Genomic DNA, 55,350 nt, shown 5'->3' on the forward strand with positions numbered 1-55,350 from the left:
CCAGATGTCGGCAGCGCTTTCCGAGGCCGATATCGATACCGCCATCGCCGCATTCATCGATGCAGGCAAGACCATCGGGATGATCTGATCATGAAGGCGCTTTCCAAGCAGAAATCCGAAGTCGGCATCTGGATGATCGACGCAGCCGTTCCCGAAATTGGGCCTGACGACGTGCTGGTCAAAATCAACAAGACCGGCATCTGCGGCACGGACGTGCACATCTACAAATGGGACGAGTGGGCGCAAAAGACCATCCCCGTGCCGATGATAACAGGCCATGAATATGCCGGCGAGATCGTCGCCGTCGGCGCCAATGTCCGCAATCTTAGCGTCGGCCAGCGGGTCTCGGGCGAAGGTCATCTCGTCGGCATGAACAGCCGCGCCTCACGCGCCGGCAAGTATCATCTCGATCCGGAAACGAAGGGCATCGGCGTCAACGTACAGGGCACGTTTGCCGAATTTGCCAGGATCCCCGCCTTCAACATCATCCCGCTGCCCGACACGATCGACGACGAGATCGGCGCGATCCTCGATCCGCTCGGCAATGCCGTGCATACGGCGCTCGCCTTCGACCTCGTCGGCGAGGACGTCATCATCACCGGCGCCGGTCCGATCGGCATCATGGGGGCGGCCATCGCCCGTCATGTCGGCGCCCGCCACGTTGTCATCACCGACGTCAATCCGGAGCGCCTGGCGCTCGCGGCAGAGGTCGCCGACGTGCATCCGGTCAATGTCGCCAAGGAAGACCTGCGCGACGTGATGACGAAGCTGAAGATGAAGGAAGGCTTCGATGTCGGGCTCGAAATGAGCGGCTCGCCGGCCGCCCTCGACCCGATGATCGACCATCTCGTCATGGGCGGGCGCATCGCGCTTCTCGGCGTTCCCGCGCGACCTTTCCATTTCGATCTCTCCAAGGTCGTCTTCCGCATGGTAACGCTCAAGGGCATCTATGGCCGCGAGATGTTCGACACCTGGCACAAGATGCTCGCCATGCTCGAAAGCGGCCTCGACATCCGCAAGGTCATTACCCACCGGATGAAGGTGGACGACTATGCCGAAGCCTTCGAACTCGCGAGCGCTGGCAAGGCGAGCAAGATCGTGCTTGACTGGACCTGAGGACGAGCACGCAGGCAAAGGTGCTGCCACGCAGAATTCCGGGAACATAATGCGACTATCCCGCGTATGGTGATCGTTTGAAACGGGGAACCATCATGCAAAGAATCGGTCGAGTGCGGGAAGTCTGGCGCTATCCGGTGAGTTCGGTTGGCGGCGAATCGCTTGCCTCGATCACGGTTTCCCCCGAGGGGATCGCAGGTGACCGGCAATTCGCCCTGTTCGACCCGGCAACGGGTCTAGCCGCAGCCCCCGAACGGGAGACCCGCTGGCGTCCCGCACTCTTCGTCACCGCCTCGCAAGCGCCAACCGGACTGCCGGTGATGCACTTCGCCGACGGGGCGGAGCATGCACTTGATGACGACGCACTGGCGGATCGACTGGCAGAGCATTTCGGCTTCCCGGTTGCGGTCGGGCTCCTTGGCGCGGGTGACTACCGCTTTCCCGTTGTCTCCAACCGATATCAGCCGGCGCCCCTTCACCTCGTGACATCGGCATCCCTTCAGGCGCTTGCCGGAAGCGCAAGCCTCCCGCCGCTCGATGCAAGGCGCTTTCGCCCCTCCGTGCTGATCGAAACCGACGACGGGGATGGTTTCCTCGAAAACGACTGGGTGGGTCATGTCGTCAGGATCGGCGACACGGACATCCGCGTCACGGAGGCCTCGCGTCGCTGTGGGATGACGCTTGTCGCGCAGCCCGGCATGGCGGAAGAGCCGGATGTGCTGCGCGGCATCATGCGCCACAACAAGCGCAATCTCGGCGTCTATGCAGCGCCGGCCGAGGCCGTGACCATCCGCGTCGATGATGCCGTTTACGCCGAGATCTGAAATAGCGGCGTGTCGACCTCAAAAATGTCCTTGAGGATTGCATCGCCAACTGTCTCGCCGATGTCCCGGGCACTGGTGATGCCCTGAACGAAGGGCTCCTTGTGCAGCAGGAAGGCTATCGCCGCGCAATAAAGCCGGCCCTGCGACATCAGGCCGAGACGCGGGCGATAGCATTCGTCCACGTCGATGCCGCCTGTCCGAACCATATCGGGATCCCGGTCAAGGGACATGATTGTCTCGACCCTGGGTGTCGCGGCTTCGCGCACGCCACCCTGGGCGACGAGGGTCGGAAAGGGGAGATCCGTGGCCGACAGGGTATCCTGGCCGGTCGCATCAATGAAGGCGCCGAAGCGATGCACCGTGCCTGACACCTCGACTTCCGCGCCTCGCTCCAGACCGTCCTCGGCCGTGCGGATCCGGTAGTCCTCGCCGAGCCGCAGGATGGAAAGCTTGCCCGCGCGCGACAGCGCAAGCAGCCTGCGGATCGACATCAGCGGCACCGTTGCATAGTCGTCGATGAAAATACCCTTGAAGTGTCGGTGGAAACGCTTGAGGTCGTTCTCGTCCAGATGCGGAATCACACGGGCGACGATCTCGTGGGTGATCAGGATCGCATAGCGCCACGGCACCGTGTAGCGCTTCACCCTGTTGTCCTCGGCCTCGGCCAGGTTCTTCGCTGCCCAGACGAAAGGATCGCTCTCGGTCCGGTCGGCATAATAGGCCGCAGCAAAACTCTCCACCGTCAACTGCGACAAACCGATCCTGGCGGCGTAGTCGGGATCGCGCGCGACGATCTCGCGGCGGAAGAGATCGAAGACATCATCGAGCAGATCGTGCCGACCCGTCGCGATCAGGGCGTCGATTGCCTCTTCGGTGCAGACCTCGGGCTCCATATAGGGCAGAGGACAATAAAAATCGGCCTCCGGCAGGATGCCCTTGCGCGACATCAGCGTCGCCCGGAAGTCCTGCGTGCCTTCGGCGGGCTGGTATTGCAGGTCGCCCGCCGCATCAGCGTAGAACATGCCATGCGCGGTTGCGACCGTCATCAGAGCGTCGATGCCGCTCAGCGACGTGCCGAGAATGCCGACCGCCTCGTTACGGATGGACTGGAGCACCGTCGCTGGCCAGGGCGAGACGAAGTAGCCGGGACGGATTTCCGTGCTTTCGGGCCAGTTGTGACCGGTCGCCATGACAACGTGATCGAAACTCGCGTCGTCTTCTCCGTCCGGATGGGAAACCCGCAACCGGATCGCATCCGCCTGGATCTCGATGTCGGCCACCTTGTGACGGGCCAGCACGGTGATCTCGTGACCGCGTTCGGCGGCCAGCGTCAGCATGCGCTCGAACTGCGCCTGCATGTAATCGCCCAGCACCAGGCGCGGATAGAATTCCCGCTCGTCGATCGCCTCGCGGCGGATGCCATGGCGGACCAGGCTTTCATCATCCTGCCGCCGCAGCCACTCGGCCAGCGTTTCTGTAAAGGCGGGAAGTTCGATGCTCGGAATATTGGAGAGCATGGCCGGATCATTCATATCGGGATGGTATGGCGTGCCCTTGCCGGGTTCACCCTCCGCCTCGTAGAGGGTGATCGACAGGGGAGCTGTCGCCTCGATCAGTCGCTTGAAGGTGTAGAGGCCGGTTGGACCCGTGCCGATGATCGCAATTCTCGGAAGCATGAATGTCTCGCTGTCGCGCAAGGGATCTCGCGTGGGGGGGTCCCTGACAATGCGCATAGGCGGCGGATGTTCCGCTGATCTTCCACCTGAGACCGGAAGTCCCGACCGGAACAAATCCCCCCGGTCGCGACTTTCTCAGGCATCGAAACATCCAAAGGAGGATATCAGATGATTTCTGCAGATCAGATCCGCGAACACATGGAAGTTCTGGCCCAGGACGGCGCCCATGTCGGCACTGTCGACCATATGGATGGCGCAAGCCGCATCAAGCTGACCAAGAATGATTCGGCTGACGGTCAGCACCACTACATTCCCCTCGACTGGGTCGATCATGTCGATCAGCACGTGCATCTGGCCAAGAACGCCGACGACGTGAAGCGCGACTGGTCGGTCAACTGATCGATACGCCTTGGCATGATGCCGGCGAAAGAAAAGAGCCGTCCCACGAAACGGGACGGCTCTTTTTCCATATCTGAATGTCTTCAGCCGCCGACCTGGGCGATCCAGTCGGGCAGGCTGTAATAGTTGGAGATACGGGCAACCTTGCCGTCACGGATTTCGAAGAAGGCGCCGGCAGGCAGGCGGTAGGTCTGTCCATTGGCTTCCGGCAGGCCCTCGTCCGTGGCGAGATAGGTGCCGTTGACGATGAATTCGGCAGCACCCCGCGTGCCGTCCTCGTTCACCATGACCACCATGTCGGTCAGCTCTTCCTTGTAGCATCGGTTCATGTGGTCCATGAACTTCGCAAAGGCTTCCTTGCCCGTCTGGCGGGCACCCTGGTTGACGTCGTGGGCCACGTCATCGGTCAGGAGCGCGAGGAATCGGTCCATGTCGCCGGCATTGAAGGCATCGTAATAGGCACGGATGGTGGCGGCGGCGGTCATCGATCACTCCTCGTCGTGGAACTGCTTTCTCAGGTCGTCACAGACGGGTATAACCACTCCGCAACGGACTGAAAACACTCTATGACGCTTACGATCCAATCCTTTTCCGGCAGCGACGCGACACCCTTCTTCGGCGACCTCGCGCGGCTCAGATCCACCGTCTTTCGCGACTTTCCCTATCTGTACGAGGGAAATCCGGATTACGAGCAGACCTATCTGTCGACCTATGCGAGGTCTGAAGGCTCCGTCTTCGTGCTGGCCATCGATGGCGACCAGGTGGTCGGGGTGGCGACGGGCACGCCGATGGCAGGCGAGACCGAAGAGGTTCAACGCCCTTTCCTTGCGGCAGGCTTCGATCCCGAACACTTCTTCTATTTCGGCGAAAGCGTGCTTCTGCCCCAATATCGCGGCCGCGGCATCGGCGTGAAGTTCTTCGAGGGCCGCGAGGCGCAGGCGAAGAAGCTCGGCCTGCGCTACGCCACCTTCTGCGCCGTCGAGCGCCCTGCCGAGCACCCGCGCCGGCCGGCGGACTATCAGCCGCTCGATGCCTTCTGGGGCAAGCGCGGCTACACCCATCATCCCGAGCTTCGCACCACCTTCACCTGGCGCGACCTCGATGAAACCCATGAAAGTCCGAAGCCGCTTTCCTTCTGGATCCGGGATCTCAGCGCATGACAGTCCTTACCCTTGCCGCCTGTCAGTACAAGATCGAGCTCATCGAAAGCTGGGAAGATTACGTCCTCCATCTGACGCAACTGGTGCATCAGGCCGTTGAGCGTGGCGCGAAACTCGTGCTCCTGCCGGAATATGCCGGACTGGTGCTCGCCGGCCAGCTCGACGCCGCCACACGGTCTGACCTGCACGGCTCTATTGCCGGCATCCAGCCCACGATCCCGGCCTGGGTCGAACTTTGCGAGGAGCTCGCCCGCACCCATTCGATCGTCTTCCAGCCCGGCTCGGCACCCGTGCTCGACCCCGATGGTCAATACCGCAACCGCGCCTTCCTCTTCGGACCCGATGGCCTTGTCGGTCATCAGGACAAGATCATCATGACCCGCTTCGAGCGCGAGCAATGGGGGATCGCTGCCGGACGCGATGGCCTCACCGCCCTCGACACGCCGCTCGGCAAACTCGGCATCCTCATCTGCTACGACAACGAATTCCCGATGCTCGCCCACACACTCGCGGAACAGGGCGTCGATCTGATCCTTGCCCCATCCTGCACCGACACGCTGGCCGGTGCTTACCGCGTGCGCATCGGCGCCCAGGCGCGGGCGCTCGAAAACCAGATCGCCATTCTTTCCTCCCCCACGGCCGGCACCGCGCCCTGGTCACCCGCACTCGACGAAAATCGTGGCCGTGCCGCCCTTTACGTGCCCTCCGACTACGGCATGCCGCCCAATGGCATCTATGCCGAAAGCGAGAGCGACGAGGTCGAGGAGAGCCACTGGCTGATCACGCAAATCGATCTCGACGCCGTCCGCCGCCTCAGAACCGATGGCCAGGTCGCCACCCGCCGCGACTGGCCGGAACAATTCTGCGTCTAAAAGCCAAGCTTTCCAGCCTATCGCGTCAATTTCCCGCTAGGCGTTGACCAAGCTCGCTGCTATATGCGCGAGCCATGAGCACCGATCGCACCCCTCTCGACCATATCCGCAACTTCTCCATCGTCGCCCATATCGACCATGGCAAATCGACGCTGGCCGACCGCCTGATCCAGTCGACCGGCGGCCTCGCCGATCGCGAGATGTCGGAACAGGTCCTCGACAACATGGAGATCGAGAAGGAACGCGGCATCACCATCAAGGCCCAGACGGTGCGTCTGCACTACAAGGCCAATAATGGCGAAACCTATGTGCTGAACCTGATCGACACGCCCGGACACGTCGACTTCGCCTATGAAGTCTCGCGCTCGCTGTCTGCCTGCGAAGGCTCGCTGCTCGTGGTTGACGCCTCCCAGGGCGTCGAAGCCCAGACACTTGCCAATGTCTATCAGGCGATCGACAACAATCACGAACTGGTGACGGTCCTCAACAAGGTCGACCTTCCGGCCGCCGAACCCGAGCGGATCAAGGAACAGATCGAGGAAGTCATCGGCATCGATGCGTCGGAAGCCGTGCTGATTTCGGCGAAGACCGGTCTCGGCATTCCCGACGTGCTCGAAGCCATCGTCCACAAGCTGCCGGCGCCGAAGAGCGAGGGTGGCGAAAAGGCCCCCTTGAAGGCGCTCCTGGTCGACAGCTGGTACGACACCTATCTCGGCGTCATGGTTCTGGTGCGCGTGCTCGACGGCGTGCTGACCAAGGGCCAGGTGATCCGGATGATGGGCACGGATGCCAAATACAATGTCGAGCGCGTCGGCGTGCTCACCCCGAAAATGGTTGCGGTGGATTCACTCGGCCCGGGCGAAATCGGCTTCTTCACCGGTTCGATCAAGGAAGTGGCCGACACCCGCGTCGGCGACACCATCACCGAGGACAAGCGCCCGACCGCCAACATGCTGCCAGGCTTCAAGCCGGCCCAGCCGGTGGTGTTCTGCGGCCTGTTCCCGGTCGACGCCGCCGACTTCGAAGACCTGCGCGCCGCCATGGGCAAGCTTCGCCTCAACGACGCCTCCTTCTCGTTTGAAATGGAATCGTCCGCCGCGCTCGGCTTCGGCTTCCGCTGCGGCTTCCTCGGCCTGCTTCACCTCGAAATCATCCAGGAGCGCCTCGAGCGCGAATTCGATCTCGACCTGATCGCGACCGCACCGTCCGTTGTCTACAAGCTGTTCATGACCGACGGCACAGAGCGCGAGCTGCACAACCCGGCCGACATGCCCGACGTCGTGCGGATCAACGAGATCCACGAACCGTGGATCAAGGCGACGATCTTGACGCCGGACGATTATCTCGGCGGCATCCTCAAACTCTGCCAGGACCGTCGCGGCATCCAGACCGAACTCACCTATGTCGGCAAGCGCGCCATGCTGACCTATCAGCTGCCGCTCAACGAAGTGGTCTTCGATTTCTACGACCGGCTGAAGTCGATCTCCAAGGGTTATGCCTCCTTCGACTATCATCTCGACGCCTATCGCGAGGGCAACCTCGTCAAGATGTCGATCATGGTCAATGGCGAGCCGGTCGATGCGCTCTCCATGCTGGTCCACCGGACGGCGGCGGAAAAGCGCGGCCGCGACATGTGCGAGAAGCTGAAGGACCTTATCCCGCGCCACATGTTCAAGATCCCGATCCAGGCCGCCATCGGCGGCAACGTGATCGCCCGTGAAACGATCTCGGCGATGCGCAAGGATGTCACCGCCAAGTGCTACGGCGGCGACGCATCCCGCAAGCGCAAGCTCTTGGACAAGCAGAAGGCCGGCAAGAAGCGCATGCGCCAGTTCGGCAAGGTCGAGATCCCGCAGGAAGCGTTTATCGCGGCGCTGAAGATGAGCGACGAGTGAGGGCTGGGGCCTTGCTTAAAGGCTCCCGTTTCCTCATCTCACCCTGACGCCCGCGCAGCCTCTGCCGCGATCGGCAAGGTCTGCCGTGGCGGGTCCGAGATAAGGACAGGAAGGTCCGTGCTCTCCGCCTGCAAAAATCCTGCAGCCGCACTCGAATAGATCGACATCAGCATCGGTGGCTGGAAGGGCTTGAGCGGCGCACCCGCCAGGGACGCCCGCATCTCTTCAAGGCGCCACGGCTGATATGTGGCGCCGAGGACACTTGCCAGATCGGGGATAGTCCAGGCTTCCACTCCCGACAGTTCGTAAATGCGACCTGCATGAACCTGCGGGTTCTTCAGAACCGTCACTGCGGCATCGGCCAGATCTTCCCGCGCCACCGGTGAAATAGGCGCAGTGCCGAAGGGTGCCCGGATCAGTCCATCGACCGGCGCGGCAAGTGCCCCGATCAACTCAGCATAGAGACCATTGCGCAGGATCGTCCAGGCAAGGCCGCTGTCCTTCAGCCGCTTCTCTGTCCACCGATGGGCGAGCGCAAAGGCGAGGTGGTCGCCCGTCCCGCTGAGGCTGGTATAGACGACATGCCGCACGTCGAAGCTGACAGCAGCTGCGATTACAGCCTCATGGCGGCTGATCACGACATCGTCTTCCCCGTAACCGGCGGAGATCATCATTAGCGTTTCGACGTCGCTGAAGTCGAGCGTTTGTGGATCGTCGAAATCGATCCGACGTCGATCTGGCCCCGCCTCGTCTGCCAGGCGGCTGCCAATGCAGATGTTGAGGCCGGCGTCTTTGGCACCTTGCGCGATGAGGGAGGAGAGTTGGCCGGAGCCACCAGTCAGCAGTATCATGGGTTGCGTCCTTTTCGTTGCGGGCGCATCTATTTATTGCGACCACCGGAACTACGTAAGGAGGCACATTGATGTTCGCCGCAACACAGCCCGCGGCCAAGACGCTCGAACCTTGCGGCACACCGGATCATGAGGATTGCGGCCTTCGCCTGACACTTGATCGCCTTGGTGAAAAATGGACGGTCATGGTGATCGCCGAACTCTCGACAGGCCCGCGCCGCTACCGGGAGATCGAGCGCGCGCTTTCGGGCGTCACCCAGCGCATGCTTACGCTCACATTGCGCCGTCTCGAACGGGACGGATTGGTTGACCGCCATGTCGAACCCACCAACCCTCCCTCGGTCACCTATTCTCTGACGACCCACGGCCTCGGGTTTTCGGCCATAACGGCCGGGCTGGTCGAATGGTCGCGGGAACACAAGGACGCGATCCTTGCTTCACGCGAGGCCTATGATGGGCGGGGAAAGGGCTGATGGGCCCATTCTCAACGAGCCGAAGCCGTGCTGGTTTTTGCGCAGCAACGGAGACCATCCCTGTCGATCGAAGCCCGAGAGCCACATGAGCTGACAGACAGTGAAGCGCTCGTCGCCGAGGCGATCAGGGCGTCGAACGACCATGTCGCCAGGCACGGCATGCCGCTCGAATATTACCGGACCGGACCCGCCTCAATCCTCGCATCGCCATCGATGGCGAAACCTTCGCGAGGCTCACCCAATTCACTAAGACTGTGCATGTCTCTGCTGTCGGTCCCGCTCCCGCCGATCTCTCCGCTCGCGCGACGAGATCACCGGTGCCATGGCTTCTCCTCTTCCTGGGTTTCCGACCCCTCCTTGCCCACGCGCCCATCGCACGCTAGCATTCGCATGCAATCATAAGCCGATGGGTGAAACGACAGGGGAAACGGGCATGCACAAGTTCAAGATCGTCAAGACCGAGAAGGGCGAATTTCGCGTCCAGTTCGTCTACAATGCCGAAATCATGGTCTGGTCGGAAAATTATGCCTCGAAGGCAAGCGCCAAGAACTGCGTCGAATCGCTGAAGAAGAATGCTCCTGCCGCCCCCGTCGTCGACCTCACGAAGGAGGAGACCGGCAGCGGTTATCGTTTCGAGATCGACCGCGCCAAGAATGGGGAAACCTTCGTCCGCTTCCGCGCCGCCAATGGCGAGATCATGGTGCGCTCGGAAACCTACAAATCGAAGTCGAGCGCGAAGAACTGCATCGGATCCGTCCAGAAACGCGCCGCCGAGGCCGTCGTCGAAGAGGCCGAGTGAGGCTGATAGGCTTATTCTCTTACTGATGCAGGCAGCTACCTCCTCCCCTTCGGGGGAGGACGGAATGCCGAAGGCCTGAGGTCAGCGGAAGCCGCTTGAACTTACGGTTTTCGTGGCGAGGGGCATGGCTGCGTGGCACTCGCCTCACCTAGCCCCTCTCTTGGAAAATCCGCGAGGGGGGAGACACGTCCCTCGCTATCGGAATCCTCGCCCGTTTTTCCCCGGCACCCGCAGAGTGTCTGCCTAGCCACCGTCATTGGCGCGTGACGCGCCCCCTCAGAACCCCTCGCCCGGTTTCCATAGTTTCGGCGCCACACCGCGCGCGACCACATAAAACCCGTCCGCCGTGACCGTCTGCCAGGGGCCCGCCTCGCCATCCGGCCAGAGCACGCGAATCTCGGTTTCGGCCTGTTTCCCCAGCCCGACATGGTGCCAGCCGGTCTTGCCGCTGGCGTGGCCGCCGCCGATGGTGACCTCACGTCGCTGGACGATCTCACCGGTCTTGACCTCGATCCAGGCACCGACGGCATCTCGGTTGACGTCGTCCTGGCGGAGCGCGATCTCGAGGAAATGGCCTGTGCCTTCGGTCGCGTTGCGCCAGATCTCGACGGGCGAGCCCTGGTTGACGACGAGCAGATCGACCAAGCCATCGAGGTTTAAATCGACGAGCGCCCCGCCGCGGCCCTTGGCCATGGAGGCGACGCCTGCCTTGTCGCCCATCTCGGCGAACCGGCCGTCCTCGCCCTGAACCAGAAGGTTGTTGGGGTCCTTCTCGGCAAAGTCCGGCATCTCGGCGACATTGCCCTTGGCGACGAAGAGATCGGTGCGGCCGTCATTGTTGACGTCCTCGAAATCGGTGTGCCAGGCCGTCGACGGGCGGATCTCTGCGCCGACATAGGGCCGGTGGGCAGTCGCCCCCCTGGCGAAGGCGATGTCGGCATAGGAGGGCTTCGGCTTGCCATCGGTCGGGATGGCGTCCAGCGTCTGAAGCTTGTTGTCGGCCATGCTGGTCAGGAAATATTCCGGGTAGCCATCGAAATCGAGGTCGTGGCTGGCAATGCCCATGCCCCAGATGCGCAGGTATTTCCACCCCTCATCTTGGGTGTAGAGCCTCGGCGCCTTGCCGGGCTCGACATGCCACATCTGCTCCTGGCCGCCCTTGTAATACTCCCGATCGTTGGAGACACGCAGCGACGGCGTGCCGGAGCGATTCCAGTCGGTAAAGAGGATCGACAGCGGGCAATAGGAGGGCGTGAGCGGCAGCGGCGGGGCAAAGCGGCGCTCGGTGGCAGATATGGGGCGGTGCACCCAGTTGTCGGTGCAGGAGCCCCAGGGCTCGAAATCCTCGAAGCGGTCGATATAGTTGCCAATGGCGAGTGTCGGCCAGCTGTTGCCCCGCTCCCAGGTGGCGGAGAAGGCCGTGGACCACGCGTCGCCACCGTCGAAGCCCCAGGCTTCATTGGCGCGCTCGAAGCGGCATTCGCCGAGACCCCGCATGACGACATTTTCGCCGGAGCGCAGGAGCACGACGTCTTGCAGCCCGTCGCCATCGATATCGAGCGGATAGGCGCCGATCACCTTGTCGAGCTCCAGGCCGGACACCTTTTCCTCGAATTTCAGGGTGCCGCCGGGGGTACTGCGGTTGAGATAGAACCTCGCCTTGTCCTCGCCGCCTGATAGCACCAGATCGGGAAAACCGTCGGCATTGCAGTCGAAACTGCCGGCGCCACCGCCGACCATATATTCCCAGTCACCTCGATAGGTGCTGGCGATACCGCTGGACGCAGTCTCGTCGGTGAAGCGGGGAGGAAGCGGGCCGCCATTGGCACGCGCTGTCGCGACCTGCGATGCGGCGAGAAGGATGGTCAGCGTCGTAATCCTGCCGACACTCCGGATCTTCATGACGCCAGTCATCCACGGGTCCTCAGGGCGACCGTCTTTGCGCCGATGCAGCGGCCCTGATCCAGGCCACGGTCGATTGCCGCGCGAAAATGGATGCCGCCATAAAGACGCGAGACGCCCGCTTCTTCGGCGGCTTCCCAGAAGCTGCCGAAGGACCGGCTGGGAAGCTTGTCCTTTTCATGCGTGTTGTCGGTGAAGGCATAGTTCTCGCCGAAGAAGGCGGTGAGCACGGTGGCGGCGGCGCCCGACTGGGTGGAATGGCCGCTCGGATATTCCGGGAAGGGCGGCGTGATCAGGATGGGTTCCCATTTCGGGTCGATGACGCGCTTGATGTAGGTAACGGGGCGAAGCAGGTCGTATTCGAATTTCGAATGCCAGCAGCCGATGAAGGCATCGGCCAGCGTGACGCCAAGGCGGGCGACCAGATCGGCATGCTCTGCAGCACTGGCCTTGCGCTCGTCGAGGATCTTGAGGCCGATCACGATCCAGTGGCCCGGCGGGGTTGGCGAGAGCATCGGATCATCCGACCAGAAGCGCGCAATGGCCCGCTGCTCATCGGTGACCTCGTTCACCGCAGCATAGACCTCAACCGCCTCCTTATGGAAATCCGACTCCTTGTCCTCACTATAGGTTGGTGGCGGCGGCAAGGGGCAGCCATTGCCCGCTTCCATGGCGAAGGGCCGGTTCTCACCCCATTTCGGCAGAAGCGGCTTCTGCTGCTGGTTGATCAGGCTGGTCGGGATCCAGCTGTCCTTGCGGTTGCCGAGGGCGAATTCCAGGGGAAAGCCCATGTTCTCGACATCGGCACCGCCATCCCCCTTTGACCAGGCGAGGATATGGGCCGTGACGCCTTGTCCATAGGCTTGGCTGCGGGCGACGAGTTCAGGAGCGAGACCGGCGGACACCTCGGCCGACAGCTTTTCCGTCATGCGCTTCAGGGCGCGCTGGCCGGTCGGGCCGGTATTGCCGAAGAGTTCCCGGGCCGCGGACGAAAGCGCCGCCTGCAGCACGACGGCTTCGTCATAGGCGCCATTTTCGCGGGGCGGCACCGCCGTCAACCCGTTCAGCTGGCCGGAGAGGGAAGTGAGCGTCGTGTCGCCGGAGGCAAGCGCTTCATAGGCGGTGACGCCGAGATAGGCGAAGGCGCGGCTGGCGACCGGTGGCGAATAGGTGGGCGTATGACGGACGAGTTCGAGGATCAGGCGATACCAGTCGCGAATGACCGTGTCGGCTCCGACAGAGCCTGCCTGGACCGGCTGAACCACCAGCGCCAGAATGATGAAGCAGAGCGCCAGAATGCGCTTCCCCATGGCTTTCATGTCCCCCTCCCACAGGTTTCTGAAGCAATCTCAATCGATTGAATATCGATTAAGCACGGGGGCGGACGCCTCGCAAGGGGGGCAAGGGATGACTGTGGGGCAAACCCGGCTGGTGACGCAGCCGCGATGCCGCCTGCCACCAGTCGAGCCCGGAGGCCGCAGCGAGCCTTTCAACCTGGCATGATCTGCTCGACCCAGGCGCGGGCAATCGCGAGGCCCGCCTCATCGGACAGGAGACCATCCGCCGGCTCCAGCTCGGGATGCCGGTTGAGCCAGCCGGGCTCCTTCCGCTCGATGATGTCGGGGAAATGCGTCATCCAGTTGCGCACCACCTCGCGATTTGCCTCGAAGTGGAACTGGAAACCGTAAGAAGCGCGGCCAATGCGGAAGGCCTGGTGCCGGGCGGCTTCGTTCTCTGCCAGATGGGCCGCCCCTTGCGGCAGGGTGAAGGTATCGTCGTGCCACTGGAAGGAGAGGAAGCGGTCGGGCAGGACGGACAGAACCGGGTCGGCCTTGCCGGCTTCCGTGCGGGCGATGCCGCGCCAGCCGAATTCGGGCGCGGAACCGATCAGGTTTTCGCCGCCATAGGCGCGGGCGAGAAGCTGGCTGCCGAGGCAGATGCCCAAGATCGCCTTGTCGCTGTCACCAAAGCGACGCATCAGCCTTGCGAGCTCGGAGAGATAGGGATGCTTGTCGTCGTCGCGGGCATTCTGTTCGCCGCCGAAGACAACGAGGGCGTCATGCGCATCGACGTCCGGCAAGGGTTCCCCGGCATAGGCATGCACCGTAACGATCTGCGCACCGGCCTCGGCAAGCGCAATGCCCACCTGGCCGGCTTCGGTGACGCGGGTATTCTCGACGATGGCAACGCGCATGGGGAATCGGGTCTCGCGGGCGGGTGCCTCAGAGAAAGCATGGACACGCGCTCGTCGCAAGACGGTGGGCACCCGAGTGCCCTCCGTCCTCCGAAATCAGACGTTTTTCTTCAGGCGGGCATCGACGGACTGGCTGTTGCCGCCGCGGATCACGAAGAACAGGGTGATCGCGACCCAGAGCAGAGACTTTTCGGCGCCGGAGAAGCCCTGCCCCATCTGGATCCAGTGGAAATAGACCGTGACCAGGAGGACGATCGTGGCAGCGAGTGCCGCCGGGCGGGTGAGCAGCCCGATCGCCAGCAGGATGCCACCGAAGAATTCCGTTGCGGCGAGCAAGGGTGACCAGAACATGCCGGGATAGAAGCCGAGGCCTTCGACCATCTGGACGGCGCCGAAGGGATCGGCGATCTTGCCGGCACCATGGATGACGAGAAAACCGCCCGCAACGAGACGCAGCAAGGTTTCGACGAGATCATGGCCGGAGCGATAGACGGGAGCCAGAGCGGGGACGAAAAGACGGTTCGGTTCAGTCGACATGCAGAATACCTCGGAAGACAATGATACGGGCCTCATGAGGGAACACCGGGGGCATGGCAATTGCAGCTGGACAAAAAGTTGAATACGAAAGTTAACTTCTGCGTGATGCAAGGATGGCAAAGATGGACAAGCCCCGGATATCAATCACCTATTGCACGCAATGCAACTGGCTTTTGCGCTCCGGATGGATGGCGCAGGAGCTGCTGCATACCTTTGCCGACGACCTCGGCGAAGTGGCACTCATCCCGGGGACCGGCGGGATCTTCGAGATCCGGCTGAACGGTGAACTGATCTGGGAGCGCAAGCGCGACGGCGGCTTTCCGGGCCCGAAGGACTTGAAGCAGAAGGTGCGCGACGCGATCGATCCCGAGCGCGATCTCGGCCATGTGGATAGGGCGAGCCGCAATGAAGGAATGGACAGCTGAGCAAGGCGGCCGATGGGTCGCCCTGCCGGCTTCCGGTGGCTCAGTTGAAGGGCGACCGGCAGATCTTGTAGTAGCCGCTCGACGAGAGGAACTGGTTGGTGCGGGGATTGTAGGACCGGTAGCGGTTCAGGCACCAGTCGACATGGCGCTGCCAGGCGCGGCCGGGCGGTCGATATCCCGGATTGTCATAGACCGGCGGCCGTGGAGGCGGCCGGTAACCGGGCTCGACATAGATGGGCGGACGCGGGCGGGGCCGATAGACCGGAGGCTCATCATAGACAGAGGGCGGATAGTATTCAGGCGGCAGGGGCCGTGGGCGACGCGGCGGCGGGCGATCCCAGGTTTCGTAGCAACCGGAAAAGTCACAGACCAGATCGACCGTCTCGACGTCCGAGCGCTGCTCAGCCGTGGATTGAAGGGGCGTCGGCATGGCGGCCTCGGCCAAAGGTGCCAAAAGCTGGGTGCCGGCCAGTGCCAGAGCCATGAGGGCTGTTCTCGTCGTCATCTCTTTATCCTGTCTCGTCCCCGGCTTGCCGCTCTCGTGCTTCGCCGACTCGGAAACAGAGCCGTTCGATCACGGCTTTTTCACGACGGCGTTACCGGCCGGCAGGTGGCGGCCAGCGCCACGGAGGCCGGACAGGTGTGCAGATGGTTTTCCCAGCTTTCCGGGCCCTTTCATAAAGGCGACACGAAAACTTCAAAATGCCGGTTGACAGGCCGGGGTAGTCGCTTTACACGGCTCCTCGTCGCCCAGATGGCGGAATTGGTAGACGCGCCAGCTTCAGGTGCTGGTACTCGAAAGGGTGTGGAGGTTCGAGTCCTCTTCTGGGCACCAAATTCCGATTTGAGATCAGCAGTTTATGCGGTCCTCAAACAAAAGAAAAAAGCCCGGCTTGCCGGGCTTTTTTCTTGTCTTCTGACAGCCGCTCGACGCCGCTGCAAAGCCATCTTCGACCGATTTCAGCAGCCCTTTCCCGAACGCCCGCGCATAGCCGAAAAGGACAGACCATGGACGAGACCGTCGCCATCGAAAGCCGTAGCGAGTTCGCCCTCTGGGCGATCGAACGAGCCAAGGAAATCGTCGCACAGGAAGGCACGTCGCTGGCGCTTGCGGCGCGTGACATGGACGAACAGGGCCTGCGTGAGGCAGGCCAAAACCTCGGTGGCGCAATCAGCGCGGCACTGCTCGAAGTGTTCGACGGCCTGCTTGGCCAGGACGACCAGGGCTGAGGCGATCAGACCGACGCTCTCAGTCGATGATCCGCGGGTTGACGCCCGGATACCAATCACGACCACTGCGCGGCGGCTCGGTGCCCTGGTAGACAATGCCGTTCTTTTCACACCGATAGACCGTGTAGGGAAGCATGTCGCGCAGTTCGCGGCGCCCGAAACCGGGACGCGGGGCAATCGTGCGCGTTTCGCAGGCGTAGCCTTCGCCAAACTGGTTGGCGGGGTCCTGCGGCTTCACACCCGGCAGATCCTGGAAACTGTCCTGTGCAGCATCGCCCCAGGCGATGCCTTCGGCGGCGACGACGGGGGCTGCGAGGGCCGACAGAACGACCATCAGCAGCGCCATGGCGCCCTGGCGGCCGATCGATATTTGCATTGGATTGTCTCGGCGAACCGGCAGCATGGCACTTATCCCACAGGGTATGACAGTGCCGATATAAGTGGTCTCCGCCCCACCACCAAGGGCCTGCACTTCACGTTTCGGCGACGGGACGGCGATAGCCCGTCGGCGTTCCGTAAAGCCAGCCGATGCGTTCGATGGCGGCTTCGAGCGTCTCTCGTGCCACGGTCATGGTGTGACCATTGGCGTGGATCATGGTCGTCTCGTCTTCCATGATCGCCACATGCCCCTTCCAGAAGACGAGATCGCCCCGTCGCAGGTCGCAGCGCTCGATCGGCACTCCGAGACCCGCAGCCTGCATATCGCTGTCACGGGGCGCCTCAAGACCGGCGAGGCGCATGGCCAGCTGGACGAGCCCCGAGCAATCGATGCCGAAGCCGGATTTGCCGCCCCAGAGATAGGGGGTCTCGAGGAAGAGAGCCGCAACCGCGACATAGTCGGGAGCCGGCGGATCGGAGACAGGGCGAAGATGGCGTGAAACGAGCGCGCCGCCGTCGGAAAGGAGGAGATAGCGCGTGCCACGGGTCTCGGCTTCTCTGACTATCGTGAGCCGGCTACCCATCGAGAGTGCTGTGCGGGTGGGAAACCGCAGGTCGGCGCCGCGATAGACGAATGTGCGAGGAACCGTAACAACGTGGGTCGCCGGAACCGTCGGGCCGAGCGCCTCTTCCGGCAGGTAGCCGACATAGCTGTCATCGGTGGCCTGGACCCAGGCCCAGCCCTCCTGCCGGTCGAAAACACGGACTTGCTCGCCCATCAAGAGCTCGGTGTCGATGCCTGCAGAGACATCCGGCTTTGGGCGGAGAGCGGCGACCGGCAAGGTCACCATGGAGGGTTCGGGCGCAACGAAACGGTCGGCGTCCACCTGTCCCTTCAGGGCAATATCGGCGAGATCAGGGCGGAAGGCGGCGAGGCGCCGGTCGAGCATGGCAATCTCCGTCAGCCGAGCGAGCGGCCCTTGGCGATAACGCAATCGCCGAATTTTTCGAGGAAAAGCGCACCTGATACGGTGCGTTTGACGATGACGCTGCGGCGGTCGAGCTCGTCCCTGATGCGATCGACCAGGCCCATTTCGCCAAGTGTGTCCAACGCGCGGGTGATAACCGGCTTGGTGACATTCAGCGTCGCGGCAAGCCCGCGCACCGTGTGGGGCGGAGGCACGAGATATATTTCCAGAAGCACGGCGAGCTGGCGCATGGTGAGATCATGGCCTTGCCTCTGGACCTGATCCAGCGTCACTTTGTGCCACAGGCCGAGCGCCTGGGTTGCCGTCATTTCGAGGCCCATGGCCCCTCCCCTTCGTCAGATGCGGGCACTCCGCCCCCGCTTCCCATCATTCCGGCAAAGAAACGATCTGGCAAGAGGGAGCGGCCATGCACCACCCGGCGTCGAGCTCAGTCTGCCTGCAGCATTCGGTAGAGGGCGCGAATCGCCTGAGCCTCGCCACCAACGGGAGAATGAGCTCGTTCGCTCTGCGACCAGCCGAAAATGTCGAAATGGGCCCAGCGGCGACCGGGGGAGACGAAGCGCTTGAGGAAAAGGGCCGCCGTGATGGCACCCGCCATGCCCCCGGAGGGGGCGTTGGTCAGATCGGCAATCTGAGCCTTCAACATTCGCTCGTAGCCCTTGTGCAGGGGCAAACGCCACACGGGATCGTCAACCTCGATGCTGGCATCGGCAATCCGATCGGCGAGGTCTTCGTCGTCGGTGAAGTAGGGCGGCAGGTCGGGGCCAAGCGCAACACGGGCGGCGCCGGTGAGTGTCGCCATGTCGATCAGCAGGTCCGGCTCTTCCGCATCTGTATAGGCCAGGGCGTCCGCCAGGATTAGACGGCCTTCCGCGTCGGTATTGTCGATCTGGACAGTCAGACCCTTGCGGCTCTTGTAGACGTCGCCCGGTCGGAAGGCATTGCCCGCGACCGCGTTCTCAACAGCCGGGATGACGACGCGCAGATCAATCTTCAGCTTGGCGTCCATGATCATCAGTGCAAGGCCGAGCACATTGGCAGCGCCTCCCATGTCCTTCTTCATCAGAAGCATGGAAGAAGCCGGCTTGATGTCGAGGCCGCCGGTATCGAAGCTGACGCCCTTGCCGACGAGGGTTACCTTGCGGTGCCCCTTCTTGCCCCAGCGCATGTCAATGAGACGTGGCGCGACGGTGGAGGCGCGGCCGACGGCGTGGATGAGGGGAAAATTCTTCGCGAGAAGATCGTCACCTGCGATCACCGAGACTTCGGCCTTGTAGTGTTCGGCAAGACGGCGAACGACGGCTTCGATGTCGGCCGGGCTCATGTCATTGGCCGGCGTGTTGATCAGGTCGCGGGCAAGATAGACGCCCGATATCTGGCGCTTGATGTCGGCGGCGTCGGCATCCTGAGGGATGAGCAGACGCGGCTCCGTGATGCTTGCCGAGCGATAGCGGTCGAAGCTGTAGGCGCCCAGGCCATAGCCGAGAAGAAGACGGTTGGCGGTCAGCGGTGCGGTCTCGATATGCCATTCGCCGGCCGGCAGCGCGCGGGCGAGCTTGCCGGTCAGATAGGGGTTTTCGGACGGGTTGGAGCCGAGGCCGAACAGCGCGCCGCCCACATGCCCCTCGGCTGTCGGGACCAGCAGGACCGCGCCGGGCTCGGCCTTGAAGCCCGCCTTCTTGGCCCAGTCGAGGGCGAGCGGTTCCAGAGTGCCGGTTTCGACATGAGCCGGCGTGACGGCGAAGACCGGAAGCGTCTTTCCGCCCTTCGTGCTGAAGGGGGAAGGTCGTTCGATATATTGGAAGGGGGCCATGGAGACGCTTTCTGGAGATTCGCAGGAGGTGACCGATTAACACTCCGTTAGGGTTAACAGATTATTGCTTGAGTGGAGATTGCGCCGCCCGTCCCTGGCGAGGCGGTGGGACGAAACGGAACTCGGGACAATCACCATGCGCATGCAAAACCCAGGCTCGGCAAACCGTTTGCAGATCATGGCCACGGCCGGCCTGATGGTGGCCGCGCTGGCGCTTACAGGATGCGCATCGGGAAAAAAGGAACTGACGACGGGCTCCATTCCTAAGACGACCCGCTCGCTCGACGCGCTGAGCGGATCGGAGCTCACCCGTGCCGTGGACGGCATCGGCCAGGCCTATGAGCGCAATCCCAAGGATCGCAATATCGGACTCTCCTATGCCAATGGCCTGATGATGACGGGACGCAACGCGCAGGCACTCGCCGTCATGCAGCAGGTGGCGATCTCCCATCCGAGCGACCGCGAAGTGCTCTCGGCGCTCGGCAAGGCGCAGGCTGCAGCCGGGCAGCTGGAAAAAGCGCTCGGTACAATCCAGCGGGCGCAGACACCCGACCGGCCCGACTGGCGGCTCTATTCTGCCGAAGGCGCGGTGCTCGATCAACTCGGACGCTCCAGCGAAGCGCGCTCGCGCTACCGCATGGCGCTGCAGATCCAGCCGAACGATCCGAGCGTGCTGTCGAACCTGGGCATGTCCCATGTGCTTTCCGGCGACCTGAAGACGGCAGAAACCTATCTGCGCCAGGCCTCGCAGCAACCAGGCGCCGACAGCCGTGTGCGGCAGAACCTTGCACTGGTGGTCGGTCTGCAGGGCCGGTTCCAGGAGGCCGAACAGCTGGCCTCGCAGGAACTCGACCCGCAACAGGCAGCCGCCAATCTGCAATATCTGCGCGGCATGCTCGCCCAGCAGAACTCCTGGAAGCAGCTTTCCAGTCAGGACATGCCGAAAAAGAAGGGCTGAGCCCCGCTCAATCGGGAAAGTCGAGGGTGGAACGGCCGCTGGTCAGATCCCGGACCAGCCGGGTCGCCTGGTCCTCATCGCCCTGGCTCAGCGTCACCGTGAGATCCACACCCTGCGCCGTGAAGGTTTCGGCGAGCACGAGATGCGGGATCGCGGTCAGCCGCGCCTTGACCAAGGCGAGATCGGAAAAGCCCACAGCACAGCCTCCCGTCACCATCGGGATGATCTCGCGCTTTTCGGCCTGACGCAGCATCTGCGCTGCGGTGCCGCCATAGGCACGCATGAGGCCACCGCTGCCGAGCAGAATGCCGCCGAAGAAGCGGGTCACGACCACCACGACACCGTCGAGATCCTGGCCGTCTATCGCCTGCAGGATCGGCTTGCCCGCCGTGCCCGAGGGTTCGCCGTCATCGGAGAAGCGATAGGCCTGACCAATGCGCCAGGCCCAGCAATTGTGATTGGCGGCGGGATCGGAAACGCTCGCAAGAAAGGCCCTGGCCTCCTCTTCGCTGGCAATCGGCGCTGCCTGGCCGATGAAACGGCTCTTCTTGATGTCCTGGACGAAATCGGCGGGAGCGAGGAGCGTGTAGGGCATGGCGCTCTCTCAGGCGCCCGGTTCGTGGAGGGTCAGCCATTCGGCGAGTGCGGCGATGACCGAGAGCCTGAGTGCCGCCTTCATGGCCAGTGCCCGGGTGAGCGATGCGTCCCGACTGGAGAAGCCGAGTTCGGCCATCACGCCTGAGGGGGTGAGCTGGCGGGCGCGCATGACGGTCTCGATGCGCTCGATGGTCGACGGAAGCAGGTAGCGGCCGTTCGCGATCAGGGCTGCGGCGTCATCCGGCACTGGCTCGGCCGGTTCCGCCGTTATGGCGCCTCGTCCCCTCGCCCGCGATTCGGCCGAGACGAAATCGAGAAAGGCCTGACGCTCCTCCGACGTGGCGGCCGTCCAGGCTTTCAGCAGCTTCTGCAACGGGCTGGGCTTCTCTTTCTTGGACATGACCGGCTTTCTGTTCGTCTCCGTCCATAGCCCGAGCGCGGGCCTGGCGCGAGAAAAAAACTTGTCGCCTCGCTTCGTCCGGCACGGAGCAAAATTCGGCTTTGGCAACAGCATCATCGGCGACAGAACGGGGGCGATCTGGCTTCCCGTGCATTAGGAATTCCTGCCAGACGGAAAGCGGTCGTTAACCTTTATTTTCTACTCAGATAGCTCAGTTTTCGCGTTCCCGTATCCCGTCAGAGTTCAGGTTTCCGATGCACCCTCCCCGTTCCAGTTCTGCGTATCAGGTCAATCAGTCAGGGGAGAGCGACAGCCAGGGGGCCGACCAGTCGGCGGCAAACCAGATCGAGGGCCGCGAGGAAACGCCTGTCTGGCAGAAGGCGTTCGTGCTCGGGCCGAATGTGCGCTTTACCCGCACGCCCGATCGCGTACCGGCCAAGCCGGAAGCTGAGGCGAACGCATTGCCGCAGCCAACGGCACGGACCACCACTCCGACGCGTACGATCGCCTCGCAGCCGGTCACGCAACCGGCAGCAACTCAGCCGCAGGCCAGGCACCACGTTCCCTCACCCACACCCCCGTCCTCTGCGCGGACGACATCGCCGTCAACCGGCGTGCCTTTTGCCGGGCTGCCGCGGACCGGCGCAACGACGCCTGCGCCCCAGCCGGAAGCGCCGCGCATACCGGCTTCCGTGACGTTGCCGCAGCCGCCGGATGCAATCGGCGCGCGGGCGCTCACCTACAAGCTTCGCCGGGAACTGGCGCGTCAACAGGCCGAACAGGCTGCATGGGAAGCCTCGGTTGCGGATGGTGCCGGCAGCGAGATCGGGCCTGCGCCGCATCCGCTGCAGCCGGCACCGCTGGTCCAGGGGATGCGCAGCGTGCTCGCCAGCACCCAGGCCGCGACCATCGGCGCGGCTCAGCGGCCGACGAGCGACGTTTCCGTGCCGCCATATCTGCAGCGCTCGCTGGCGCAGCAGGCAGAGGCCGCGCGGGTGGCCGCCCTGCAAGCAAGCCAGACCGCGCGCGCGCCCATGGTGCGCAACGCATTCCTGCGCACACCGCAACCGATCAATCCGGAACCCGTCTCGTCACCCGCGACGCACAACGCCGCAAGCACTTCGCCTGCTGCCTCTGGCTTTTCGGCCTGGGCCCAGATGACCGCGCCGGATACAAAGCTGCCCGCAGCCGAAGCTCCGGTCGCCCCCGACGTCGTCGAGGCGCCGGTGACGGCAGCGAGACTTCCGATCGCATCGCTGCTGTCGGATCACATCTTCTTCGAGGCGATGATCGAGCCGGTGGAGACGCCCGCGGATATCGAAATGGCGCGTCCTGTCGTATCGCCGTCGCCCACGAAGACACGTCTGCCCGCCGCCCGTCAGAGCATCGCCCCGGCCGTTCACCAGCCCGTCAGGACCATTCCCGCACCGACACCGCCGGCCATGGCAACCGGTCGCGCCGAAGTGGTTCGTTATCGGCCTGACGCGCTCACGACATCGGTGCAGCCTGCAACCGGTTTGCCGCGCAAGCCGTCTTTCGAGGCGACCGCCGGATCGGTCGTGGCGCTCTACCGAGAAGTCGCCCGCCGCGACGTAACGGCATCGACCTTTCCATTGCCGCCGGCCTCGATGACGGCTGAAACAGTCCCCCCGCTCGAAGCTGCCGTGCCGCTGGCAGTTCAGGCGAACCACGCCTCCATCGTTCCGGTCTCGGCCGCACTGCCGCGCCAGCCGCTGTTCCGGGCGCAGGAAGCACTTGGTGAAGGCGAATACCAACTGCCTTACCTCGACTTCCTGCAGACGCCGCCGGTCCAGACGGGCGTGACGATGTCGGCCGAGGCGCTGGAGCAGAGCGCCGGGTTGCTGGAAAACGTGCTGGAAGATTTCGGCATCAAGGGTGAAGTGATCGACGTCAGGCCCGGTCCGGTCGTCACACTCTACGAATTCGAGCCGGCACCGGGGGTCAAATCCTCGCGCGTCATCGGCCTTTCGGACGATATCGCCCGTTCGATGTCGGCCCTTTCGGCGCGTGTTGCTGTTGTCCCCGGGCGCAACGTGATCGGCATCGAACTGCCGAACCCGGTGCGCGAGACGGTCTATCTGCGCGAGCTGATCGAAACGCCCGATTATGCCGAGACGCGCTACAAGCTGCCGGTCTGCCTTGGCAAGACCATTGGCGGCGAACCCGTCATCGCCGAACTCGCGAAGATGCCGCATCTGCTCGTGGCCGGCACCACCGGGTCGGGCAAGTCGGTCGCGATCAACACGATGATCCTGTCGCTGCTCTACAGGTTCCGTCCCGACGAGTGCCGGTTGATCATGGTCGATCCGAAGATGCTGGAGCTTTCCGTCTATGACGGCATCCCCCATCTGCTCACCCCCGTCGTGACCGACCCGAAGAAGGCCGTGATGGCACTGAAATGGGCGGTGCGCGAGATGGAGGATCGCTATCGCAAGATGAGCCGCCTCGGTGTGCGCAATATCGACGGCTACAATGCCCGGGCCGCCCAGGCGCGCGAAAAGGGCGAGACGATCACCGTCAATGTCCAGACCGGATTTGATCGCCACAGCGGCGAAATCGTCTACGAGGAGCAGGAACTCGACCTCTCGCCGATGCCCTACATCGTGGTCGTGGTCGACGAAATGGCCGATCTGATGATGGTCGCTGGCAAGGAGATCGAAGGCGCGATCCAGCGGCTGGCGCAGATGGCGCGTGCGGCCGGCATCCACCTGATCATGGCGACGCAGCGCCCCTCGGTCGATGTCATCACCGGCACGATCAAGGCGAACTTCCCGACCCGCGTTTCCTTCCAGGTGACGTCGAAGATCGACAGCCGCACCATTCTGGGCGAGCCGGGTGCCGAGCATCTGCTCGGTCAGGGCGACATGCTGCACATGGTCGGCGGCGGACGCATTGCCCGCGTCCACGGTCCCTTCGTTTCCGACGAGGAAGTCGAGAAGGTCGTCGCGCATCTGAAGATGCAGGGGCGTCCGGACTATCTGGGCACTGTGACCGAGGATGCCGACGAGGTCGAGGACGAGCCGGAAGAAGATGTCGCCGTCTTCGACAAGAGCGCCATGGGCGAAGAGGACGGAAACGATCTCTATGACAAGGCGGTCAAGGTGGTGCTGCGCGACAAGAAGTGCTCGACCTCCTATATCCAGCGGCGGCTTTCGATCGGCTACAACAAGGCCGCCTCGCTGGTCGAACGCATGGAGCAGGAGGGCATTGTCGGCCCGGCCAACCATGTCGGCAAGCGGGCGATCATCGTCGGCGGGCGAGAGGTCAACCCATCCGCCGAAGAGTTCGAGAGCTGAGCCTGCATCGGCAAGACACTTGATCGGGGACAAGTCCCCTTCGGGGCGCGCCGTGCTGCGGCGTGCCTTTTTTCCTTGATCGGCCCGGCATCCTCACGATGGGGAACCCTTTCGGCGGCATGCGGTTCGGAGGCCGTCAGATCAAGGAGACATAGACAATAGCAGAGGAAAGACCTTCGCTCTTCGTCACCGGCCTGCGCAATGCACATGCAATGGAAAACCAGGCAATCTCGATCATCAAACCACAGCTCTCTCGGATCGAGAACTATCCTCAAGTGGCACGGCGACTCGAGCAGCACCTGCGGGAAACGGAAGCGCAATTGAAACGGCTGGAAGACATTCTCGCCAGCCTCGACGAGGAGCACTCGACCATGAAGGACTGGATGCTCTCGGCCGGCGCCAGCATGGCGGCCCTTGGCCACGCCATGGCGAACGACGAGATCCTGAAGAATTCCTTCGCCAACCAGGCTTTCGAGAATTACGAGATCGCCGCCTATAATTCGTTGCTGGTCATGGCGGAAATGGGTGGGTTTCACGGCGCGACGAGCGGTCTGCAGCAGAACCTCGTGGAAGAGGAGACCATGGCCGAGTGGCTGCGGGAGAATCTCCGTGAGGTGACGACCGAATTCGTCTCGCGGCAAGAGGCGGGCGAAGACGCGAAGGTATGAGGGCCCGGCCAATTTCAGGCCCCGGGAGCGTGGAAGCGGGCACATCCCGCTTCCACAGGCCGGTTCACAACAGCACGGCGCCAGTCAGACCTGAACGGGCCTGATCGTATCGGTACCGATCTCGCCCTCGATGAGGCCGCGGGTGAGACCCTGCCGGTCACGCGCAATTTCCACCACCGTATAGAGTTTCTCTGAGCGGAAGGCACTCGCCATGCCGGTCGTCACGTCCTCGGCAGGTTTGGCGTCAATCTCCATATAGTCCAGTTCTTGCGATGCAGCGACGAGGCGGGCATCGCCCGTAGAGCGGGCGGCCACAGTGACCACACCATGGCTGCGGGCGTTATCCCAACGCGGATCATCCGGCTCGGCGATGGGTTCCAGACGGTAGACATTGAGCAGTTCGTCACCCCTGGACATGCCGTGTGCTGCCGCAGCTGCATCCGACCGGCGAGCGGCGCTTTCCACAGGCTGCGCCAAACGCCGATCGCTTTCGCCTCCCGGCCTTTCATTCGGTATTGCGTGGTCTGTGTCTTGCGGCATGGTCTTCTCCCTCTGACATGCGTCCGTCTCCAACCGACGGTGACCCTATCCGGTTCCGTCGGCCGTCCGTCTTCTGAACACGGAACATGCCGGCGAGCGGACCATTCTTCATTGATAAGGAGCAAGAGATGCCGCCAGTCACGCCTTCATCCCCTCACGTCGCGACCACCCCTGTGGCAGACGAAAGGGGCCGGCATGCGCAAAGCCCGGAAACCATTCCCCTGCGCGGCCTGTGGGATGTGTCGCTGAGGCTCATGGCTCGGCTGACATCCGACCGGGTCATGCTGGCGGCGGCGGGTGTATCGTTTTACATGATGCTGTCCCTTTTTCCCGGGCTTGCGGCGCTTGTTTCGCTTTACGGGTTGATTGCAGACCCCACCACGATCGCTGGTCGGCTTGATTTTCTCTCCGAACTGCTGCCGGCAGACGGCGTGGCGATGATCCTGGACCAGCTGCAGTCACTCGCGGACGAAAACGACAGCACCTTGAGCATCGGTTTTCTTGCGGGTCTCGGCGTTTCGCTGTTCAGCGCCCGCAACGGCATGGTAGCCCTCTTCGAGGCGATGAACATTGCCTACAAGGAAACGGAGAAGCGCGGCTTCATCCACACCACGTTTCTGGCCATCGCGTTCACCCTCGGGGCCATGGCCATCCTCGCCGTCATCGTCACGGTGCTCGCAATCCTGCCGATGATCATTTCCGTCGTCCTCATTTCCGAACGGGCTGAGATGCTGGTCGGACTGATCCGTTGGCCGATCCTGATGAGCGTCGTCTGGCTCGGGACCGTCATGGTCTATCGATACGGGCCGAGCCGGGAAAACGCCAAACTGCGATGGCTCGCCTGGGGCACGCTGCTCAGTTCTCTCGCCTGGCTGGTCATGTCGATCGGCTTCTCCTTCTATCTGGAGAATTTCGCCGACTTCAACGCCACGTATGGCACACTCGGCACCTTTATCGGCCTGATGTTCTGGACCTGGCTTTCCGTGGTCATCCTGGTCGTCGGAGCGATGATGAACGCGGAACTCGAACATCAGACGGCCGAGGATACAACGACGGGACCGACCCAGCCAATGGGACTTCGGGGCGCCCATGTCGCCGACACACTCGGCCCGTCGCAATAGTCGAAAACATGCTCAAAAAAATGGGGCGGCACCGAATGCCGCCCTCACGTCCTACCCTGCTGGTCTATCCGGTCGTCAGCCGTTTCGGCGCTCGCGGGCGCGGCTGCCGGGGAACAGCAGCTGGATGAAACATTCGGCCGTCGGTTGCGGTTCGTGATTGGCAAGCCCGGGGCGCTCATTGGCCTCAATGAAAACATAGTCGGGTTCGGCAGGATCATGGACCATGAAATCGATGCCGACGACCGGGATCTTGATCGCTTTGGCGATCCGGCAAGCGGCTTCGACGAGCCGGGGATGGACGGTTGTCGTGACATCATGGATCGTGCCGCCGGTATGGAGATTGGCCGCCTTTCGCACGGTAATCTCGCGGCCCTCTTCGAGCACACTTTCGAGATCGAGGTCCTGCTCGGCAAGGCATCGCTTTGTCTCGGCATCCACAGGGATGCGGCTCTCTCCCCCTGTCGCGGCAGCCCGGCGGCGAGACTGCTGGTCGATCAGCTTGCGGATCGAAGTGCGACCATCGCCGATCACGCGCGGTGGACGACGGACGGCGGCGGCAACGAGCTTGTAATCGATGACGACGAGGCGCAGGTCCTCGCCTTCGAAACAGGCTTCCAGAAGCACGCGGTCGCAGACCTGACGGGCCTGACGGATTGCGGCCTGCAATGCCTCCATCGAAGAGATGCCGACCGAAATGCCTCGGCCCTGCTCTCCGCGGGCGGGCTTGACCACCAGCTTGAGGTGCTTTTCCAGAAATGCCTGCTTTTCGGCGTCGGGTGCATCCGCAGAGAGCTGCGCCGGCACGCTGAGATCGGCTGCCTCGGCGAAGCGGCGAGTGACCGCCTTGTCATCGCAGATCGACATGGCGACCGAGGAGGTAAGATCCGAGAGGCTTTCGCGACAGTGAATGCTGCGCCCGCCATGGCTCAGACGGAAGAAACCGCCTTCGGCGTCTGTTACCTCGACATGAATGCCGCAGCGCAGCGCCTCATCGACGATCAGGCGGGCATAAGGGTTGAGTGCCTCATAGCCTTCGACAGGCTGGGCAAAGAATTTCTCGTTGATGGCGTTTTTGCGTTTCACCGCAAAGAGCGGCACGCGGCGGAAGCCGAGCTTTTCATACAGTCCGATCGCCTTGTCGTTGTCATGCAGGACCGAGAGATCGAGATAGGCGAGGCCCCGCGCATGGAAATGTTCGGCGAGGATGCGCACCAGGCCTTCGCCGATGCCCGGCTGGCGAGCCTGGGGGTGAACCGCGAGGCACCAGAGCGAGGCACCGCGTTCCGGGTCGTCGAACAGGCGGTGGTGGTCAATGCCGGTGATGGTTCCGACGATCTCGCCGGTCATATCGTCCTGCGCGACGAAATAGGTCACCGGCCTGTTGTCGCGCTCGCCGGCGAAGAAATCCTCGCGCACCTGGACCATGCCGCAGTTCGCATAGACCGCGTTGATGCCCGCAGCATCGCTTTCTGACGAGAAACGCCGGATGGTGACGCCCTTGGGGCGGCGGCCACCGGCACGATAGGTCGATAGGTCGAGCCGGAAGGTATGTGACGGATCGAGGAAGATTTCCTGGGGAGCCTGGGCGAGGAGGACATGGGGGTCGCCGACGTGGAAGGCGATGTCGCGCGTATCAGGTGCTTCTTCACGCAGGGCTGCGAGAAGATCCTCATAGCGGTCGAAAGTCGGTGTGAAAAGGAGACGCCCCCAGCCGCAGTCCAGGGCGACATTGCGGTTGCGCCCGGCCGTTTCCGCGGATCGGCTGGCCGAGCCCTGGCTGCCGCCCCCGGGTGTCCGGAGGCGGGTCAGTCGATGAGAGACAGCCTTGCCGCGCCTTGCCTTACGCGGCGGAGTGGCGGGCTTTTTCTCTGCCTTGCTCACGTCAGTTCTCCTGGGCCTGCAACCACATTTCGAGAAGTCCGATCTGCCAGAGTTCGGAACCCTGCAGCGGCGTGATATGCGAGGCGGGATCGGCCACCAAACGATCGATATAGTCCTGCCGGAAGAGGCCGCGCTCGCGTGCCGCCTTCGATGACAGGGCGTCGCGGAGCATGTCGAGATAGGGGCCGGCAATGTATTTCAGCTGCGGGACCGGGAAGTAACCCTTCTTGCGGTCGATGACCTCCGAGGGGATGACCTTGCGGGCGACATCCTTCAGTATGCCCTTGCCACCATCGCGCAGCTTTTCCTCGGGGGGAATGCGGGCGGCAAGTTCGACCAGTTCGTGGTCGAGGAAGGGGACACGCGCCTCCAGGCCCCAGGCCATGGTCATGTTGTCGACCCGTTTGACCGGGTCGTCGACGAGCATGACATTGCTGTCGAGGCGCAGCGCCTGATCGACAGGGCTATCGGCACCGGAGCGCAGAAGATGTTCGCGCAGCAGGTCGCCACTGACGTCGCGATCGGCAATCCAGCGATCCTGCAGCTGGGTCTGCAAGGTTTCGTGCGAGCGATCCCGGAAGGCGCGGCCGTAATCGGCGACGACATCGGTGGAGCCGACGAGCGGCGGATACCAGTGATAACCGCCAAAGACTTCATCGGCGCCCTGGCCCGATTGCACCACCTTGATGTGTTTCGAGACTTCCTTCGACAGCAGATAAAAGCCGACGTTGTCGTAGGAGACCATTGGCTCGGACATGGCAGCGATGGTGCCGGGCAGCGCGCCCATGAGATCGGCGGAAGGCACGAAGATCTTGTGATGGTCGGTTCCGAAATGCTTCGCGATCAGATCGGAATAGACGAATTCGTCGCCTTTTTCGCCATTGGCTTCCTCGAAGCCGACCGAAAAGCTCATCAACCCCGTCTGCCCGGCCTCGGCCAGGAGCCCGACGATCAGGCTGGAATCGACGCCGCCGGAGAGCAGGACGCCGACGGGTACGTCGGCGATCATCCGGCGCTTGACGGCGAGACGCAGGCCATCGAGCAATTGCTGCTGCCAGTCCTCGCGGCTCATGCGCGCATCTTCGGCCCGACGCGTATAGGCCGGATCCCAGTAGCGCTTGTCCTCAAAGCTGCCATCGGCCTGGTAGACCCTGACGGTCGCCGGGGGCAGCTTGCGCACACCCTTGTAGATCGTCCGCGGCGGCGGAACGACGGCGTGGAAGGTCATGTAGTGATGAAGCGCCGTGACATCGATGGCGGTATCGACCCCACCGGTCTTGACGAGGGCCGGCAGCGAAGAGGCGAAGCGCAGGCCACCCGAAACTTCGGCCAGATAAAGCGGCTTGATGCCGAAACGGTCGCGCGCCATGGCCACACGGCCGGTATCGCGCTCGTGGATGGCAAAGGCGAACATGCCGTGAAAGCGGGACACGCAGTCCGGACCCCAGGCATGCCAGGCCTTCAGGATGACTTCTGTGTCGCCATCGGAGAAGAAGCGGTAGCCCTTGGCTTCCAGTTCGCCGCGCAGTTCACGGAAATTGTAGATGCAGCCGTTGAAGACAAGCGAGAGGCCGAGGTCGGGATCGACCATGGGCTGTTGCGACTTGTCGGAAAGGTCGAGGATGCGCAATCGTCGGTGACCGAGCCCGACATTGCCCCTGACTATCACGCCGGCCGAATCCGGCCCTCTTGGGGCCAGAACATCCGCCATGATCGAAACCGCCGCTACCGATGGCGATGCACCATCGAATCTCACTTCTCCACAAATGCCACACATGAACTGGGCTGAAACCTCCGTTGAAAGACCAAACAAAAGCGCGCCGGCACGCCGATCGTCGATCGCCGGCACACCGTCGCTTACCATGCAAATGCGTGAGCAGTTCCATTGTTCCAATCTTTTTTTGGAAAAATGCCCGGAGTGGTGCGACGCCCCGTTTCCAGGGCGTCGCATTGATCAGTTCAGGGCCCTTTTCAGGGGCTTGACGTGGCGCAGCACCAGGAGATCCAGCAGAAGAACCGTGATGAGAACGGCGCCAGAGAGCGGGAAGAGCAGCGCCGTCACCAGCATGACGAAGGCACCGGTCTTCCAGAGGGCACCGGGCTCGACGACAACGGGCGCCATCAACCGGGCCGCATTCTTCGGGCGGCGCTTCCACCACATGACGATGCCACTGACCGACAGGAAGATGATCGCCAGGCAAAGAACCGTCACCAGGATGAGGTTCCAGAGCCCCAGGTCGCCTTCATGGAAGGCGATGCCCGCCGCCATGGCCTTGCCGGCGAGGCCGTAGTCAGTGAAGCCGACATCGGCGAGCACGCGGCCGGTATACTGATCGACATGCACGGTGCGGTCCATGAGCGGATTGGCGCTGTCATTGCTCATCGTGTCGCGGGCAATCGTCCAGACTGCCGTGTCATCACCCGGGAAAGCCAGCTGGAACCGCTGGTCGAAGCCGAGATTGCGAGCGAGCGCGACGATGGCATCCAGCGAGACGGGCTGTCCTTCCGGCGTGCCCGTGACGCCCGCCGCAGAGCCGGAGGCCGGCATCGGCGCCTGCTCCAGCGTCCACGGGACTTCCTTGACGCCACCATGGTTCATGCTGGCATGGGTTTTGTCCGAAAGGGGGACATTGTCCCACTTCTCTGCCGGAAACGTGCTCCAGGCCTGGGTCATCTTCTCGCCCCAGATGCCGGCCCAGGTCAGGCCCGAAATGAGGAAGACGACCAGGAAGAGCGAGGCATGGAAGCCGATCGACATATGCAGTGATTTCCACAGCGGCCGGCCCTTCGCCGACAATTGCGGAACGAGGACAGATCTGATGCTGCGACCGTCGCGCGGCCACCACAGATAGAGGCCGGTGACGACGAGCATGATGCCGAAGCCGGCGGCGATTTCGATCAGTCGATCTCCCAGATCGCCGATCATGAGGGAACCGTGAATGGTGCTGGCCAGATCATAAAGGCCGTCGCGACGTTCCCAATAGCCGAGGGTCTCCGCCTTGTAGGGATCGACGGCGACCATGAAAGAGACGTCTGCCTGATTGATCCGGAAGAGCGAGGCCTGGTCGGGGTGTCGCGGTGCGATGTACTGCACGATCTGGCCAGGGATTTCGCGGATGGCGGCTTCGGCCTGGGCGGACACACCGGTCATCGTCGACCGGGGCGTGACGACGAAGGTCTTTTCGCCGTCACGGCCGAAGATCGTGGCGGTCCAGAGCATGACGAGGCCGGTGACGGCGAGCATCAGCAGGAAGGGGGCCACATAGAGGCCGGCATAGAAATGCCAGCGCCAGGCGGTGATGTAGAAACGGCGCGACACGGCGGCGCCGTGCGCCTGGGCGGGGGAGAGATCGGAAACGATGGTCATCCTGGGTCTCGACTGGTTGAGGAGGGTTGAGTGGGAAAGCAGGCGATTGCCGGCCGCGATGCCCCAAAGTTGTTGCGGAGCGAACGCGGCGACGAGATCGCCGCAGGCCGGTCAGGGCGTGGTGCGGGGGCGTTTGGAGATGGCGGGAGACGCAAGGGGAGATCAGGCGACGGCCCGCGATCGGGGAGGATTTGCAGCAAGACAGACATCCGTTTTCGACCGGAGTTGCAGGGCTTGCAACCTCACCGGCCTGACGACAACAACGGCCGGACGCAGGGATGCGCCGGCCATGACCTTCGATCAGGCGGTGACGGGCGGTGCGCGAGGATGGGTATCGGGCGGGAACAGCTGGCGGTGATGCGCCTCTGCCGGCTGCGGCAGAACGACGGTGGCGGCCATGGCCATACGCGTGCCGACGGCATCGGCGGGCGACGGGAGCAGAACCGCGGTCGAGATGCGGCAGGCTTCACAAGCGGAGGCGGCGGCGTGCGTCTTGCCCCTGCCATCATCCGACGGCAGGCAGAGTTCGGGCAGGCTGCCATCCGGCAGGGTCAGGGTGGCAATTTCATCCGGGGAGAATTGCTGTGCGGGTGCCAAGACCGGTCGATGGGCGAGGCCGAGCAGGACCATCGCGACGACGCAGATCATGCGTATCGCTCGGTCAAAGCTCATACGGACGCCCGTTTCCGTCATTCCATCCCCCGACAGCCGCGCTTGACTAGCATTCAGTCAGGCCGCTCACAAGCGGTGATGCAACGCCGTTTCGATGCGAGCGGAAACGCCGAAACAGGGCGGCCTGGAACAGGCGCCTCTTGACGTACAGCACCCGGCTCAGGCGGCGGGATGGCTGCGCATCTGGCCAGGCGTGCGGCCATAGGTGCCCTTGAAGACGCGGGTAAAATGGGACGTGTTCTGGAAGCCGACCTGGAGCGCAATGTCGATCAGCGAAGCATTGGTCTGGGTGACCAGCATCTTGGCACGCTCCATGCGCAACTTGGTATAGATACGGGCCGGGGAGACATCGATCTTCTGGGCGAAGAGGCGCTCCAGCTGGCGGCGCGACAGGCCGACGGAGCGCGCGAGCTGGTCGATGGTCAGCTCGTTTTCCAGGCTCTGTTCCATCAGGATCAGCACCGCCTTCAATCTTGGATCGTCGCAGTCGATGGTCAATGGCCTGCGGACCTGGATGTCCTTGTTCGTGCGGGCCTTTTCGATCTGCAGCACTTCCAGCGCATTGCGCTCGGCGTCGTGGCCGAGATACTGCCGGACGATGAAGGCAGCGAGATCGGCGGAACTGCTGCCACCGGCACAGGAGCCACGGCGGCGATCGAGATTGAACAGGCGGTCGGAGCGCACCTCGTGATCGGGGAATCGATCGCGAAACTCCTGATAATGCAACCAGCTGACACAGGTCTGGTGGTTCTTCATCAATCCGGCTTCGGCGAGGATGAAGGTGCCGGTGCAAAGCCCGATCAGCGGGACTTTCTGCGCCTCGGCCTTCCTCAGGAAGGCGATGGTCTGATCGTCCACGGCCGGCTGACGGCCGAGCAGGCCGCCGACCACGACGATATAGTCGAAGCGGCTGGGATCGACGAAATCGCTGGTGGGCGCGACCTGCACCCCGCAGCTGGAGGTGATGAGGTGGCGCGTGCTGCCGATGACCTGCCAATCGGCGAGCACGCGGCCGGAACGATCATACTGGTCGCTGGCGAGCCGGATGGTGTCGATGAAGAGCGCAAAGGCGGAGAGCGTGAAGGACCGTGACAGCACGAAGCCGATCTTCAGCCGCGGCTTTTTCGTTCCCTCTTCAACCGACATTGGTTCATTCTCCACAATCCGGCGCGATCGCCGAAACTGACGCTAGCAGGGGGAAGGTATCGCTGCAATCGAAGCGAATGCGTGGACCTCACGCACACGGCTCTGCTTCGGGCCGGAGCGGTGCGCCGACCGCGCAGGATGCGTCAATTCCTGGCAATGGGAGCGGAGATGGCATGGCTTCCGGTCGAGAATATGACAATAGAACTGTTCCGATGCTGGTGAGATCGGCCGGCAACGCCGTGGGCGTGCCCTTGCTGCTCCAACGGGCGCAATCTCCCCCGTGGTGCAAATCCTGTTCGCCGGATATTTTTTGCCAGGTCCGCCAATTGATTGTGGAGAAGGCCATGACTGCGGGTTTCCGCTCCACTGCTGGCATTCAAGATCGACACTCATCGGCCGCGAATGGCAGATCGATGGTTTCCGTATCCGTGCGGGGATTGCGAACAGCGGCTAAACGGCTCGCTCAGCGCAATCTGCAAAAACAGCTTTTTCTGAATTGTATGGCGGACAGGGTGGGATTCGAACCCACGGTACGCTTTCACGCACACACGCGTTCCAGGCGTGCGCCTTAAACCACTCGGCCACCTGTCCAGGGGGATCGCGGGGGAAAAATCACCGCGGTTGGTCGGGCGCGATATATACCGAGGAATTCCGGCGGATCAACCGAAATCTATCAGAATTTTGACATCAGCCGACAATTCCCTATCTATAAGGCCGAGCGCGGCGGGTTGGAGGCCGTGCCGGGCCTCAGCCGGAGACATTGATCGTGCGATTCCTGTTCAGGATCTTGAGTTTGCTTGCGCTTTGCGTCGGCGTCGTGTTCGGCGTCGTGGATTCGATCGCGTCGGTATCGGCGTCGCAGGTCATCATCACCCCTCTCTCGGAGGCCTGGATCGACGCACATCCGGGCTCGCTCATGGCGCTCGAAGGCATGGTCGAGCAAAGGTTCGGCGATGGTGCCTGGCTTGCGCTGCGCGATGTGGTTCTGCCGCAACCGGCTTTCGCCGCCTGTCTCGTACTGGCGCTGGCATTCTGGGTGATCGGCTACAAGAAACCGTCTGCCGCCGGGCGTTTCGCCGCCTGATTTGATGAAGACCGCCTTGAAGGGTGGGGTCATGCAGCGGCAAGAACCGCGCTGTGTCCGTTTCAGCCACAGCCTGCGACCAGCGACCCATTGGCCGGAACTGCAAATAATGCCGCATTCGACAATTCGCCTTCGGGCTTAACTGCATAAATGAGAAGAAGCGGGCCGACATGCGGCCCAGGAGGTAGCAGATGTTCCTGATCGACATGTTCAACAAGAAGACTGTGATGCCCACGGCAGATAACGCCCTTCCCGGCCGCTCCGAGCCGATCCCGACGGCGTCCACGCATTTCATCTCCGGCCTTCCGCTCAAGGCCCCCACGCCTGACGGCATGAAGACCATCTATCTTGGCATGGGTTGTTTTTGGGGTGCCGAACGTCTGCTCTGGCAGACGCCCGGCGTGCACCTGACCGTCGCCGGATATCAGGGCGGGATCACGCCCAACCCGACCTATCAGGAAACCGTCACCGGCCTTACCGGCCATACCGAAGTGGTCAAGGTGGTCTATGATCCCGCGACAATCTCGCTGGAGGGCCTGCTCAAGATCTTCTTCGAAGCCCATGATCCGACCCAGGGCATGCGTCAGGGCAATGATATCGGCACCACCTATCGCTCGGCCCTCTATGTGGAGGACGAGGAGGACATGGCGGTTGCCGTCGCCGTGCGCGACCGGTTCCAGGATGCGCTGGTCACGGCCGGTCGCAACAGCCGGGTGACGACGGAGATCGCCCAGGCTGGCCCATTCTATTATGCGGAAGATTATCACCAGCAGTATCTGGCGAAGAACCCGAACGGCTATTGTGGGTTGCGCGGCACGGGTGTTTCCTGTCCGATCACACCTGCCGCCTGAGGGCAAATGCCCAAAGGGGCAGCAGAAATCACATTGATCTGACTGAGTTTTCAGCGCCGGGCACTGAAAATTCAGCAGACTTGTGAATTTTTACCAGATGAAAAAAATCTGGTGAATTTTCATACCAGCCATGCAAGGATGATCGCCAGCCAAGACCTCCGAGACAGGGGGCGGCGGTTCCGCAGACATGTCTTTCTCTTCAGGAAAGGCTTGCGGGAGGACCCAACAAGATCAATAGCAACAACAGGGCTGCATTATGAAGAAAACCCTCCTCAGTCTCTTTGCCTTGGCCGCGATGTCGGCGACCGCGCTTGCGGCCGATGTCAAGCCGGCGCTGGTCTACGGCACGGGCGGCAAGTTCGACAAATCCTTCAACGAAGCCGCCTACGGTGGCGCCGAGAAGTTCAAGGCCGAAACCGGCGTCGACTACCGCGATTTCGAGCCGACCAGCGACACGCAGGGCGAACAGGCGATCCGCAACTTCGCTTCGCGCGGCTTCAACCCGATCGTCGCCGTTTCCTTCGCCTGGACCTCGGCCGTCGAAAAGGTCTCCGCCGAATTCCCGGACACGCAATTCGTGATCGTCGACTCGGTCGTCGACAAGCCGAATGTCCGCTCGGTCGTCTACAAGGAAGAAGAAGGTTCGTATCTCGTTGGCCTGCTCGCCGGCATGGCATCGACCACCGGCAAGGTCGGCTTCGTCGGCGGCATGGACATCCCGCTGATCCGCAAGTTCGCCTGCGGCTACGAGCAGGGCGCACGTGCGGCCAAGGCCGACATCCAGGTCTTCCAGAACATGACGGGCACGACGGGCGCTGCCTGGAACGACCCGGTTCGCGGCGGTGAGCTCACCAAGAACCAGATCGACCAGGGCGCAGATGTCGTCTACGCGGCAGCCGGCGCCACCGGTCTCGGCGTGCTGCAGACGGCTGCCGACAATGGCAAGCTGTCGATCGGCGTCGACTCCAATCAGAACCACCTGCACCCGGGTTCGGTTCTGACCTCCATGGTCAAGCGCGTCGACCTCGCTGTCTACAACGCCTACGCGGACTCGAAGAACGACAAGTTCACGCCTGGCCTGCAGGTTCTCGGCGTTGCTCAGGAGGGTGTCGCCTATGCCCTGGACGACAACAATGCCAAGCTGATCACCGAAGAGATGAAGGCTGCCGTCGAGAAGGCCAAGGCCGACATCGCTGCGGGCACCATCAAGGTCCATGACTACATGTCGGACAATTCCTGCCCGAAGTGATCTGAAATCCGGGCGCAGGACGGCTCCAGTGTCGTCTTGCGCCCTTATTGTATGTCTGGGGGACCGGAATGAGTGCAGCGAACCAGGCACCCGCGATCGAATTGATCGGCATCGACAAGAAGTTCGGCGCGGTGCATGCCAACAAGAACATCAATCTGACGGTCGCCAAGGGTTCGATCCACGGCATCATCGGTGAAAACGGCGCAGGCAAGTCGACGCTGATGTCGATCCTCTACGGCTTCTACCAGGCCGATCACGGATCCATCCATATCGACGGCAAGCCGATCACGATCAAGGACAGCCAGGCCGCCATCAGCGCCGGGATCGGCATGGTGCACCAGCACTTCATGCTGGTCGAAAATTTCTCCGTGCTCGAAAACCTGATGCTCGGCGCGGAAGGCGGCGCCCTGCTCGGCAAGGGCACGGATGCCGCGCGCACATCGCTGAAGAAGCTAGAGGAAGACTACGAACTGGAAGTGGATCCCGACGCGATTGTCGAGGAACTGCCCGTTGGCCTGCAGCAGCGCGTTGAAATCCTGAAGGCGCTCTATCGTGGCGCCGAGATCCTTATTCTCGACGAGCCGACCGGCGTTTTGACCCCGGCCGAAGCCGACCACTTGTTCAAGATCCTCGGCGTGCTGCGCGATCAGGGCAAGACGGTCATCCTGATCACCCACAAGCTGCGCGAGATCATGGCGATCACCGATACGGTATCCGTCATGCGCCGCGGCGAAATGGTCGCAACCCGCAAGACGTCGGAGACGACCGTCGAGGAACTTGCAGAACTGATGGTCGGCCGCCGCGTGCTCCTGCATGTGGAAAAGCAGCCGGCCAATCCGGGCGAAATTTTCCTCTCGGTGCGCAACCTGACCGTCAAGGACGGCCGTGGTGTCGTCATGGTCGACGACGTCTCCTTCGACGTTCGCTCGGGCGAAATCGTCGGGATCGCGGGCGTGGCCGGCAATGGTCAGAGCGAATTGCTGGAGGCGATCACCGGCATCCGCAAGCCCACCTCCGGCGAGGTCTGGATCAACGGCCAGAATGTTGCCGGACTTGATCCGGCGGAGCTGCGTGGCATCGGCATTGCTCATATTCCGGAAGACCGCCATCACATGGGCCTGGTGCTTCCCTTCGAGGAGAGCCAGAACGCCATCCTCGGCTATCACCGCGACGAGCGCTATGGCAAAGGCCCGTTCCTGAACCCCGACCTGATCCGCAAGGGGGCGGCCGAGGAGATCGAGAAATACGACATCCGGCCGCCGAACCCGCGGCTCAAGACCGCCAATTTCTCGGGCGGCAACCAGCAGAAGATCGTTGTTGCCCGCGAGATCGAGCGCGACCCGAAGCTCCTGATCGTCGGCCAGCCGACCCGTGGCGTCGATATCGGTGCGATCGAATTCATTCACAAGCGGATCGTCGAGACGCGCGACGCCGGCAAGGCCGTGCTGCTCGTCTCCGTCGAACTGGACGAAATCCGCTCGCTCTCCGACCGTATCCTGGTCATGTTTGCCGGCAAGGTCGTCGGAGAGAAGACGCCTGACACAGGCGAACAGACACTCGGCCTGATGATGGCCGGTATTGCCGCTTGAGGATTTGATGAGCACTGCATCCGTACCCCTTCCGAACTGGATCAATTATGCGCTGCTGCCGCTGATCAACCTCACGCTCGCCTTCCTGGTGTCGGGCCTGGTGGTGTGGATCATCGGCGAGAACCCCTGGGAGGCGCTCAAGCTGATGCTGGAAGGCGCACTTGGCAGCGGCGAAGGCATTGGCTTCACCCTGTTCTATGCGACGAACTTCATCTTCACCGGGCTCTCCGTCGCGGTTGCCTATCATGCCGGCCTGTTCAACATCGGCTCCGAAGGCCAGGCCTATCTCGGCGGCCTGGGGGCGGCGCTTGCCGCTCTGGCACTCGACCAGTACGTCCCGTGGTATGTCACCATGCCGTTCGCGATCATGGCAGCCGCCCTTTTCGGCGCGGCCTGGGCGCTGATCCCGGCCTGGCTGCAGGCCAAACGTGGAAGCCATATCGTCATCACGACCATCATGTTCAATTTCATCGGCGCAGCGCTGATGGTTTACCTGCTGGTCAACGTGCTGATCGTTCCTGGCAAGATGGCGCCCGAGACCCGCACTTTCCTCGAGGGTGGCCAGTTGCCCAAGCTGGATTGGCTGATCGCGATGTTCGGTGGCAAGCTCGGGCCTGCACCGTTCAACGTGTCCTTCCTGATCGCACTCGTGATGTGCGTTCTGGTCTGGGTGCTGATCTGGCGCACCAAACTCGGTTACGAGATGCGAACACTTGGAATCAGCCGGTCGGCCGCCGCCTATGCCGGCATCCCCTATGTGAAGATCGTTATCATCACCATGTTGATCTCGGGTGGTCTCGCCGGCATGATGGCGCTCAACCCTGTGCTCGGGGCCTCGGCCCGCCTGCAGGTGGAATTCGTGGCGGGCGCCGGCTTCGTCGGCATTGCAGTCTCGCTGATGGGACGCAACCATCCGCTCGGCATCGTGCTTGCTGCCATCCTGTTTGGCATTCTCTACCAGGGCGGAGCCTGGCTTTCGTTCGACATGCCCAACATCACCCGCGAGATGATCGTGGTCATCCAGGGTCTGGTGATCCTGTTTGCCGGCGCACTCGAATTCATGTGCCGCCCGATGATCGTGCGCATCTACCAGACACTGACAAAGGCCTGAGGACGCGACCATGGAATCATTCGACATGCTCATCAGCATCCTTGGCTCGACGATCCGTCTGTCGATCCCGCTGATCCTGGCTGCGCTCGCCGGCCTCTATTCCGAACGGGCCGGCGTCTTCGACATCGGGCTGGAGGGCAAGATGCTGGCGGCGGCCTTCGCGGCGGCCTGCGTTGCCTATCTCACCGGTTCGGCCTGGCTCGGCCTGTTCTCCGGTATCGCCATCTCGCTCGTCTTCTCGCTGATCCACGGCTTTGCCTCGATCACCAATCGCGGCAACCAGATTGTCTCCGGCGTGGCGCTCAACTTCGTCGCAGCAGGCCTCACCGTCGTGCTTGGGCAGGCCTGGTTCGGCCAGGGTGGCCGCACCCCGCAGATTTCGGGTGACGCCCGCTTTTCACCGATCATCCTGCCGGGTGCCGACGTGATGCGGGACGTGCCCTTTGTCGGGCCGCTCTATTCGAACGTCATCTCGGGCAACAATATCCTCACCTACATCGCCTTCCTGGCAGTACCGATCTCCTGGTGGGTGCTCTATCGCACGCGCTTCGGCCTACGCCTTCGCGCCGTCGGTGAAAACCCGGGTGCCGTCGATACGGCCGGCATTTCCGTCACCTTCCTGCGCTACCGGGCCGTGCTGATGGCCGGCCTTCTCTGCGGAATTGCCGGCACCTATCTCGCGATCGCCCAGTCGGCAGCCTTCATCAAGGACATGTCGGCAGGCAAGGGCTTCATCGCGCTCGCGGCCCTCATCTTCGCCAAGTGGAAGCCGGTGCCCGTCATGTTCGCCTGCCTGCTGTTCGGCTTCCTCGATGCGCTTGCAAACTTCATGCAGGGCAAGGAGATCCCGGTCATCGGCGAAGTGCCGGTCCAGCTCTTCCAGGCGCTGCCCTATATCCTCACCTGTATTCTGCTTGCAGGCTTCATCGGCTCTGCCAATCCGCCGAAGGCTGGTGGCGTCGCCTATTCCAAGGAGCGTTGATCATGGCGCATGATCTTTTCGAAGCTGCGCGCGACGCAATGAAACATGCGCATGCGCCCTATTCCAAATTTCCGGTGGGCGCTGCGATCCGTGCGGATGACGGCCGCATCTATACCGGCGCCAATATCGAGAACCTCTCCTTCCCGCAGGGCTGGTGTGCCGAGCCGACCGCAATCGGCTGCATGATCATGGGCGGGGGCAGAAAGATTGTCGAAATGGCCGTGATCGCCGAGAAGCTGGCCCTTTGCCCGCCCTGTGGCGGCTGCCGGCAGAAGATCTCTGAATTCGCATCCGCCGACACCAAGATCTATCTCTGCGATGAGGCCGGCGTACAGAAGGCCATGACCATGGACGAACTTCTGCCGCTCAGCTTCAAGACGGACGTGCTCGGATGAAGCCTGCGGTGGATCTACTCGTGGAGCGCCTGAATGGGCTCATGCCGCGCCATGCAATCGTGCTCGGATCCGGCCTGGGCTCGCTGGTGAACGAGGTGCGGGATGCCGTGCGTGTTCCCTATTCGGAGCTTCCCGGCTTTCCCCTGAGCGCGGTTTCCGGCCATGCGGGCGAGCTGGTCGCCGGCATGCTGGGCCAGACGCCCGTGATCATGATGGCGGGCCGCGTGCACTACTATGAACATGGCGATCCGACCGCGATGCGCATCCCGATCGACGTGCTGAAGGGGCTTGGCGTGACAACGCTGATTCTGACCAATGCGGCCGGGTCTCTGCGCGAGGACATGCCCCCGGGCTCGGTCATGCAGATCACCGATCACATCAACTTCTCGGGCAAGAACCCGCTGATCGGCGAGCCGAGCGACGGGCGCTTCGTGGGCATGACCTCGGCCTATGATGCCGAGCTGCAGACAGCGATGCGGGCGGCAGCGGAAGCCGTGGGCGTGCCGCTATCTCAGGGTGTCTACATGTGGTTCTCCGGCCCGAGCTTCGAAACACCGGCAGAGATCCGGATGGCACGCGTGCTCGGTGCCGACGCGGTTGGCATGTCAACCGTGCCGGAAGTCATTCTCGCCCGTTTCTACGGCATGAGGGTTGCGGCCGCCTCCGTGATCACCAATTATGGGGCAGGCATGACAGGTGGCGAGCTGAGCCACGACGAAACCAAGGACATGGCGCCGATCGGCGGCACCCGTCTGGCCACCATCCTGAAGCGGATGATCGGCGGAGGAAATGACATTGAATAATCAAGAATTGCGCGCTGTCGCATCGCGGGCGCTTTCGCTGCTCGACCTCACAAATCTGAAGGACGACTGCACGCCCGACCAGATCGTGACGCTCTGCGCGCGCGCCCAGAGCGCCTTCGGCCCAACGGCTGCGATCTGCATCTGGCCGCGCTTCGTCATGCAGGCCCGTACGCTACTCGGCCCCGATAGCCCGATCCGTATCGCGACCGTCGTCAACTTTCCCTCAGGAGAGATGAAGACAGAAGACGTGCTGGCGGAGACGCGGGATGCCGTGGCAGACGGTGCCGACGACATCGACCTCGTGATCCCTTACCGGGCGCTCGCCAAGGGCGACGCGCAGGCTGTGACCGACATGGTTTCGGCGGTCAAGGGCGCCTGTGGCCCGGCGATCCTGAAGACGATCCTGGAGACGGGTGAACTCAAGGATATCTCTCTGATCCGCCGTGCCTCCGATCTTTCGATCGCGGCCGGGGCCGACTTCATCAAGACCTCGACCGGCAAGGTTGGCGTCAATGCGACGCTCGAAGCGGCCGACATCATGCTGCAGGCGATCCGCGACAGCCGCCGGAAGGTGGGCTTCAAACCGGCCGGTGGCATTTCGACGGTGGCGGATGCCGGCCATTACCTGAGGCTCGCCGATACGATCATGGGTGAGGACTGGGTGATGCCATCGACATTCCGCTTCGGGGCTTCGGGCCTGCTCGACGACATTCTGGCCGTTCTTTCCGGCGCGCAGTCACCTACCGTGGCATCGGGGTATTGAACCATGCTTCCCCAAGAGATCATCCGGCGCAAGCGTGATGGCGGAACCCTCAGCCGGGACGAGATTACCGGCTTCATCGAGGGGCTTTCCCGAGAGACGATTTCCGAGGGACAGGTCGCGGCATTCGCCATGGCGGTGTTCTTTCGGGGCATGACGCCGGACGAGATCGTGGCACTGACGCTTGCGATGCGCGATTCGGGCGAGGTGTTGTCCTGGGCCGGCGTTGGAAGACCCGTCGCAGACAAACATTCCACCGGTGGTGTGGGCGACAATGTCTCATTGATGCTGGCACCGATCGTCTCAGCCTGCGGCCTTGCCGTACCGATGATTTCTGGACGTGGCCTTGGCCATACCGGCGGGACGCTCGACAAGCTGCAGTCGATCCCCGGCTACAATGTGATGCCCGACAATGTCACCTTCCGCCGGACGGTGGATCGCGCCGGCTGCGCGATCATCGGCCAGACGGGGGATCTGGCGCCGGCCGACAAGCGTCTCTATGCGATCCGCGACGTGACGGCGACGGTCGAATCCATCCCCCTCATCACCGCCTCCATCCTTTCCAAGAAACTGGCCGCCGGGCTCGAAAGCCTCGTGCTGGACGTCAAGGTCGGCAATGGCGCCTTCATGGCGAAGGCCGAGGATGCCGAGGCGTTGGCGCGCTCTCTGGTCAGGGTGGCCAATGGGGCTGGCGTCAAGACCACGGCACTTCTGACCGACATGAACGAGCCGCTTGCCGACTGTGCCGGCAATGCCATCGAGGTTCAGAATGCCGTCGATTTTCTGAAAGGCCGGAAGAGCGGTACGCGGCTCGAAGAGGTCACCCTGGCACTCGGCGCCGAGATGCTGGTCAATGCCGGCGTGGAGACCGATCAGACGGTGGCGCTGCGCCGTTGCAGCGAGGTTCTCACGTCCGGAAAGGCTGCGGAGATCTTCGGCCAAATGGTCAGCGAACTTGGCGGACCTGCAGACTTCATGGAGAGGGCGGAGACCTACCTTCCCCGCGCCAAGGTCGAGGTGGCCGTTCTTGCAGAGCAGGACGGTTATCTGAGCGCCTGCGACACGCGCGGGCTCGGTCTCGCCGTGGTCTCGCTCGGTGGTGGTCGCCAGCGTCCGAGCGACAAGATCGACCACGGCGTGGGCCTCGCCGGCTTCAAGCCACTGGGAACCAAGGTTGCAAAGGGTGAGCCGATCGCCTTCGCTCGGGCAAATGACGAGGCGGCAGCCACTCAGGCCGCGAAAACGGTGGCCGCGTGCTATCGCATATCGGACAAGAAACCGGCCGACACGCCGGTGATCGGGCTCAGGATCGGCGCAGAGTAAAGGTCATAATGCCTTACTGGATCATCCGCAGCGTCTGCTTCTCGGCTGTGTAGGACTTGAGCTTCTTCATGAAGCTCATGCCGACCAATGTTGAGGACAGGGATTCGTCGCCGAGTACAAAGGCGTCGACATCACGAACCCGGATGCTGCCGATCTCAACGCGGTCCAGCACGATATGCGCGGCCTTGATGGAACCGTTGGCCGTATTCACCTGATAGCGGAAGTCGAGCGCGGCCGGGCTGAAACCTAGGCGGCGGGCGGTGGAGACATTGATTGCAACCAGCGAGGCACCGGTATCGACCATGGCGTCGACAGGCTTGCCGTTCATCTTGAACGTGCCTGCGTAGTGACCGCCTGGTCCCATTGTGAGGACCGTCTGACCCGCTTGCGTCGCCGAAGGCTTGGCTGCAATCTCTTGGGGAGCGGTCGCCTCGCGTTCGACCAGCATTGCCTGGACTTTCTCCGCGATTATCGGCCACTGGCTGGCGGACAGAGCGAGCGTCAGGACGGTGAACAGCGTGCGAGCGAACATCAGCGACCCCCGTTGAGCGATGCGCCGATCGTAGCAGCCAGCCGCGCGAAACGGGATAACAGGCGATGCAAAACGGCCCGAAACCAGGGTTTCGGGCCGCCAAAGCTTGTAATCTGGTTAAGAAATCACTTCGTCCCGTACATGCGGTCGCCGGCATCGCCGAGGCCGGGCATGATGTATCCCTTCTCGTTGAGATGGCTGTCGATCGACGCGGTGAAGATCGGCACGTCCGGATGGGCGGCGTGGAAGTTCTTGATGCCTTCCGGTGCTGCCAGCAGGCAGAGGAAACGGATGTTCTTCGCGCCGCGTTCCTTGAGCTTTTCGATCGCCGCGATCGAGGAATTGCCGGTGGCGAGCATGGGGTCGACGACAATGATCAGACGCTCCGACAGAGCTTCGGGCGCCTTGAAGTAATATTCGACGGCCTGCAGTGTCTCGTGATCGCGGTAAACGCCGACATGGGCGACGCGGGCAGCAGGAACCAGTTCCAGCATGCCTTCCAGAAGGCCGTTGCCGGCGCGCAGGATCGAGGCGAAGACCAGCTTCTTGCCCTCGAGGATCGGCGACTGCATCTCGGTCAACGGAGTCTCGATCGTCTCCATGGTGAGCTCAAGATCGCGGGTGACCTCGTAGCAGAGCAGCGTGGAGATTTCCCGCAAGAGGCGGCGGAAGCTCGAGGTCGACGTTTCCTTCCGGCGCATGATCGTCAGCTTGTGCTGCACGAGGGGGTGATCGATGACTGTTACGCCGTCCATGGTCGAGCCTTCTTTTCTTGTTTTCTGATTTGTTTCTATTTTCACATTCTCTTGGACGCCTGCAAGAGCGATACCGGATTTTGCCAGGTCTTCAACAGGCGCGGGCTCACAGGCGGGCGAGAAGCCGCGTCCTTGTCTCCTCATCGACGAAGGCCGCCTCGATCGCGGTACGCGTCATGCCGTCGATCTCCGCGTCGGTGAAGCCGAATTCGCTCGATGCCCAATCATATTCCTGGGCAAGCGACGTGCCGAAGAAGGGTGGATCGTCGGAATTGATGCAGACTTTCACACCTGCCGCGTGGAACTTGCGCAGCGGGTGGCTTTTGAAATCCGGGAAGACATTGAGCGCGATGTTGGAGCCCGGGCAGACTTCGAGGACTGTGCCGAGATCGACGAGGCGGCTGACGAGGTCCGGATCCTCGATGGCGCGGACGCCGTGTCCGATCCGCGCGGGCTTCACGATGTCGAGGGCATCTGTGACGCTGAAAGCGCCGCAAACTTCACCGGCATGGATGGTGAGGCCAAGGCCGGCCTCGCGGGCGATATCGAAGGCACGGGCGTAATCCGCGACGCGGCCCATGCGCTCCTCGCCGGCCATGTTGAAGCCCGTGACGAGCGGGTTGTTGCTGCGGGCGGCGTATGCGGCAGCTGCAATGACGCTTTCAGGGCCGAAATGGCGTTCGCCGGTGACGATGATGCGGGCCTCGATGCCCGTTGCAGCCTTTGCGGCCTCGATGCCGGCGGTGATGCCGGAGAGATAGGTGTCAGCGCCGAGGCCGATGCGGTCGCCGTGATCAGGCGAGACGATGAGCTCGCTGTAGATCGTGTCGACGGCTGCAAGTTCGCGCAGATAGGTCTCCGTCAGAAGGGCATAGTCCTCCTCGGTGCGGAAGAGCGCGGCGACACGGTCATAAGCCTTGATGAATTCGGCAAAATCGGTCCAGGCGTAGGTGCCCTCGTGCATGAAGGTCGCAGCGTCAATGCCGTATTTTTGCGCCTGAGCCAGGGCCAGCGCCGGTGGTGCTGCACCCTCGATATGACAGTGCAGTTCGGCCTTTTTCAGTCGTTTCGTCACAGGAAGCTCCGTCCGTAGCGGCCAGGAGCAATCCCCAGATGCGCCGCGATGGTTTCGCCAATATCGGCATAGGTGTTGCGGACACCGATGTTGCGCGAGCGCACGCCAGGGCCGAAGCACATGATCGGAACGCGTTCGCGCGTATGGTCGGTGCCGCGCCAGGTGGGATCACAGCCGTGGTCGGCCGTCATGAGAACAATGTCGCCGGGCTTCAGCTTGCGATGGACTTCCGGCAGGCGGCGATCGAAGGCTTCGAGCGCTGCAGCATATCCCGGCACATCGCGACGGTGACCGAAGAGCATGTCGAAATCGACAAAATTGGTGAAGACGAGATCGCCGTCTTCCGCCTCATCCATGACCTTGAGGGTCGCATCCATCAAAGCCATGTTGCCATTGGCCTTGATGACGCGCGAGACACCCTGGTGGGCGAAGATATCGCCGATCTTGCCGATGGCATGGACCTTGCGGCCGGCTTCCACCAGGCGATCGAGCAGGGTCGGTTCGGGGGGCAGGACGGAATAGTCGCGGCGATTGCCGGTGCGTTCGAAAGTCTGGACGGTTTCGCCGATGAAGGGTCGGGCAATCACACGGCCGATATTCAGGGGATCGAGAAGCTTGCGTACGATCTGGCAGAGGTCGAGCAGACGTTGCAGGCCGAAATGGGTTTCGTGGGCTGCGATCTGGAAAACGGAGTCGGTCGACGTGTAGCAGATCGGCTTGCCGGTGCGGATGTGTTCCTCACCGAAGCGGCCGATCACTTCCGTGCCGGAGGCGTGGCAATTGCCGAGGATGCCGGGCAGGTTTGCCTCCCGGCAGATCGCCTCGACGAGATCGGAGGGGAAGGCTTCGTCGCCTTCCGGAAAGTAACCCCAGTCGAACATGACAGGCGTGCCGGCGATTTCCCAGTGACCGGAGGGCGTGTCCTTGCCTTCGGAGACCTCACTGGCGGCACCGTGGAGGCCGAAGACCCGCTCTGGGATCGGCATGGCGTCCGGCGTCTTGCCGGTTGCGAGCCTGGCGGCCGCCAGGAGGCCGAGTGCGGACATGTTGGGCAGGGTCAATGGGCCCTGGCGAAGGCCTTGGCGATCACCGGCGCCGGCGGCACAGAATTCGGCGATGTGCCCAAGCGTATCGGAGCCATCATCGCCATAGGCGGGCGCATCGGGAGCACCACCGATGCCGAAGGAATCGAGAACGAATATGAAAGCGCGTGCCATGTGGAACCCACGGCCGGGTCTGGTTTGTTGGTCTGCCGGCCTTCGCCAGCATCCTTAGCGCCTTGCCGGGATCTTGGCAAACATACCCTTCAGCAGCCGCTGCAGGCAACATCCTTGCCCAGACGCTGGCGGAAATAGAACTCCCGGGCGAGCGTCAGGCTCTTCGTCTCGGTACCCGTGAGACCAGGAAGATACATCATCAATTCGTGCGACACGCTGAGTTCACTGCGGATGAGGAAGGTGTCTTCCACCAGCATGTCGGAGGGGACAGGCGCGTCGGTTCCCACCGCATAGGGTGCGATGCCGGTCGTCGACCAGGACCAGGCCACCTTGGCTGCCTTGGCCGAATTGATCTTGATCCCGCTGATCTTGATCACCAGGTTGTTGGAAGGATAGGGCACGAAGATCGCGCCTGATACGTCGGACATCGTCGTGAGAAAGGTCTTGGTCACAGTATCCTGGCGCGCGACGAGATCTGCCACCGTGCTGCTCGCCAGCGAGGCCTTCTTGGCGACACTGAGGCCCATGGTGAGCTCGAAGGCCATCAGATAGAGAACGATGAGCATCGGCGCGATGATCGCAAACTCGACGCCGCCAACGCCCTGCCGGTCGCGAGCGAGGCGGCGCAGCGTGTCGGAGACGGCTGCTCCCGCAAACCGAAGACGAGCGAACAGCGATATCTCTCTGCCTCTTGCGGTCATGGGTAATTCTCGTTCTGGAACGCGGTTGTGGCCACGATCAGGAAGTCGGACGGCAGCGAACCGTCAGATGGTCGGATCGTCGTGATGTAGGGGCGGATGAGATCGGTGATCACCTGCCAGCGATAATAGGCACGCAGCATGTTGATCGTGGAAGGGCCGCCGGGCGTGAATTTGAAACTGGTCGGATCGATGTCGGAGAAGGTGTCCGTCGAGGCCCGCGGGATGGTTTTCGGGATGGCGCCGAAGGTCGCGAAGGTTCTGGCATCGATGTAGAGCTTGCTCGGGGTCGAGATCTCTGTTTCCGAGCACTGGATCATGATGTCGACTTCATCACAGAAAGCCTTGCGGAACTTCAGCACGTCCATGTCGGTATCAGGCCGGTTCAGCTGGTAGGTGATCTGCCCGGTACGCAACTGTCGTCCGAGTGTGTTGACCGCGTTGGTCACCAGTTGTTCGGCGGCAAAGGCCACAAAGGTTTCGATGATCGCGAAGATGATCATGAAGTAGGGGATTGCGAGGATCGCGAATTCGATCGCTGCTGCACCATCCCTGGATCGCGCGAGCTTCCGCCATAGACGGAACCGTGGCCGCCGGCTGTTTTCAGCCTGATGATGTCGATCTGTGTCGTGGCTCGTCATGGCCTGTTCATCCCCAAAGATGGACAAAGGCTACGGGTCAAATGTTGATTTTCCGTTTCCCGAATCTTTACACTTTGCCGAACCCGCTCAACGGAAATCTCGTACACTTTATGGCGTGGCGCCCGTCGTCGCGTGTTCTTCGCAGTTCGGCGTACAGGAAAGGACCGTGCGTTCTGTCGACTTGAACACGCGCACCGTGCTCGATTCGTCGATCGACACCAGGATGCGCTCGTCGACGATGGCGTTGCCGTCGGCATCAAGAAGGACGAGGTTGGTCGTGCCGTATGAGCGCCCGGTGAGAACAATCGTGCGGGCATCCGCGACAGTCGCATCGGCGACTTGCGAGTTGCCGACGATCACCTTGCTGACGGGCCGGTCGAGCTTCAGGACGCGGGCGCTGTTCATATAGACGCGCAAAATGCCCTCGTCTTCCGCCTGAACGGCAGGCGCCGGTGACAACATGGCCAGCGCCAGGAACATGACGGCAGCTACGGCAAAATGACGATCTGACATGGACATGCCCTTGAATACGCGCGTGAAGAGGTGCCGAGAGGATGCCCGGCTTAGGTGAATGAAGGGTTAAACCGGAAAGCGGCGCGCTGTGCGGGCGGCTGGACGCGGTCGTGCATGCGTCACCGACTGAAAATGTGCACGTCCATCTGCCGGCTCAAACCCCGACTGCCTCGATCCGGGACAGATCGAGCTTTAAGGGGGATCGCATCCATGAATTCGATCACCAGAGTGCCGTCCGTTGCATGGCGGACGACCGGCCCCGACTTCGTCAACAGGGCCAAAACGCCGAAAATCCGGGGGGCTTCGGTCGCATCTTAGCGACCTCCTGCAGCATTCGTTTACCACAGCACCGGCTAAGGCTGCTTCACGATCTGGTAACCGTTTTTCTTAAGTCGATGGCAACACGGCGCCGGTTAGGTTTGCGACATCCGAGCAGCGGTAAACAGTTGCCGGCAGTGCTGATCAACCTCGCGGAGTAGGAGAATAACATGACCAAGCTTTTCGCACGTTTCATCAAGGACGAGTCCGGCGCAACCGCCATCGAGTACGGCCTCATCGCCGCCCTCATCTCGGTCGCCCTGATCACTGGCGCCTCGACCCTCGGTGGCGCTCTGAACAACACGTTCGTCAACGTCGGCGCCAAGATGGGCCAGGGCGTGACGGCTAGCCAGTAATATACTGGCGGATCTGTCGAGATCAGGGAAAGCCGCCAGCGCATGGCGGCTTTTCCAGTTTCTGGATAATTTGAAGCATTCGCCGTTTGCCAATTGCAAACAGATTTCAGGCAGAGTGGCGATCTGACTGGGGAGCTTCACATGTATAATGCAGCCGTCTTTCTCATCCTTCCTATCTGCCTCGTGCTGGCAGCCTTGACGGACTTCCTGGAGATGAAAATCCCGAACGGGATTCCTGCTCTCCTCGCTGCATCGTTTGCGCTGATCATACCGTTCAGCGGCCTCGAGCTCGTCGAGATCGGCTGGCATCTGGCAGCCGCACTAATGGTGTTCGCCATCTGTTTTGCATTCTTTGCTTTCAATGTCATGGGTGGTGGAGACGCCAAGATCCTCACCGCCTCTGCACTCTGGTTCGGCTTCAACACCTCCCTCTTCGAGTTCCTGATGTTCACCTGCTATCTCGGCGGCCTTCTGACGGTTGCAGTGATCCTGCTGCGGGCAAACTGGGATAAACTGGAAACGGTCGGGATGAGGCTTCCCCAGACCCTCATGGTCGCCAAGAAAGTTCCCTATGCGATCGCCATCGGAGCTGCCGGGCTTTTGAGCTATCCGGATTCTCCGTTGGTACAGGCCGCTATTCGGAGCACGCACTGATCGGGCGCGAAGAAACCTTCCGTTAACTACGATTGTAAGCGGCTCATTAACTATAAGTACACCAATTCCTGATCAATCTCTTGGGCAGAACCTATTGCGTCGCCCGAGGATCGATCATGAAACCCGCCCGTCTCATCATACTCGCCGTTGCCGTAGTGGCCGCCGGTATGGCCGGTCTCCTCGCCATGCGGCTGAGCGGCAACCAGACCGTCATCGTTCAGGATTCCATCGTCGAGAAGGAGCCGAGCATCGATGTTCTGGTCTCGGCCAAAAACCTGCCGGTTGGCGCGCGTCTCGATGAAACCTCCATGCGCTGGATGCCCTGGCCGCAAGGCAGCGTCGTCGATGGCTTCATCACCTCCTCCACGCGGCCGGATGCTCTGACCGAGCTCACGGGCGTCGTTGTCCGCCTGCCGGTGTTCGAGGGCGAGCCACTGCGCCGCGAAAAGATCGCCGATTCCTCCTCCCGCATCCTCTCCGCGCTTCTGCCATCGGGAAAACGCGCGGTCTCGACCGAGATCTCTGTCGCGACAGGTGCGGGCGGCTTCATCCTGCCGAACGACCGCGTCGACGTGATCATGGTGCGCAAGGGTGACGAGGACAACTTCCTCACGGAAACCATCCTGTCCAACGTGCGTATCCTCGCCATCGACCAGCAGATCGAAGAAGCACCTGATGGCTCCAGATCCGTCATCGGTACGACAGCAACGCTGGAGCTGACGCCAGAACAGACCAAGGTCATGGCCGTTGCCCAGCAGATGGCCGACCGTTTGTCCCTCGCGCTGCGTTCCGTCGCCGATGCCCAGGAGGAAGACACCTCGGCCGCCGACCACCTGCTGAGCGGCGGGGACGGTCAGCCGACCATTCAGGTCATCAAGTCCGGCGAGGTCGTCAAGTCGACCTCCTCGACCGCCAATTCCATGCAGTGAGTGGGGACACATCGTGGCCAGCCTGACGCACAAATTCAGAGTTTCCCTGACCGGTGGCATCGTTTTCGCCATGACGTTCACGGGATCACCTGCATCCTTCCCGACTCACGGCAGTCTCTTTCCGGCCGCCGAGGCCGCGCAACAGACCGTGCTCAGAATCACCAATGCCGGGCCAGGTGCTCGCCGTACCGTCAAGCTCGGGCTGAACAAGGCGCTGGTCGTCGATCTGCCGGCAGACGCGCATGACATTCTGGTTGCCGATCCTGCCATGGCCGATGCCGTGACCCGTTCGTCGCGCCGCATCTATCTCTTCGGCAAGACCGTCGGCCAGACGAACATCTTCATCTTCGGCGCCGACGGCAATGAGATTATCAGCCTCGACATCGAGATCGAACGCGACATCGCCGGGCTCGAGGCCAACCTGCGCCGTTTCATCCCGCAATCGGACATCAAGGTCGAAATCGTCTCGGACAATATCGTTCTGACAGGCACGGTGCGCACGCCGCAGGACGCCGCCCGCGCCCAGAGCCTCGCGCAGGCCTTCCTCAAGGGTGGTGAAGCGACGACACGGAACCAGACGGCTTCCGGAGGCGACAATGGCGGTGATGTGGCGATCTATGCGGAAGATCGGCAGGAGTCCCAGATCGTCAATCTCCTGACAATCGAAGGCGAGGATCAGGTCACGCTCAAGGTCACCGTCGCGGAAGTGAGCCGCCAGGTTCTGAAACAGCTCGGCTTCTCCGGCAGCGTCTCAGACGGTTCGACCGGCATCAGCTATGCCAATCCGTCCAACCTCGGCAATGCCATCGATCCGACAGGAACCGCCACGATTTCTGCCGGAATCGGCGGTCTCGGGATCAATACCTACATCAATGCGATGGAACAGGCGGGCGTGATGCGCACGCTGGCCGAACCAAGCCTGACCGCCATTTCGGGCGAAGCTGCCAAATTCTACGTCGGTGGCGAATTCCGGATTGCCGGGCAACAGGAAGTGACGAGTGACGAAGAGGGCACGTCGCTCGAGCGGACGACCGAAACCGTCGACTACGGGATCGAGCTGAATTTCCGCCCCGTCGTCCTCGCACCCGGCCGCATCAGCCTGCAGATCGAGACCAATGTGTCCGAGCCGACCTGGGAATCATCGCAGGTCACGGGCAACGTTCTGAACCAGGTTCCCGGCTCCACCTACCTGTCGATCCGCAAGCGCGAGGCATCGACGACGGTAGAGCTTCCGTCTGGTGGTTCGATCGTGATCGCCGGCCTCGTCCAGGACAATATCCGCCAGGCAACCTCGGGCCTGCCGGGTCTGTCGAAGGTTCCGGTGCTCGGTACGCTCTTCCGCAGCAAGGACTTCCAGCGCAACGAGACCGAACTCGTGATCATCGCGACGCCCTATCTCGTGCGTCCCGTGGCACGCGGCGCGCTGTCGCGTCCGGATGACAATTTCAACCCCGAGAATGACGGCGCGACCTTCTTCCTGAACAAGGTGAACAAGGTCTATGGCCGTCGCGAGAACCCTGTAGCGCCCGGTCAATACCACGGCGCCGTGGGCTTCATCTACAAATGAACGGCGCGAGGATCATGATGGAAAACTCGACACGTCAAGTCAGGGAAAGTCAGCCAGCCATGGCATCCGCACGTCACTCCTTGCAGCGTCTCGTTCTCGGCAGCGTCCTTCTGGGGACAGCTGCAGTGCTCGCCGGATGCGGCAGTATGAAGGACCAGATGTCCACCTCGGCCATCCCGGACGATTACCGTACGCGCCATCCGATCATGCTCAGCGAAGTCGAGCATACGCTCGACGTCCCGATCGCCTCGGGCGACCGGAAGCTGACAATGAGCGTGCAGGATTCCATCGCCGGCTTTGCCGCCGATTATCTGTCGGCATCGACAGGGACGATCCAGGTCATGGTGCCGCATGGTTCGCCGAATTCGGGGGCAGCCTCCGCATTGCGCAAGCAGATCCGCCAGGTTCTGACCACGCGCGGCGTGCCGTCGAACCGGATCATCGAAACTTCCTATCAGGCCGAGGCGAACAGCAATGCAGCGCCGGTGCGGATCAGCTATGTGGCGATCACGGCAATGACCAATCCTTGCGGCGAGTGGCCCGAGGACCTGCAGAACAACACGTTCAGCAACAAGAACTACCACAATTTCGGCTGCGCGACTCAGAGCAACCTCGCCGCGCAGATCGCCAACCCGATGGATCTGGTGACCCCGCGCGACATGGCGCCGATCGACGCGACCCGGCGGTCGAACGTGATCGGCCTCTATCGCGAAGGCAGCAATACGGCAACCGAGTGATGCGGCAGGGGTCCAAGAGGACAGGATGAGAGCATGAACGCGATCGACTATGAAATTGGCGAAACGGGCGGCGAATTTCGCGGGGCCTCCGAGAGCGTGATCGCAGGCGATGTCGAGGCCCTGCGTCCCCTGCCCCGCATTTCGATCCATGCCTTCTGCATCAGCGATGCAGTGCATCGGACCATGGAGCAATGTGCCGCCGACCGTCGCATGGCGCGTGTCAGCATGCGCATCACGCATGGCAATGTCGCTGCAGCGGCAAACATGTTCTCCTCGACGCCGACGCCGAACCTGATCATTCTCGAAACCGATGCCGGCCCGCGCGACCTCCTGACAGAGCTCGCGCCGCTCGCGGAAGTCTGCGATCCGAGTTCGCGCGTGATCATGGTCGGCCGGCATAACGACATCGCTCTTTATCGCGAACTCATTCGCAGCGGCATTTCGGAATATATCGTCGCCCCCTTCACCATGGCGGACATGATGGGGTCGATATCATCCATTTTCGTCGACCCAGAATCCGAGCCGCTCGGCCGCAGCATCGCCTTCATCGGCGCCAAGGGCGGTGTCGGCTCGTCGACGATTGCACATAATTGTGCCTTCGGGATCTCCTCGCTGTTTTCAACCGAAACCGTCCTGGCGGATCTCGACCTGCCGTTCGGCACGGCCAATATCGACTTCGACCAGGATCCTGCACAGGGCATGGCCGAAGCCGTGTTCTCGCCGGAGCGGCTGGACGAGGTCTTCCTCGATCGCCTTCTGACAAAATGCGGGCAGAACCTTTCGCTTCTTGCAGCACCTTCGATGCTCGATCGAGGCTATGATTACGAGCGCGGGACGTTCCAGCCCATACTCGACGTCCTGCAGCGAGCAGCGCCAATCACCGTGCTCGATATTCCACATGCCTGGGCCGACTGGACGAGAGCGGTCTTGTCCGACGTCGACGAGATCGTCATCACCTGCGCGCCCGACCTCGCCAATCTGCGCAACATGAAGAACATGCTGGATGCACTG

At 62.3% G+C, this 55,350-nt stretch carries 58 protein-coding genes and 2 tRNA genes (2 of these 60 only partly in view); 32 read left to right on the top strand and 28 right to left on the bottom strand.

The window, feature by feature from the left end:
• From LJE98_RS04090 to LJE98_RS04100, 3 genes are all read left to right on the top strand, one after another.
• Positions 1–88 carry the 3' portion of a glycine C-acetyltransferase gene (locus tag LJE98_RS04090; protein WP_229573563.1) on the top strand. 1,115 nt of this gene lie to the left of the window's left edge, so the window shows 88 of its 1,203 coding nt (coding positions 1,116–1,203); the start codon falls outside the window, past its left edge; the stop codon is at positions 86–88.
• A gap of 2 nt (positions 89–90) precedes the next feature.
• Positions 91–1,116 (top strand): L-threonine 3-dehydrogenase, encoded by a 1,026-nt coding sequence (gene tdh / locus LJE98_RS04095; protein WP_229573564.1) that lies wholly within the window; start codon positions 91–93, stop codon positions 1,114–1,116.
• A 95-nt stretch (positions 1,117–1,211) separates the two neighbouring features.
• Positions 1,212–1,940, top strand: coding sequence for an MOSC domain-containing protein (locus LJE98_RS04100; protein WP_229573565.1), 729 nt, complete (start codon positions 1,212–1,214; stop codon positions 1,938–1,940).
• On the opposite strand, the gene LJE98_RS04105 is transcribed toward LJE98_RS04100, so the two are convergent.
• Complete coding sequence (locus LJE98_RS04105; protein WP_229573566.1) at positions 1,925–3,616, bottom strand: FAD/NAD(P)-binding protein; 1,692 nt, start codon at positions 3,614–3,616, stop codon at positions 1,925–1,927. The two genes, LJE98_RS04100 and LJE98_RS04105, sit on opposite strands and share 16 nt — an antisense overlap.
• A gap of 168 nt (positions 3,617–3,784) precedes the next feature.
• Between LJE98_RS04105 and LJE98_RS04110 the strand changes: the two genes are divergently transcribed.
• On the top strand, positions 3,785–4,015 hold the full coding sequence (locus LJE98_RS04110) for a DUF2171 domain-containing protein (RefSeq protein WP_229573567.1): 231 nt from the start codon (positions 3,785–3,787) through the stop codon (positions 4,013–4,015).
• Positions 4,016–4,098: 83 nt separating this feature from the next.
• Here the strand turns inward: LJE98_RS04110 and LJE98_RS04115 are convergent, their stop codons facing one another.
• Complete coding sequence (locus tag LJE98_RS04115) at positions 4,099–4,500, bottom strand: ketosteroid isomerase-related protein (RefSeq protein WP_229573568.1); 402 nt, start codon at positions 4,498–4,500, stop codon at positions 4,099–4,101.
• Between the two features lie 81 nt (positions 4,501–4,581).
• Here LJE98_RS04115 and LJE98_RS04120 point away from each other — a divergent pair, with 81 nt between their 5' ends.
• The 3 genes from LJE98_RS04120 (at position 4,582) to lepA (ending at position 7,942) form a co-directional block, all read left to right on the top strand.
• Entirely contained in the window at positions 4,582–5,175 is a 594-nt protein-coding gene (locus LJE98_RS04120; RefSeq protein ID WP_229573569.1) for a GNAT family N-acetyltransferase, read from the top strand.
• Entirely contained in the window at positions 5,172–6,047 is an 876-nt protein-coding gene (locus LJE98_RS04125) for a carbon-nitrogen hydrolase family protein (protein ID WP_229573570.1), read from the top strand. The genes LJE98_RS04120 and LJE98_RS04125 overlap by 4 nt, the downstream gene beginning before the upstream one ends.
• Positions 6,048–6,121: 74 nt before the next feature.
• Positions 6,122–7,942, top strand: coding sequence for a translation elongation factor 4 (gene lepA, locus LJE98_RS04130; RefSeq protein WP_229573571.1), 1,821 nt, complete (start codon positions 6,122–6,124; stop codon positions 7,940–7,942).
• A gap of 38 nt (positions 7,943–7,980) precedes the next feature.
• On the opposite strand, the gene LJE98_RS04135 is transcribed toward lepA, so the two are convergent.
• On the bottom strand, positions 7,981–8,793 hold the full coding sequence (locus LJE98_RS04135; RefSeq protein WP_229573572.1) for an NAD(P)H-binding protein: 813 nt from the start codon (positions 8,791–8,793) through the stop codon (positions 7,981–7,983).
• A gap of 71 nt (positions 8,794–8,864) precedes the next feature.
• Here LJE98_RS04135 and LJE98_RS04140 point away from each other — a divergent pair, with 71 nt between their 5' ends.
• Both LJE98_RS04140 and LJE98_RS20280 read left to right on the top strand, forming a co-directional pair.
• Positions 8,865–9,266: a winged helix-turn-helix transcriptional regulator gene (locus LJE98_RS04140; protein WP_229573573.1), complete on the top strand. Its 402-nt coding sequence runs from the start codon at positions 8,865–8,867 to the stop codon at positions 9,264–9,266.
• 433 nt (positions 9,267–9,699) lie between these two features.
• A complete protein-coding gene (locus tag LJE98_RS20280) occupies positions 9,700–10,065 on the top strand; it encodes a YegP family protein (protein ID WP_370660303.1) in 366 nt (121 codons plus the stop codon).
• Positions 10,066–10,341: 276 nt separating this feature from the next.
• On the opposite strand, the gene LJE98_RS04155 is transcribed toward LJE98_RS20280, so the two are convergent.
• From LJE98_RS04155 to LJE98_RS04170, 4 genes are all read right to left on the bottom strand, one after another.
• Positions 10,342–11,979, bottom strand: coding sequence for a CRTAC1 family protein (locus tag LJE98_RS04155; protein WP_229573574.1), 1,638 nt, complete (start codon positions 11,977–11,979; stop codon positions 10,342–10,344).
• Entirely contained in the window at positions 11,976–13,286 is a 1,311-nt protein-coding gene (locus tag LJE98_RS04160; RefSeq protein WP_229573575.1) for a vanadium-dependent haloperoxidase, read from the bottom strand. The genes LJE98_RS04155 and LJE98_RS04160 overlap by 4 nt, the downstream gene beginning before the upstream one ends.
• Positions 13,287–13,456: 170 nt before the next feature.
• Positions 13,457–14,161, bottom strand: a complete 705-nt coding sequence (locus LJE98_RS04165; protein ID WP_229573576.1) for a type 1 glutamine amidotransferase — start codon at positions 14,159–14,161, stop codon at positions 13,457–13,459.
• A 96-nt stretch (positions 14,162–14,257) separates the two neighbouring features.
• On the bottom strand, positions 14,258–14,698 hold the full coding sequence (locus LJE98_RS04170) for a DoxX family protein (RefSeq protein ID WP_229573577.1): 441 nt from the start codon (positions 14,696–14,698) through the stop codon (positions 14,258–14,260).
• Between the two features lie 122 nt (positions 14,699–14,820).
• Between LJE98_RS04170 and LJE98_RS04175 the strand changes: the two genes are divergently transcribed.
• On the top strand, positions 14,821–15,123 hold the full coding sequence (locus LJE98_RS04175) for a SelT/SelW/SelH family protein (RefSeq protein ID WP_245134197.1): 303 nt from the start codon (positions 14,821–14,823) through the stop codon (positions 15,121–15,123).
• Between the two features lie 40 nt (positions 15,124–15,163).
• On the opposite strand, the gene LJE98_RS04180 is transcribed toward LJE98_RS04175, so the two are convergent.
• Positions 15,164–15,628, bottom strand: a complete 465-nt coding sequence (locus LJE98_RS04180; RefSeq protein WP_229573579.1) for a BA14K family protein — start codon at positions 15,626–15,628, stop codon at positions 15,164–15,166.
• Between the two features lie 243 nt (positions 15,629–15,871).
• On the opposite strand from LJE98_RS04180, the gene LJE98_RS04185 reads away from it, so the two are divergent.
• Both LJE98_RS04185 and LJE98_RS04190 read left to right on the top strand, forming a co-directional pair.
• Positions 15,872–15,958: transfer RNA gene (locus LJE98_RS04185), tRNA-Leu, on the top strand.
• A 173-nt stretch (positions 15,959–16,131) separates the two neighbouring features.
• Complete coding sequence (locus LJE98_RS04190) at positions 16,132–16,353, top strand: hypothetical protein (RefSeq protein WP_229573580.1); 222 nt, start codon at positions 16,132–16,134, stop codon at positions 16,351–16,353.
• Positions 16,354–16,372: 19 nt separating this feature from the next.
• Here the strand turns inward: LJE98_RS04190 and LJE98_RS04195 are convergent, their stop codons facing one another.
• The 4 genes from LJE98_RS04195 to LJE98_RS04210 all read right to left on the bottom strand — a co-directional run bounded on the left by LJE98_RS04195 (position 16,373) and on the right by LJE98_RS04210 (position 19,533).
• On the bottom strand, positions 16,373–16,729 hold the full coding sequence (locus LJE98_RS04195) for a hypothetical protein (RefSeq protein ID WP_229573581.1): 357 nt from the start codon (positions 16,727–16,729) through the stop codon (positions 16,373–16,375).
• Between the two features lie 97 nt (positions 16,730–16,826).
• Positions 16,827–17,681, bottom strand: coding sequence for an NlpC/P60 family protein (locus tag LJE98_RS04200; RefSeq protein ID WP_229573582.1), 855 nt, complete (start codon positions 17,679–17,681; stop codon positions 16,827–16,829).
• A gap of 11 nt (positions 17,682–17,692) precedes the next feature.
• On the bottom strand, positions 17,693–18,040 hold the full coding sequence (locus tag LJE98_RS04205; protein WP_229573583.1) for a MarR family transcriptional regulator: 348 nt from the start codon (positions 18,038–18,040) through the stop codon (positions 17,693–17,695).
• A gap of 107 nt (positions 18,041–18,147) precedes the next feature.
• On the bottom strand, positions 18,148–19,533 hold the full coding sequence (locus LJE98_RS04210) for a leucyl aminopeptidase family protein (RefSeq protein WP_229573584.1): 1,386 nt from the start codon (positions 19,531–19,533) through the stop codon (positions 18,148–18,150).
• 136 nt (positions 19,534–19,669) lie between these two features.
• On the opposite strand from LJE98_RS04210, the gene LJE98_RS04215 reads away from it, so the two are divergent.
• Positions 19,670–20,491, top strand: a complete 822-nt coding sequence (locus LJE98_RS04215) for a tetratricopeptide repeat protein (protein WP_229573585.1) — start codon at positions 19,670–19,672, stop codon at positions 20,489–20,491.
• 7 nt (positions 20,492–20,498) lie between these two features.
• Here the strand turns inward: LJE98_RS04215 and LJE98_RS04220 are convergent, their stop codons facing one another.
• Positions 20,499–21,086: an IMPACT family protein gene (locus LJE98_RS04220; protein WP_229573586.1), complete on the bottom strand. Its 588-nt coding sequence runs from the start codon at positions 21,084–21,086 to the stop codon at positions 20,499–20,501.
• A gap of 9 nt (positions 21,087–21,095) precedes the next feature.
• Complete coding sequence (locus LJE98_RS04225) at positions 21,096–21,488, bottom strand: hypothetical protein (protein ID WP_229573587.1); 393 nt, start codon at positions 21,486–21,488, stop codon at positions 21,096–21,098.
• A gap of 254 nt (positions 21,489–21,742) precedes the next feature.
• Here LJE98_RS04225 and LJE98_RS04230 point away from each other — a divergent pair, with 254 nt between their 5' ends.
• Both LJE98_RS04230 and LJE98_RS04235 read left to right on the top strand, forming a co-directional pair.
• Complete coding sequence (locus tag LJE98_RS04230) at positions 21,743–24,805, top strand: DNA translocase FtsK (RefSeq protein ID WP_229573588.1); 3,063 nt, start codon at positions 21,743–21,745, stop codon at positions 24,803–24,805.
• 158 nt (positions 24,806–24,963) lie between these two features.
• Positions 24,964–25,473 (top strand): ferritin-like domain-containing protein, encoded by a 510-nt coding sequence (locus LJE98_RS04235; RefSeq protein ID WP_324255814.1) that lies wholly within the window; start codon positions 24,964–24,966, stop codon positions 25,471–25,473.
• Between the two features lie 84 nt (positions 25,474–25,557).
• Here the strand turns inward: LJE98_RS04235 and LJE98_RS04240 are convergent, their stop codons facing one another.
• Positions 25,558–26,013, bottom strand: coding sequence for a hypothetical protein (locus tag LJE98_RS04240; protein ID WP_229573590.1), 456 nt, complete (start codon positions 26,011–26,013; stop codon positions 25,558–25,560).
• A 128-nt stretch (positions 26,014–26,141) separates the two neighbouring features.
• On the opposite strand from LJE98_RS04240, the gene LJE98_RS04245 reads away from it, so the two are divergent.
• Positions 26,142–27,134: a YihY/virulence factor BrkB family protein gene (locus LJE98_RS04245; protein WP_229573591.1), complete on the top strand. Its 993-nt coding sequence runs from the start codon at positions 26,142–26,144 to the stop codon at positions 27,132–27,134.
• Between the two features lie 75 nt (positions 27,135–27,209).
• On the opposite strand, the gene ngg is transcribed toward LJE98_RS04245, so the two are convergent.
• From ngg to LJE98_RS04275, 6 genes are all read right to left on the bottom strand, one after another.
• Positions 27,210–29,015 (bottom strand): N-acetylglutaminylglutamine synthetase, encoded by a 1,806-nt coding sequence (gene ngg / locus LJE98_RS04250; protein ID WP_229573592.1) that lies wholly within the window; start codon positions 29,013–29,015, stop codon positions 27,210–27,212.
• Position 29,016: 1 nt separating this feature from the next.
• Positions 29,017–30,792, bottom strand: a complete 1,776-nt coding sequence (locus tag LJE98_RS04255) for an N-acetylglutaminylglutamine amidotransferase (RefSeq protein WP_229573912.1) — start codon at positions 30,790–30,792, stop codon at positions 29,017–29,019.
• A gap of 177 nt (positions 30,793–30,969) precedes the next feature.
• Positions 30,970–32,382, bottom strand: coding sequence for a PepSY-associated TM helix domain-containing protein (locus tag LJE98_RS04260; RefSeq protein WP_229573593.1), 1,413 nt, complete (start codon positions 32,380–32,382; stop codon positions 30,970–30,972).
• Positions 32,383–32,682: 300 nt separating this feature from the next.
• Complete coding sequence (locus tag LJE98_RS04265; protein WP_229573594.1) at positions 32,683–33,054, bottom strand: hypothetical protein; 372 nt, start codon at positions 33,052–33,054, stop codon at positions 32,683–32,685.
• 159 nt (positions 33,055–33,213) lie between these two features.
• The gene (locus LJE98_RS04270; protein ID WP_229573595.1) at positions 33,214–34,200 is read right to left on the bottom strand and encodes a GlxA family transcriptional regulator; all 987 of its coding nucleotides are present in this window, start codon (positions 34,198–34,200) and stop codon (positions 33,214–33,216) included.
• A gap of 501 nt (positions 34,201–34,701) precedes the next feature.
• Positions 34,702–34,791, bottom strand: a tRNA-Ser gene (locus LJE98_RS04275).
• A 202-nt stretch (positions 34,792–34,993) separates the two neighbouring features.
• On the opposite strand from LJE98_RS04275, the gene LJE98_RS04280 reads away from it, so the two are divergent.
• From LJE98_RS04280 to deoA, 10 genes are all read left to right on the top strand, one after another.
• Complete coding sequence (locus tag LJE98_RS04280) at positions 34,994–35,284, top strand: hypothetical protein (RefSeq protein WP_229573596.1); 291 nt, start codon at positions 34,994–34,996, stop codon at positions 35,282–35,284.
• Between the two features lie 191 nt (positions 35,285–35,475).
• Positions 35,476–36,135 (top strand): peptide-methionine (S)-S-oxide reductase MsrA, encoded by a 660-nt coding sequence (gene msrA / locus LJE98_RS04285; RefSeq protein WP_229573597.1) that lies wholly within the window; start codon positions 35,476–35,478, stop codon positions 36,133–36,135.
• Positions 36,136–36,391: 256 nt separating this feature from the next.
• Complete coding sequence (locus LJE98_RS04290) at positions 36,392–37,384, top strand: BMP family lipoprotein (protein ID WP_229573598.1); 993 nt, start codon at positions 36,392–36,394, stop codon at positions 37,382–37,384.
• A gap of 68 nt (positions 37,385–37,452) precedes the next feature.
• Positions 37,453–38,973, top strand: coding sequence for an ABC transporter ATP-binding protein (locus LJE98_RS04295; RefSeq protein WP_229573599.1), 1,521 nt, complete (start codon positions 37,453–37,455; stop codon positions 38,971–38,973).
• Positions 38,974–38,980: 7 nt separating this feature from the next.
• Positions 38,981–40,084 (top strand): ABC transporter permease, encoded by a 1,104-nt coding sequence (locus LJE98_RS04300; protein WP_229573600.1) that lies wholly within the window; start codon positions 38,981–38,983, stop codon positions 40,082–40,084.
• Between the two features lie 10 nt (positions 40,085–40,094).
• Complete coding sequence (locus LJE98_RS04305) at positions 40,095–41,066, top strand: ABC transporter permease (protein WP_229573601.1); 972 nt, start codon at positions 40,095–40,097, stop codon at positions 41,064–41,066.
• A 2-nt stretch (positions 41,067–41,068) separates the two neighbouring features.
• Positions 41,069–41,461 (top strand): cytidine deaminase, encoded by a 393-nt coding sequence (locus LJE98_RS04310; protein ID WP_229573602.1) that lies wholly within the window; start codon positions 41,069–41,071, stop codon positions 41,459–41,461.
• On the top strand, positions 41,458–42,264 hold the full coding sequence (locus LJE98_RS04315; protein ID WP_229573603.1) for a purine-nucleoside phosphorylase: 807 nt from the start codon (positions 41,458–41,460) through the stop codon (positions 42,262–42,264). The genes LJE98_RS04310 and LJE98_RS04315 overlap by 4 nt, the downstream gene beginning before the upstream one ends.
• A complete protein-coding gene (deoC, locus tag LJE98_RS04320; RefSeq protein ID WP_229573604.1) occupies positions 42,257–43,027 on the top strand; it encodes a deoxyribose-phosphate aldolase in 771 nt (256 codons plus the stop codon). Before LJE98_RS04315 ends, deoC begins: the two co-directional genes overlap by 8 nt.
• 3 nt (positions 43,028–43,030) lie before the next feature.
• Positions 43,031–44,347: a thymidine phosphorylase gene (gene deoA / locus LJE98_RS04325; protein WP_229573605.1), complete on the top strand. Its 1,317-nt coding sequence runs from the start codon at positions 43,031–43,033 to the stop codon at positions 44,345–44,347.
• A gap of 13 nt (positions 44,348–44,360) precedes the next feature.
• Here deoA and LJE98_RS04330 read toward each other — a convergent pair whose 3' ends face one another.
• The 7 genes from LJE98_RS04330 to LJE98_RS04360 form a co-directional block, all read right to left on the bottom strand.
• Positions 44,361–44,879 carry a TIGR02281 family clan AA aspartic protease gene (locus LJE98_RS04330; protein ID WP_229573606.1) on the bottom strand — a complete coding sequence of 173 codons (519 nt, stop codon included), beginning with the start codon at positions 44,877–44,879 and terminating at the stop codon, positions 44,361–44,363.
• Between the two features lie 125 nt (positions 44,880–45,004).
• The gene (upp, locus tag LJE98_RS04335; protein ID WP_113458212.1) at positions 45,005–45,634 is read right to left on the bottom strand and encodes a uracil phosphoribosyltransferase; all 630 of its coding nucleotides are present in this window, start codon (positions 45,632–45,634) and stop codon (positions 45,005–45,007) included.
• Between the two features lie 106 nt (positions 45,635–45,740).
• Entirely contained in the window at positions 45,741–46,709 is a 969-nt protein-coding gene (locus tag LJE98_RS04340) for an adenosine deaminase (protein ID WP_229573607.1), read from the bottom strand.
• The gene (locus LJE98_RS04345; RefSeq protein ID WP_229573608.1) at positions 46,706–47,926 is read right to left on the bottom strand and encodes a phosphopentomutase; all 1,221 of its coding nucleotides are present in this window, start codon (positions 47,924–47,926) and stop codon (positions 46,706–46,708) included. Before LJE98_RS04345 ends, LJE98_RS04340 begins: the two co-directional genes overlap by 4 nt.
• Positions 47,927–48,015: 89 nt before the next feature.
• Positions 48,016–48,627 carry a TadE/TadG family type IV pilus assembly protein gene (locus tag LJE98_RS04350; protein WP_229573609.1) on the bottom strand — a complete coding sequence of 204 codons (612 nt, stop codon included), beginning with the start codon at positions 48,625–48,627 and terminating at the stop codon, positions 48,016–48,018.
• Positions 48,624–49,265 (bottom strand): TadE/TadG family type IV pilus assembly protein, encoded by a 642-nt coding sequence (locus tag LJE98_RS04355; RefSeq protein ID WP_229573610.1) that lies wholly within the window; start codon positions 49,263–49,265, stop codon positions 48,624–48,626. Before LJE98_RS04355 ends, LJE98_RS04350 begins: the two co-directional genes overlap by 4 nt.
• Positions 49,266–49,373: 108 nt before the next feature.
• Positions 49,374–49,745, bottom strand: a complete 372-nt coding sequence (locus LJE98_RS04360; RefSeq protein WP_229573913.1) for a pilus assembly protein N-terminal domain-containing protein — start codon at positions 49,743–49,745, stop codon at positions 49,374–49,376.
• A gap of 521 nt (positions 49,746–50,266) precedes the next feature.
• On the opposite strand from LJE98_RS04360, the gene LJE98_RS04365 reads away from it, so the two are divergent.
• The 6 genes from LJE98_RS04365 to LJE98_RS04390 form a co-directional block, all read left to right on the top strand.
• Entirely contained in the window at positions 50,267–50,452 is a 186-nt protein-coding gene (locus tag LJE98_RS04365; protein WP_229573611.1) for a Flp family type IVb pilin, read from the top strand.
• Positions 50,453–50,593: 141 nt separating this feature from the next.
• A complete protein-coding gene (locus LJE98_RS04370; RefSeq protein WP_229573612.1) occupies positions 50,594–51,106 on the top strand; it encodes an A24 family peptidase in 513 nt (170 codons plus the stop codon).
• A 116-nt stretch (positions 51,107–51,222) separates the two neighbouring features.
• Complete coding sequence (gene cpaB / locus LJE98_RS04375; protein WP_229573613.1) at positions 51,223–52,035, top strand: Flp pilus assembly protein CpaB; 813 nt, start codon at positions 51,223–51,225, stop codon at positions 52,033–52,035.
• Positions 52,036–52,105: 70 nt separating this feature from the next.
• The gene (locus LJE98_RS04380; protein ID WP_229573914.1) at positions 52,106–53,602 is read left to right on the top strand and encodes a type II and III secretion system protein family protein; all 1,497 of its coding nucleotides are present in this window, start codon (positions 52,106–52,108) and stop codon (positions 53,600–53,602) included.
• Between the two features lie 59 nt (positions 53,603–53,661).
• The gene (locus LJE98_RS04385; protein ID WP_229573614.1) at positions 53,662–54,339 is read left to right on the top strand and encodes a CpaD family pilus assembly protein; all 678 of its coding nucleotides are present in this window, start codon (positions 53,662–53,664) and stop codon (positions 54,337–54,339) included.
• 33 nt (positions 54,340–54,372) lie between these two features.
• Positions 54,373–55,350, top strand: the 5' portion of a protein-coding gene (locus LJE98_RS04390) for an AAA family ATPase (RefSeq protein ID WP_229573615.1). The gene runs 312 nt beyond the window's last position; only the first 978 of its 1,290 coding nucleotides appear in the window; the start codon lies at positions 54,373–54,375; its stop codon lies off the right edge, out of view.

The organism is Rhizobium sp. 'Codium 1' (genome assembly GCF_020889605.1).
Classification (GTDB): Bacteria; Pseudomonadota; Alphaproteobacteria; order Rhizobiales; family Rhizobiaceae; genus Allorhizobium; species Allorhizobium algae.

Bases quoted from the DNA above. Each gene is read 5' to 3' on its own strand.
- LJE98_RS04365 (WP_229573611.1), top strand. From the start codon at position 50,267: ATGACCAAGCTTTTCGCACGTTTCATCAAGGACGAGTCCGGCGCAACC.
- deoA (WP_229573605.1), top strand. From the start codon at position 43,031: ATGCTTCCCCAAGAGATCATCCGGCGCAAGCGTGATGGCGGAACCCTC.
- LJE98_RS04100 (WP_229573565.1), top strand. From the start codon at position 1,212: ATGCAAAGAATCGGTCGAGTGCGGGAAGTCTGGCGCTATCCGGTGAGT.
- LJE98_RS04210 (WP_229573584.1), bottom strand. From the start codon at position 19,533: ATGGCCCCCTTCCAATATATCGAACGACCTTCCCCCTTCAGCACGAAG.
- LJE98_RS04115 (WP_229573568.1), bottom strand. From the start codon at position 4,500: ATGACCGCCGCCGCCACCATCCGTGCCTATTACGATGCCTTCAATGCC.
- LJE98_RS04270 (WP_229573595.1), bottom strand. From the start codon at position 34,200: ATGTCGGTTGAAGAGGGAACGAAAAAGCCGCGGCTGAAGATCGGCTTC.
- tdh (WP_229573564.1), top strand. From the start codon at position 91: ATGAAGGCGCTTTCCAAGCAGAAATCCGAAGTCGGCATCTGGATGATC.
- LJE98_RS04155 (WP_229573574.1), bottom strand. From the start codon at position 11,979: ATGACTGGCGTCATGAAGATCCGGAGTGTCGGCAGGATTACGACGCTG.
- LJE98_RS04140 (WP_229573573.1), top strand. From the start codon at position 8,865: ATGTTCGCCGCAACACAGCCCGCGGCCAAGACGCTCGAACCTTGCGGC.
- msrA (WP_229573597.1), top strand. From the start codon at position 35,476: ATGTTCCTGATCGACATGTTCAACAAGAAGACTGTGATGCCCACGGCA.
- LJE98_RS04175 (WP_245134197.1), top strand. From the start codon at position 14,821: ATGGACAAGCCCCGGATATCAATCACCTATTGCACGCAATGCAACTGG.
- LJE98_RS04290 (WP_229573598.1), top strand. From the start codon at position 36,392: ATGAAGAAAACCCTCCTCAGTCTCTTTGCCTTGGCCGCGATGTCGGCG.
- LJE98_RS04255 (WP_229573912.1), bottom strand. From the start codon at position 30,792: ATGTGTGGCATTTGTGGAGAAGTGAGATTCGATGGTGCATCGCCATCG.
- LJE98_RS04305 (WP_229573601.1), top strand. From the start codon at position 40,095: ATGGAATCATTCGACATGCTCATCAGCATCCTTGGCTCGACGATCCGT.
- LJE98_RS04350 (WP_229573609.1), bottom strand. From the start codon at position 48,627: ATGACCGCAAGAGGCAGAGAGATATCGCTGTTCGCTCGTCTTCGGTTT.
- LJE98_RS04380 (WP_229573914.1), top strand. From the start codon at position 52,106: ATGACGTTCACGGGATCACCTGCATCCTTCCCGACTCACGGCAGTCTC.
- LJE98_RS04310 (WP_229573602.1), top strand. From the start codon at position 41,069: ATGGCGCATGATCTTTTCGAAGCTGCGCGCGACGCAATGAAACATGCG.
- LJE98_RS20280 (WP_370660303.1), top strand. From the start codon at position 9,700: ATGCACAAGTTCAAGATCGTCAAGACCGAGAAGGGCGAATTTCGCGTC.
- upp (WP_113458212.1), bottom strand. From the start codon at position 45,634: ATGGACGGCGTAACAGTCATCGATCACCCCCTCGTGCAGCACAAGCTG.
- LJE98_RS04190 (WP_229573580.1), top strand. From the start codon at position 16,132: ATGGACGAGACCGTCGCCATCGAAAGCCGTAGCGAGTTCGCCCTCTGG.
- LJE98_RS04160 (WP_229573575.1), bottom strand. From the start codon at position 13,286: ATGAAAGCCATGGGGAAGCGCATTCTGGCGCTCTGCTTCATCATTCTG.
- LJE98_RS04215 (WP_229573585.1), top strand. From the start codon at position 19,670: ATGCGCATGCAAAACCCAGGCTCGGCAAACCGTTTGCAGATCATGGCC.
- LJE98_RS04205 (WP_229573583.1), bottom strand. From the start codon at position 18,040: ATGGGCCTCGAAATGACGGCAACCCAGGCGCTCGGCCTGTGGCACAAA.
- LJE98_RS04360 (WP_229573913.1), bottom strand. From the start codon at position 49,745: ATGTTCCTGGCGCTGGCCATGTTGTCACCGGCGCCTGCCGTTCAGGCG.
- LJE98_RS04300 (WP_229573600.1), top strand. From the start codon at position 38,981: ATGAGCACTGCATCCGTACCCCTTCCGAACTGGATCAATTATGCGCTG.
- cpaB (WP_229573613.1), top strand. From the start codon at position 51,223: ATGAAACCCGCCCGTCTCATCATACTCGCCGTTGCCGTAGTGGCCGCC.
- LJE98_RS04265 (WP_229573594.1), bottom strand. From the start codon at position 33,054: ATGAGCTTTGACCGAGCGATACGCATGATCTGCGTCGTCGCGATGGTC.
- LJE98_RS04120 (WP_229573569.1), top strand. From the start codon at position 4,582: ATGACGCTTACGATCCAATCCTTTTCCGGCAGCGACGCGACACCCTTC.
- LJE98_RS04170 (WP_229573577.1), bottom strand. From the start codon at position 14,698: ATGTCGACTGAACCGAACCGTCTTTTCGTCCCCGCTCTGGCTCCCGTC.
- LJE98_RS04230 (WP_229573588.1), top strand. From the start codon at position 21,743: ATGCACCCTCCCCGTTCCAGTTCTGCGTATCAGGTCAATCAGTCAGGG.
- LJE98_RS04225 (WP_229573587.1), bottom strand. From the start codon at position 21,488: ATGTCCAAGAAAGAGAAGCCCAGCCCGTTGCAGAAGCTGCTGAAAGCC.
- LJE98_RS04240 (WP_229573590.1), bottom strand. From the start codon at position 26,013: ATGCCGCAAGACACAGACCACGCAATACCGAATGAAAGGCCGGGAGGC.
- LJE98_RS04370 (WP_229573612.1), top strand. From the start codon at position 50,594: ATGTATAATGCAGCCGTCTTTCTCATCCTTCCTATCTGCCTCGTGCTG.
- LJE98_RS04200 (WP_229573582.1), bottom strand. From the start codon at position 17,681: ATGCTCGACCGGCGCCTCGCCGCCTTCCGCCCTGATCTCGCCGATATT.
- LJE98_RS04220 (WP_229573586.1), bottom strand. From the start codon at position 21,086: ATGCCCTACACGCTCCTCGCTCCCGCCGATTTCGTCCAGGACATCAAG.
- LJE98_RS04195 (WP_229573581.1), bottom strand. From the start codon at position 16,729: ATGCAAATATCGATCGGCCGCCAGGGCGCCATGGCGCTGCTGATGGTC.
- LJE98_RS04245 (WP_229573591.1), top strand. From the start codon at position 26,142: ATGCCGCCAGTCACGCCTTCATCCCCTCACGTCGCGACCACCCCTGTG.
- LJE98_RS04385 (WP_229573614.1), top strand. From the start codon at position 53,662: ATGGCATCCGCACGTCACTCCTTGCAGCGTCTCGTTCTCGGCAGCGTC.
- LJE98_RS04330 (WP_229573606.1), bottom strand. From the start codon at position 44,879: ATGTTCGCTCGCACGCTGTTCACCGTCCTGACGCTCGCTCTGTCCGCC.
- LJE98_RS04125 (WP_229573570.1), top strand. From the start codon at position 5,172: ATGACAGTCCTTACCCTTGCCGCCTGTCAGTACAAGATCGAGCTCATC.
- LJE98_RS04110 (WP_229573567.1), top strand. From the start codon at position 3,785: ATGATTTCTGCAGATCAGATCCGCGAACACATGGAAGTTCTGGCCCAG.
- LJE98_RS04135 (WP_229573572.1), bottom strand. From the start codon at position 8,793: ATGATACTGCTGACTGGTGGCTCCGGCCAACTCTCCTCCCTCATCGCG.
- LJE98_RS04345 (WP_229573608.1), bottom strand. From the start codon at position 47,926: ATGGCACGCGCTTTCATATTCGTTCTCGATTCCTTCGGCATCGGTGGT.
- LJE98_RS04355 (WP_229573610.1), bottom strand. From the start codon at position 49,265: ATGACGAGCCACGACACAGATCGACATCATCAGGCTGAAAACAGCCGG.
- LJE98_RS04105 (WP_229573566.1), bottom strand. From the start codon at position 3,616: ATGCTTCCGAGAATTGCGATCATCGGCACGGGTCCAACCGGCCTCTAC.
- lepA (WP_229573571.1), top strand. From the start codon at position 6,122: ATGAGCACCGATCGCACCCCTCTCGACCATATCCGCAACTTCTCCATC.
- LJE98_RS04295 (WP_229573599.1), top strand. From the start codon at position 37,453: ATGAGTGCAGCGAACCAGGCACCCGCGATCGAATTGATCGGCATCGAC.
- LJE98_RS04315 (WP_229573603.1), top strand. From the start codon at position 41,458: ATGAAGCCTGCGGTGGATCTACTCGTGGAGCGCCTGAATGGGCTCATG.
- LJE98_RS04180 (WP_229573579.1), bottom strand. From the start codon at position 15,628: ATGACGACGAGAACAGCCCTCATGGCTCTGGCACTGGCCGGCACCCAG.
- LJE98_RS04260 (WP_229573593.1), bottom strand. From the start codon at position 32,382: ATGACCATCGTTTCCGATCTCTCCCCCGCCCAGGCGCACGGCGCCGCC.
- LJE98_RS04165 (WP_229573576.1), bottom strand. From the start codon at position 14,161: ATGCGCGTTGCCATCGTCGAGAATACCCGCGTCACCGAAGCCGGCCAG.